Origin of the sequence: Paenibacillus sp. FA6, assembly GCF_051550225.1 — a bacterium.
In the GTDB taxonomy this organism is placed as follows: domain Bacteria; phylum Bacillota; class Bacilli; order Paenibacillales; family Paenibacillaceae; genus Paenibacillus_AQ.
In genome coordinates this window covers 1,441,783-1,499,453 of record NZ_CP188820.1, presented here as the reverse complement: position 1 = coordinate 1,499,453, position 57,671 = coordinate 1,441,783, and the positions used below count along the sequence as shown (strand labels likewise).

Annotated in this window: 54 protein-coding genes (1 of these 54 running past the window's edge); 11 read left to right on the top strand and 43 right to left on the bottom strand. The window is 40.5% G+C overall.

Going from position 1 to position 57,671, the window contains the following annotated elements:
• The 14 genes from ACP8HI_RS06885 to ACP8HI_RS06820 all read right to left on the bottom strand — a co-directional run.
• Positions 1 to 757, bottom strand: the 5' portion of a protein-coding gene (locus ACP8HI_RS06885; RefSeq protein ID WP_438350377.1) for a lactonase family protein. Its footprint begins 326 nt before the window's first position; 757 of the gene's 1,083 nt are visible here — the first part of the coding sequence; the start codon lies at positions 755 to 757; its stop codon lies beyond the left edge, outside the window.
• Between the two features lie 29 nt (positions 758 to 786).
• The gene (gene nagZ / locus ACP8HI_RS06880) at positions 787 to 2,064 is read right to left on the bottom strand and encodes a beta-N-acetylhexosaminidase (protein WP_438350376.1); all 1,278 of its coding nucleotides are present in this window, start codon (positions 2,062 to 2,064) and stop codon (positions 787 to 789) included.
• A 188-nt stretch (positions 2,065 to 2,252) separates the two neighbouring features.
• Entirely contained in the window at positions 2,253 to 2,903 is a 651-nt protein-coding gene (gene bshB2, locus ACP8HI_RS06875; RefSeq protein WP_438350375.1) for a bacillithiol biosynthesis deacetylase BshB2, read from the bottom strand.
• A 70-nt stretch (positions 2,904 to 2,973) separates the two neighbouring features.
• Positions 2,974 to 3,318: a YojF family protein gene (locus ACP8HI_RS06870; protein ID WP_438350374.1), complete on the bottom strand. Its 345-nt coding sequence runs from the start codon at positions 3,316 to 3,318 to the stop codon at positions 2,974 to 2,976.
• A 192-nt stretch (positions 3,319 to 3,510) separates the two neighbouring features.
• Complete coding sequence (locus ACP8HI_RS06865) at positions 3,511 to 4,110, bottom strand: nitroreductase family protein (RefSeq protein ID WP_438350373.1); 600 nt, start codon at positions 4,108 to 4,110, stop codon at positions 3,511 to 3,513.
• A 118-nt stretch (positions 4,111 to 4,228) separates the two neighbouring features.
• Positions 4,229 to 5,425 carry a Ger(x)C family spore germination protein gene (locus ACP8HI_RS06860; RefSeq protein ID WP_438350372.1) on the bottom strand — a complete coding sequence of 399 codons (1,197 nt, stop codon included), beginning with the start codon at positions 5,423 to 5,425 and terminating at the stop codon, positions 4,229 to 4,231.
• Positions 5,418 to 6,524 (bottom strand): spore germination protein, encoded by a 1,107-nt coding sequence (locus tag ACP8HI_RS06855; protein WP_438351730.1) that lies wholly within the window; start codon positions 6,522 to 6,524, stop codon positions 5,418 to 5,420. Before ACP8HI_RS06855 ends, ACP8HI_RS06860 begins: the two co-directional genes overlap by 8 nt.
• A 29-nt stretch (positions 6,525 to 6,553) precedes the next feature.
• Positions 6,554 to 8,233 carry a spore germination protein gene (locus ACP8HI_RS06850; protein ID WP_438351729.1) on the bottom strand — a complete coding sequence of 560 codons (1,680 nt, stop codon included), beginning with the start codon at positions 8,231 to 8,233 and terminating at the stop codon, positions 6,554 to 6,556.
• Between the two features lie 552 nt (positions 8,234 to 8,785).
• Positions 8,786 to 10,228 carry a glycoside hydrolase family 32 protein gene (locus ACP8HI_RS06845; RefSeq protein WP_438350371.1) on the bottom strand — a complete coding sequence of 481 codons (1,443 nt, stop codon included), beginning with the start codon at positions 10,226 to 10,228 and terminating at the stop codon, positions 8,786 to 8,788.
• 62 nt (positions 10,229 to 10,290) lie between these two features.
• Positions 10,291 to 11,118: a carbohydrate ABC transporter permease gene (locus ACP8HI_RS06840; protein WP_438350370.1), complete on the bottom strand. Its 828-nt coding sequence runs from the start codon at positions 11,116 to 11,118 to the stop codon at positions 10,291 to 10,293.
• Positions 11,118 to 12,002: a carbohydrate ABC transporter permease gene (locus tag ACP8HI_RS06835; protein ID WP_438350369.1), complete on the bottom strand. Its 885-nt coding sequence runs from the start codon at positions 12,000 to 12,002 to the stop codon at positions 11,118 to 11,120. Before ACP8HI_RS06835 ends, ACP8HI_RS06840 begins: the two co-directional genes overlap by 1 nt.
• A gap of 119 nt (positions 12,003 to 12,121) precedes the next feature.
• A complete protein-coding gene (locus tag ACP8HI_RS06830; protein WP_438350368.1) occupies positions 12,122 to 13,459 on the bottom strand; it encodes an ABC transporter substrate-binding protein in 1,338 nt (445 codons plus the stop codon).
• 179 nt (positions 13,460 to 13,638) lie between these two features.
• Positions 13,639 to 14,616, bottom strand: a complete 978-nt coding sequence (locus ACP8HI_RS06825; protein ID WP_438350367.1) for a LacI family DNA-binding transcriptional regulator — start codon at positions 14,614 to 14,616, stop codon at positions 13,639 to 13,641.
• A 343-nt stretch (positions 14,617 to 14,959) separates the two neighbouring features.
• Positions 14,960 to 15,379, bottom strand: coding sequence for a helix-turn-helix domain-containing protein (locus ACP8HI_RS06820; protein WP_438350366.1), 420 nt, complete (start codon positions 15,377 to 15,379; stop codon positions 14,960 to 14,962).
• 85 nt (positions 15,380 to 15,464) lie between these two features.
• On the opposite strand from ACP8HI_RS06820, the gene ACP8HI_RS06815 reads away from it, so the two are divergent.
• Both ACP8HI_RS06815 and ACP8HI_RS06810 read left to right on the top strand, forming a co-directional pair.
• A complete protein-coding gene (locus ACP8HI_RS06815) occupies positions 15,465 to 15,662 on the top strand; it encodes a hypothetical protein (protein WP_438350365.1) in 198 nt (65 codons plus the stop codon).
• Between the two features lie 151 nt (positions 15,663 to 15,813).
• Entirely contained in the window at positions 15,814 to 16,419 is a 606-nt protein-coding gene (locus tag ACP8HI_RS06810) for a pentapeptide repeat-containing protein (RefSeq protein WP_438350364.1), read from the top strand.
• Between the two features lies 1 nt (position 16,420).
• Here the strand turns inward: ACP8HI_RS06810 and ACP8HI_RS06805 are convergent, their stop codons facing one another.
• The 4 genes from ACP8HI_RS06805 to ACP8HI_RS06790 form a co-directional block, all read right to left on the bottom strand.
• Entirely contained in the window at positions 16,421 to 16,594 is a 174-nt protein-coding gene (locus ACP8HI_RS06805) for a hypothetical protein (protein ID WP_438350363.1), read from the bottom strand.
• 138 nt (positions 16,595 to 16,732) lie between these two features.
• Complete coding sequence (map, locus tag ACP8HI_RS06800) at positions 16,733 to 17,485, bottom strand: type I methionyl aminopeptidase (protein WP_438350362.1); 753 nt, start codon at positions 17,483 to 17,485, stop codon at positions 16,733 to 16,735.
• Between the two features lie 160 nt (positions 17,486 to 17,645).
• Positions 17,646 to 18,551 (bottom strand): DMT family transporter, encoded by a 906-nt coding sequence (locus ACP8HI_RS06795; RefSeq protein WP_438350361.1) that lies wholly within the window; start codon positions 18,549 to 18,551, stop codon positions 17,646 to 17,648.
• Positions 18,552 to 18,600: 49 nt separating this feature from the next.
• The gene (locus tag ACP8HI_RS06790; protein WP_438350360.1) at positions 18,601 to 20,211 is read right to left on the bottom strand and encodes an S-layer homology domain-containing protein; all 1,611 of its coding nucleotides are present in this window, start codon (positions 20,209 to 20,211) and stop codon (positions 18,601 to 18,603) included.
• Positions 20,212 to 20,987: 776 nt separating this feature from the next.
• Here ACP8HI_RS06790 and ACP8HI_RS06785 point away from each other — a divergent pair.
• The 3 genes from ACP8HI_RS06785 (at position 20,988) to ACP8HI_RS06775 (ending at position 22,311) form a co-directional block, all read left to right on the top strand.
• Positions 20,988 to 21,218 (top strand): stalk domain-containing protein, encoded by a 231-nt coding sequence (locus tag ACP8HI_RS06785; RefSeq protein WP_438350359.1) that lies wholly within the window; start codon positions 20,988 to 20,990, stop codon positions 21,216 to 21,218.
• Positions 21,219 to 21,283: 65 nt separating this feature from the next.
• On the top strand, positions 21,284 to 21,610 hold the full coding sequence (locus tag ACP8HI_RS06780) for a hypothetical protein (protein WP_438350358.1): 327 nt from the start codon (positions 21,284 to 21,286) through the stop codon (positions 21,608 to 21,610).
• 518 nt (positions 21,611 to 22,128) lie between these two features.
• On the top strand, positions 22,129 to 22,311 hold the full coding sequence (locus tag ACP8HI_RS06775; RefSeq protein ID WP_438350357.1) for a hypothetical protein: 183 nt from the start codon (positions 22,129 to 22,131) through the stop codon (positions 22,309 to 22,311).
• Between the two features lie 40 nt (positions 22,312 to 22,351).
• Here the strand turns inward: ACP8HI_RS06775 and ACP8HI_RS06770 are convergent, their stop codons facing one another.
• On the bottom strand, positions 22,352 to 23,158 hold the full coding sequence (locus tag ACP8HI_RS06770; protein WP_438350356.1) for a serine/threonine protein kinase: 807 nt from the start codon (positions 23,156 to 23,158) through the stop codon (positions 22,352 to 22,354).
• A 329-nt stretch (positions 23,159 to 23,487) separates the two neighbouring features.
• Positions 23,488 to 24,045, bottom strand: coding sequence for a GNAT family N-acetyltransferase (locus ACP8HI_RS06765; protein ID WP_438350355.1), 558 nt, complete (start codon positions 24,043 to 24,045; stop codon positions 23,488 to 23,490).
• Between the two features lie 136 nt (positions 24,046 to 24,181).
• Between ACP8HI_RS06765 and ACP8HI_RS06760 the strand changes: the two genes are divergently transcribed.
• A complete protein-coding gene (locus ACP8HI_RS06760) occupies positions 24,182 to 25,546 on the top strand; it encodes a TrkH family potassium uptake protein (protein WP_438350354.1) in 1,365 nt (454 codons plus the stop codon).
• 64 nt (positions 25,547 to 25,610) lie between these two features.
• On the opposite strand, the gene ACP8HI_RS06755 is transcribed toward ACP8HI_RS06760, so the two are convergent.
• The 3 genes from ACP8HI_RS06755 to ACP8HI_RS06745 form a co-directional block, all read right to left on the bottom strand.
• Positions 25,611 to 26,285, bottom strand: a complete 675-nt coding sequence (locus ACP8HI_RS06755) for a response regulator (RefSeq protein WP_438350353.1) — start codon at positions 26,283 to 26,285, stop codon at positions 25,611 to 25,613.
• On the bottom strand, positions 26,285 to 27,121 hold the full coding sequence (locus ACP8HI_RS06750) for a sensor histidine kinase (protein WP_438350352.1): 837 nt from the start codon (positions 27,119 to 27,121) through the stop codon (positions 26,285 to 26,287). The genes ACP8HI_RS06755 and ACP8HI_RS06750 overlap by 1 nt, the downstream gene beginning before the upstream one ends.
• A 317-nt stretch (positions 27,122 to 27,438) precedes the next feature.
• Positions 27,439 to 29,757, bottom strand: a complete 2,319-nt coding sequence (locus ACP8HI_RS06745; RefSeq protein ID WP_438350351.1) for a glycoside hydrolase family 95 protein — start codon at positions 29,755 to 29,757, stop codon at positions 27,439 to 27,441.
• A gap of 94 nt (positions 29,758 to 29,851) precedes the next feature.
• On the opposite strand from ACP8HI_RS06745, the gene ACP8HI_RS06740 reads away from it, so the two are divergent.
• The gene (locus ACP8HI_RS06740; RefSeq protein WP_438350350.1) at positions 29,852 to 30,694 is read left to right on the top strand and encodes a helix-turn-helix domain-containing protein; all 843 of its coding nucleotides are present in this window, start codon (positions 29,852 to 29,854) and stop codon (positions 30,692 to 30,694) included.
• Positions 30,695 to 30,906: 212 nt separating this feature from the next.
• Here ACP8HI_RS06740 and ACP8HI_RS06735 read toward each other — a convergent pair whose 3' ends face one another.
• From ACP8HI_RS06735 to ACP8HI_RS06700, 8 genes are all read right to left on the bottom strand, one after another.
• Complete coding sequence (locus ACP8HI_RS06735; RefSeq protein WP_438350349.1) at positions 30,907 to 32,013, bottom strand: Gfo/Idh/MocA family protein; 1,107 nt, start codon at positions 32,011 to 32,013, stop codon at positions 30,907 to 30,909.
• Between the two features lie 49 nt (positions 32,014 to 32,062).
• Positions 32,063 to 32,794, bottom strand: coding sequence for a ThuA domain-containing protein (locus ACP8HI_RS06730; RefSeq protein WP_438350348.1), 732 nt, complete (start codon positions 32,792 to 32,794; stop codon positions 32,063 to 32,065).
• Between the two features lie 24 nt (positions 32,795 to 32,818).
• Positions 32,819 to 33,982 (bottom strand): Gfo/Idh/MocA family protein, encoded by a 1,164-nt coding sequence (locus ACP8HI_RS06725; RefSeq protein ID WP_438350347.1) that lies wholly within the window; start codon positions 33,980 to 33,982, stop codon positions 32,819 to 32,821.
• Positions 33,979 to 35,055 (bottom strand): LacI family DNA-binding transcriptional regulator, encoded by a 1,077-nt coding sequence (locus tag ACP8HI_RS06720; RefSeq protein ID WP_438350346.1) that lies wholly within the window; start codon positions 35,053 to 35,055, stop codon positions 33,979 to 33,981. Before ACP8HI_RS06720 ends, ACP8HI_RS06725 begins: the two co-directional genes overlap by 4 nt.
• 73 nt (positions 35,056 to 35,128) lie before the next feature.
• A complete protein-coding gene (locus ACP8HI_RS06715) occupies positions 35,129 to 35,776 on the bottom strand; it encodes an SGNH/GDSL hydrolase family protein (protein WP_438350345.1) in 648 nt (215 codons plus the stop codon).
• Positions 35,777 to 35,890: 114 nt separating this feature from the next.
• Entirely contained in the window at positions 35,891 to 36,685 is a 795-nt protein-coding gene (locus ACP8HI_RS06710; RefSeq protein ID WP_438350344.1) for an ABC transporter ATP-binding protein, read from the bottom strand.
• Positions 36,685 to 37,599, bottom strand: coding sequence for an ABC transporter permease (locus tag ACP8HI_RS06705; RefSeq protein WP_438350343.1), 915 nt, complete (start codon positions 37,597 to 37,599; stop codon positions 36,685 to 36,687). Before ACP8HI_RS06705 ends, ACP8HI_RS06710 begins: the two co-directional genes overlap by 1 nt.
• A 94-nt stretch (positions 37,600 to 37,693) precedes the next feature.
• The gene (locus ACP8HI_RS06700) at positions 37,694 to 38,743 is read right to left on the bottom strand and encodes an ABC transporter substrate-binding protein (RefSeq protein ID WP_438350342.1); all 1,050 of its coding nucleotides are present in this window, start codon (positions 38,741 to 38,743) and stop codon (positions 37,694 to 37,696) included.
• 384 nt (positions 38,744 to 39,127) lie between these two features.
• Between ACP8HI_RS06700 and ACP8HI_RS06695 the strand changes: the two genes are divergently transcribed.
• Positions 39,128 to 39,460 carry a DUF3889 domain-containing protein gene (locus tag ACP8HI_RS06695; RefSeq protein WP_438350341.1) on the top strand — a complete coding sequence of 111 codons (333 nt, stop codon included), beginning with the start codon at positions 39,128 to 39,130 and terminating at the stop codon, positions 39,458 to 39,460.
• 316 nt (positions 39,461 to 39,776) lie between these two features.
• Positions 39,777 to 40,565, top strand: coding sequence for a TerC family protein (locus tag ACP8HI_RS06690; protein WP_438350340.1), 789 nt, complete (start codon positions 39,777 to 39,779; stop codon positions 40,563 to 40,565).
• Here ACP8HI_RS06690 and ACP8HI_RS06685 read toward each other — a convergent pair.
• Positions 40,512 to 40,784, bottom strand: a complete 273-nt coding sequence (locus ACP8HI_RS06685) for a zinc-ribbon domain-containing protein (RefSeq protein ID WP_438350339.1) — start codon at positions 40,782 to 40,784, stop codon at positions 40,512 to 40,514. The genes ACP8HI_RS06690 and ACP8HI_RS06685 overlap by 54 nt on opposite strands.
• Before the next feature lie 184 nt (positions 40,785 to 40,968).
• Here ACP8HI_RS06685 and ACP8HI_RS06680 point away from each other — a divergent pair, with 184 nt between their 5' ends.
• Entirely contained in the window at positions 40,969 to 41,310 is a 342-nt protein-coding gene (locus ACP8HI_RS06680) for a helix-turn-helix domain-containing protein (RefSeq protein WP_438350338.1), read from the top strand.
• Positions 41,311 to 41,387: 77 nt separating this feature from the next.
• Here ACP8HI_RS06680 and ACP8HI_RS06675 read toward each other — a convergent pair whose 3' ends face one another.
• The 7 genes from ACP8HI_RS06675 to ACP8HI_RS06645 all read right to left on the bottom strand — a co-directional run bounded on the left by ACP8HI_RS06675 (position 41,388) and on the right by ACP8HI_RS06645 (position 50,083).
• Positions 41,388 to 42,419 carry an ABC transporter substrate-binding protein gene (locus ACP8HI_RS06675; protein ID WP_438350337.1) on the bottom strand — a complete coding sequence of 344 codons (1,032 nt, stop codon included), beginning with the start codon at positions 42,417 to 42,419 and terminating at the stop codon, positions 41,388 to 41,390.
• Between the two features lie 26 nt (positions 42,420 to 42,445).
• Positions 42,446 to 43,507, bottom strand: coding sequence for an ABC transporter ATP-binding protein (locus tag ACP8HI_RS06670; protein ID WP_438350336.1), 1,062 nt, complete (start codon positions 43,505 to 43,507; stop codon positions 42,446 to 42,448).
• A 35-nt stretch (positions 43,508 to 43,542) separates the two neighbouring features.
• The gene (locus ACP8HI_RS06665) at positions 43,543 to 45,198 is read right to left on the bottom strand and encodes an ABC transporter permease (RefSeq protein WP_438350335.1); all 1,656 of its coding nucleotides are present in this window, start codon (positions 45,196 to 45,198) and stop codon (positions 43,543 to 43,545) included.
• Between the two features lie 26 nt (positions 45,199 to 45,224).
• Positions 45,225 to 46,250 carry an ABC transporter substrate-binding protein gene (locus ACP8HI_RS06660; protein ID WP_438350334.1) on the bottom strand — a complete coding sequence of 342 codons (1,026 nt, stop codon included), beginning with the start codon at positions 46,248 to 46,250 and terminating at the stop codon, positions 45,225 to 45,227.
• 175 nt (positions 46,251 to 46,425) lie between these two features.
• Positions 46,426 to 47,688 (bottom strand): PTS ascorbate transporter subunit IIC, encoded by a 1,263-nt coding sequence (locus tag ACP8HI_RS06655; protein WP_438350333.1) that lies wholly within the window; start codon positions 47,686 to 47,688, stop codon positions 46,426 to 46,428.
• Positions 47,689 to 47,708: 20 nt separating this feature from the next.
• Complete coding sequence (locus tag ACP8HI_RS06650) at positions 47,709 to 47,999, bottom strand: PTS sugar transporter subunit IIB (protein ID WP_438350332.1); 291 nt, start codon at positions 47,997 to 47,999, stop codon at positions 47,709 to 47,711.
• Positions 47,996 to 50,083 (bottom strand): BglG family transcription antiterminator, encoded by a 2,088-nt coding sequence (locus ACP8HI_RS06645; protein WP_438350331.1) that lies wholly within the window; start codon positions 50,081 to 50,083, stop codon positions 47,996 to 47,998. The genes ACP8HI_RS06650 and ACP8HI_RS06645 overlap by 4 nt, the downstream gene beginning before the upstream one ends.
• A 398-nt stretch (positions 50,084 to 50,481) precedes the next feature.
• Between ACP8HI_RS06645 and ACP8HI_RS06640 the strand changes: the two genes are divergently transcribed.
• Positions 50,482 to 52,890 carry a YcdB/YcdC domain-containing protein gene (locus ACP8HI_RS06640; protein WP_438350330.1) on the top strand — a complete coding sequence of 803 codons (2,409 nt, stop codon included), beginning with the start codon at positions 50,482 to 50,484 and terminating at the stop codon, positions 52,888 to 52,890.
• Between the two features lie 98 nt (positions 52,891 to 52,988).
• Here the strand turns inward: ACP8HI_RS06640 and ACP8HI_RS06635 are convergent, their stop codons facing one another.
• The 4 genes from ACP8HI_RS06635 to ACP8HI_RS06620 form a co-directional block, all read right to left on the bottom strand.
• On the bottom strand, positions 52,989 to 53,831 hold the full coding sequence (locus tag ACP8HI_RS06635) for a hypothetical protein (RefSeq protein WP_438350329.1): 843 nt from the start codon (positions 53,829 to 53,831) through the stop codon (positions 52,989 to 52,991).
• A 9-nt stretch (positions 53,832 to 53,840) separates the two neighbouring features.
• On the bottom strand, positions 53,841 to 55,076 hold the full coding sequence (locus ACP8HI_RS06630; protein ID WP_438350328.1) for an ABC transporter permease: 1,236 nt from the start codon (positions 55,074 to 55,076) through the stop codon (positions 53,841 to 53,843).
• Positions 55,073 to 55,828, bottom strand: a complete 756-nt coding sequence (locus ACP8HI_RS06625; RefSeq protein ID WP_438351728.1) for an ABC transporter ATP-binding protein — start codon at positions 55,826 to 55,828, stop codon at positions 55,073 to 55,075. The genes ACP8HI_RS06630 and ACP8HI_RS06625 overlap by 4 nt, the downstream gene beginning before the upstream one ends.
• Positions 55,829 to 55,916: 88 nt before the next feature.
• On the bottom strand, positions 55,917 to 57,635 hold the full coding sequence (locus tag ACP8HI_RS06620) for an alkaline phosphatase (RefSeq protein ID WP_438350327.1): 1,719 nt from the start codon (positions 57,633 to 57,635) through the stop codon (positions 55,917 to 55,919).
• Positions 57,636 to 57,671 lie beyond the last annotated feature (36 nt).

Genomic DNA, 57,671 nt, shown 5'->3' with positions numbered 1-57,671 from the left:
AATCTACTGGTAGTGTCGGTACAGTCTCTTGTTCACTTAATCTACCATTCTCAGCATCATAATTGAAAGACGTAATCGTCGAGTCAATCTCGTTAATAACGAAAGCATATGCTCCATTCGGATGAAATGTTAGATGTCTTGGTCCAGCAGCTGGTTGAAGATTCACAATTCCTTGCTTAATCAACTGTTGCTTGTCCTCATTTATACTATAAGCTTGAATAAGATCCAATCCAAGATCCTGTACGAATAAGAATCTTCCATCTGGACTAAAGAAGGAGGAATGCGGATGTGGCCGATCCTGACGTTCAGGGAGTACACCTTTTCCTACATGCTGCGCAACATCCAATAATTCTCCCAAACTACCATCTTCTTTAAGAGAGAGTAGACCGATCATCCCGCCGTGGTAGCTAGTAACTGTAAGATACTTCCCTTCTGAATCCCGTTGGATATGGCATGTGGTCGATTGTACACTATTCATGCGATTAATCAACTTCAATCCTCCTGAAGTCGGATCAACTGCAAATTCAACGACCTCACCAATCTTGGTTCCTTCCGCCGATTTCGTTTCTGAAATGGCATATAGCTTATCTCGATTAATATCTACATTTAAAAAAGTCGGATTCTCAAGTCCAGCAACCTCATCAACGAGTGTTAATTTCCCTGTTCCTTCATCGAAAGAATACACATAAATACCGCTATCTGCCGATTTAGCATATGAGCCTACAAATACGAACAACTTCCCATCATGAACTACCATTAATAATTCCTCCTAATTGTCTTCATCATTTATTTATTTACTTGTCCAACCTCATTAACTATCTTTCGTATGTCCGTATTCAGTGACTGAACATCTGGACCTTTGGCAAGTTCATTGCTCAATCCGTACTTTTCTTTAAGCTTCAATATAGTATACACTCGATTATTTAGCAGCTCTTCTGAGATTTTACCGTTCTTCACAGCATCTGTCAAAGCTTGTATGACGGCTATCCCCTTCTCCACATCATGTCCGACGAGCACAATATTGGTGCCTGCAATGACAGATTGGATGGAGGATTGTTGCAGGTCATAATTCTCCACGATAGCGCCCATAGTCATATCATCCGTAATGACAACACCATTGAACCCCAACTCATTACGGAGAATATCTGAAATAACGATCTTAGATAATGAAGCTGGATAATCTGGGTCTACTTTCGGAAGTAGAATATGGGCGATCATAACTACTTCTGCCTCTTGGTTAATGGCATCTTGGAATGGTAGAAATTCAAGTTTGCGTAACCGATCCAGACTATTATCGACAATAGGTAAGCCGATATGGGAGTCAACTGACGTATCTCCATGACCTGGAAAATGCTTAACTACGGGTACAACTCCTTGAGATTGGATTCCATGCATAGTAGCAATACCAAGCGAGCTAACCACCGTTGCCTGATTCCCAAAAGAACGATCTCCAATGACGGGGTTATTGGGATTACTATGAATATCAAGCACTGGAGCAAAGTCCATATTCAGACCAAACCCCTTTAATTCGCGACCAAGGATCTGTCCGATTTCATTGGAAAGCTTGGCATCATTCTTCTTCCCGATCGCTTCATTCGTAGGTAACTTAAGAAATTCCTTCGGCATCCGCGTCACCCGGCCACCCTCTTCATCCACACTCATCCAGAGCGGAACTTTATTGACCTCATTACTGAGCTTAAGATCATTAAACAGACGTAACGCTTGCTGAGTTGACTCCATATTATCTTTATAAAAGATAAACCCTCCAACATGGTATTCTTCAATAAATCTCCGACTATCCTCATTATTAATCGTCCCATCTATTCCAACAACAACCAATTGACCTATCTTTTCATCCGTACTCATGCGATTCAATAGTTCTTCTACAGAGTCAGTTGGCTCGATTTGGACATCTTCCTGATTATCGGGTAAGGTACCTTCATCATTTGGAGGCAGCTGATTCGTATTCGTTGAAGAATCGCTTTGTCCCGCGTCCTGACTATTATTCGAACTACAACCACCAAGAGCTAGCATTACACACATGATCATTACAACAATATTCAATTTGATATTCAGCCTCATGTACATATCATCACCAATTTCTTATAGTATTGTTCACTACCTCTCTATATTGTACCATGTGACTAGTTTCAAACGAAGAATGACCGTAACGTAAAAAAGACGAACCTCCCATCATAGGGAGTCCGTCTAGTGTTTCAAAAGGGATATTCAACTTCCCACACAACTAATATTTATTCAAAAGAATAGGTCCAGAATCGCTCTGTTCCGAATCTTTCCTTCATTTCTTCACTTTCTACTACTAGAGGATCTACAGGCAACTGCCACTGAGAACGATGTGATTGTATAGAATATAATTTTTGCTTCAGAAAAGGAATTACATCGTTCTTAACATCTGGCTCACCTAATATTTTCTCGCAGCCCTTGGTGAATGCTAAGCAATGGACAACGGGTCTTTGTTCCTTAGGCATCTTAGCAATCGTTCGAATAACAGCCGCACCAGTAGCATCATGATCTGGATGAACGCTATACTTCGGATGAAAGGTTATGACAAGGGATGGTTTCAATTCCGTTATTAAAGCCCCTATTCTCTCACTCATTTGCTCATGATCTTCAAATTCAATCGTTTTATCATGATAACCCATCATCCGAATATCAGTTATTCCTATATGCTGACAAGATTCCTCCAGCTCTAATTTGCGAATCTGAGGAAGCGTGACCCGATTTGCAAATAGTGGATTCCCCATATTCCGAGCCATCTCTCCTAAAGTTAGACAAGCATACGTTACAGGTGTTCCTTCACTAATATACTTCGCTAATGATCCTGAAAGACCAAAACATTCATCATCAGGATGAGGTAGTACTACTAATATATGACGTTCCATCTGGGTTTACCTTCTTTCTCTTGACGAATGGTCAATCTCTATTGTACTTGGCTTAACTAACCGTCTCTAGTTAAAATGGTTCTTTACTTAATTGCAGCGATACGACCAATTTCCCATCATTATCGTGACCGGCAAGTATCAGACGCTCTTCATCATTTTCTTCCCAGTGAGTTAAACCTTGTGAGTATACCCATCCTTGGTCTATCTTGAGTCCGACACGAAAAGGACCGCTTCCTTCAATTGAACCTAAAGAATATCGAATCATTCCGTTACTGATAAATGTCGATGCGGTGAACTTTGACTGATCGTTATGAGAAGCATAAGCTCCCGTTGTCATCTCCAGATGAATATAAAGATCTTGGTCTTTGAATTTCTCAATGACTCGTTGAACGCTAGCCTGATCTATGAGTTGCATCTCTTCTACTCCTCCGTTTATGGATCTATAGTAAAACTATTATAATCCACATCATATCCTATTACCAAACAGTAAAAAAAAGCCAAACCCCATTCTATGTAGTTGAATATCAAACCAAGTGAGACATGGCATGAACATTCCACCATAAAAGAACAGAAAATTGGCTTCTTTATTTATGTGACAACTTCCAATTTAATTAAATACTAACACGCGATCTTCTAGTGGTTGGAATTCTTTCTCACCTGCAGCAGCAAGTGGTTTACCAAATGGCATTTCAGCAAGTAGCTTCCATGATGCTGGAATATTCCATGTTTCTTTCACTTCATCATCAATAAGTGGGTTGTAATGCTGCAAAGATGCACCCATTCCTTCAAGTTCTAGAGCTGTCCATACAACCAATTGGTGCATACCTGAAGATTGTAGAGACCAGATTGGGAAGTTATCTGCATAAGCTGCGAATGAAGTTTGGAGCCCTTCAACAACAGCTTGATCCTCAAAGAATAATACCGTACCATATCCATTACGGAACATCGTCATCTTCTCAGCGGTAGGGGCAAATTGCTCTTCTGGAACAATCTTTTTAAGAGTATTCTCCGTGATATTCCACAATTTATCATGTTGTTCACCTAGAAGTATAACCACTCTAGCACTTTGTGAGTTAAAAGAAGATGGTGTATGTTTTACAGCTTCATTAACGATTTCGTGAATTCTTTCATCGGACACAACGGATTCTTTACTAATTGCATAGATCGAACGTCTATTCTTAATGGCTTCCAAAAATTCTAATGACATTATTTAAGTACCCTCCCAAATGTTATCTACTTACTTTTATATCATATCTTATTCCTTACCAAAATACAACAACATTACTATTCCTCTAATATTAGTTTATATTCACATGAGTGAATCATCACCTCGAAGAGGAGCCGTAATCTGTAATTTTCACATCAACATCGTAGGTGATATTAGACTGACTAAAAGTCTCATCCCACTTCTTTTCAACCTTTTTCCAAACCTTAGGGTGCTGTATGCGAAGCTGATTACGGAATCCAGCAATATCCACATGATAAACCTCTTGCATCTTATGAATAACTTTATATAACGTATCTTTTAATTCTTGTTCGAAATAACCCTCTGCTTCTTTCAAAAATTTGTTATCCGTAGGAACTTCTGATGTATTCCAGTTCTCAATTAACCGACCCTCAGTTTTTATACTCACATGAAAAGAAATATCGTCCCCTTGCACCTTTGATTTAATCTTGACATTTCCAGACCTGATTTCATAAGCAAGAACTTCACCCGACTTATCATACGTTTTGATTAAGCCACCCTTTGCTTCTCCAGTAATCCAAGTTAGCCCTTCAACATCTTGTTCATCTAATGTTCCGATCCATCTATTCGTCTTTCCATGAATAATCCCAGCCCCCGCAAATTTAACTTCCCCTTTGACAGCAATCACATTTTGCAAAACAAAACTTGATCCTGAGTTCATAATCCCATCTAATTTTGTAAGGATCATAGGTGGCAATATTTTATTGGTTCTAAATTGATTTTGTACCATATTTCTGAGATGAAATGAAGGAATATCTCCTGCTTGATTGGAGATAAGTGTATCGCTAGCTTTCCCCTTACTTATTAATACAAGACAACTGGGTCTGATATCATTATCTCGCATAATGAACTTTAAAAGCACGTCTAAATTCATTCTACGAACAAGTTCTGAAGAAACCACAATCACTTTCAAATGTTGTCCCATGATGGCTCTATCTCTTTTAAGTGAGTACTGACGCATTATTTGAAAAATCGAGTCTCCGGTCTCCTGTATGTTCAAATACAACGTTGATGGAGATTTATCACCCATGGGTTGCGACTGTTGGCTTTTCTGAAGAGGTGTGATCTGAATAGTTGAGGTAATGAGATTCTTTTTAGGGTAATAATCTCCTTGTTTAGCTAACTCTTTATCTTCTTCCGATCCCTCGGAAACATCAAGTGCTAGTCCTACATAGAGACTATGGTCTTCGATTTGCTTTTGATCCCAGCATCCTGTTAGACAGAGTACTAATAGAATAAGAAGTGCAAATAGGATATAGCGTTTCATGCTATTCATCTTGCATCACAGCTCCCTTTTTGAAGACTTTTGTGATCAGGAGAAGGAGTATGGGCAATAACCCGAACAAATAGATAGAAACATTTCCAATGAAATCACCAAAATCAAATACCTCATTCATATTTTTGGGAAGCAGTGCAACGATGAATATGATCGGTAACAAACCATACATGATAAATTTAATATTTTTTTTGAACAATTGAGACAGACCCAGTGATGCTGCATAATGAGAAATCGTAACTAACGAGAATATTTGCATGATCCAGATCACAAGTAAAAAGAACTCAAATCTTTCAAAAAGGAGACCTGTAATTTCAAAACTGCGCATAAGATCAAGTGTCGGCCAAGTACTTCTTACAACCCCATCAATAGACAGGGCACCGATAACCATAACGATTGTAACCAAATAAAGAAATAAAGGTATTGCCGTACCTATAATCACCACCTTCACACCCTTTTTAGGATATTTCATAACCGCCGTGAGAATAAACATGATCTCATAACCTGAAAAAACGAGCACTGTTGATTTCAATCCCCTAATGACAGGTAGGGTTCCCTCTCCTAGGACTGGACGTAAATTATTAATATCAAATAATTTGCTGCTTAATAACATGGAAATCAATAAAACCACAACCGTAATCGGTAATATAATCGCAAATAATCGAGCAATTGGATTGATTCCAGTCGTAATTAAATACAATCCAATCCACATGAAGGACATAATAATCACCCACTGAGGTGTACCTTCAAGTAAATATAAGATGGTCACTTCAGCCATTACTCTGATCTCAAACGCAGATATAGTAACAAAATAAAGGATCATTAGTATACCTAAACAACTACCAAGCCAACTCCCTACAATTTCTTTCCCAAATTGGAAAATGGTTTGACCCGGAAATTGCTGACATAGTTTCACTATACATATCCCCGCGAGCATGACAATTAATCCACCTACAATAATAGCAATCCAACCATCAGGAGTCTTCATAGTTTCAGCTAAATTTCTTGGGAGAGTAAGAAGACCAGCTCCAAACATATAGTTACTAACTATTATTGATGCTTGTGAATTTGTAATTTTATCATCTTTACGGACAAACAACACAGCATCCTTCTCCTTTACGCTCCCAATTATTTTTTACGATCAGAATCCTTGGTCTTCATCATGAGAGGTCGACGTTTCATCATGCTAATAGGTAAACGGAATAGAAAGTCTTTCATATCACTTAATCTATAGGGTGCTGCGGGACTAATGTAAGGTACTCCAAAGCTTTTTAGCTTCGCTAAATGGCTACATAATAACAAGAGAAACAAAATCGTTCCATATATTCCTAATATAGCAGCACAAAACATAGCCACAAAACGTAATAAACGTAGCGTTATTCCTGCACTATACATCGGAATTGTAAATGAAGAAATGGCAGTTATAGCTACCACAATAACTAGAAATGGACTGACTATACCCGCATTTACGGCAGCATCACCAATAATTAAACCGCCAACGATTCCCATTGCTGGACCAATTGGTTTCGGTAAACGGACTCCTGCTTCCCTGAGTATTTCAATGGATATTTCCATAATTAATGCCTCTATAAGAGATGGAAAGGGTACACCTTGTCTTGCCTCAATGATCGTTATAACCAACTTTGTGGGGATAAGCCCAGGATGATAAGAAATAAAGGATATATACAATGCAGGAGCAAGTAAGGCAAGAAACGCAGCTACAATTCGTAATGTCCGCAAGAGTGTACCTGGTATCCACCTTTCATAATAATCCTCGGGCGACTGTAATAACATACTAAAGGTTACGGGTACAATCAGTGCAAATGGACTCCCATCCAGTAAAATAGCAACTCGACCTTCTAACAATGAGCTAATGACTCGATCAGGTCGTTCCGTATTTTGAACTTGTGGAAACGGACTTAAACTATCATCTTCAATTAATTGTTCCACATAGCCAGACTCCGGTAAGTAATCCATATTTATCGCTTCTATTCGATGTTTAACTTCTTCCACTAATTCCGAATTCGCGATATCATTCATATAAGCAATAACAAGATCCTTTTTGGCACGTGTCCCTACTTGAAATTTAGTCATTTGTAAGCTTTCATTCTTACCATGACGCCTTAATAAAGCGGTGTTATCACTCAATATTTCTGTAAAACCTACCCGTGGACCTCTCAATAGCCCCTCAGATACAGGGTCCTCTATACTTCGTGTTTTTCCTGTTGCAGAACCTAGAAGTAATACTTCTACTATTCCATCAATCAATAGTGCTGTAGATCCCATCAATATCTCTGAGACTAATTCCTGTAGATTGAGAGCCTCCCTTATTTCACTAATAGGAAGCATATTATTCGTAAGATACGTTTTTGTAATCTTAGTATCATCCGATAACTTCTCTTTTTCTTCCATATCATCGATCATTAATGACCTCATCACTTGAATCTCAATAAGATCTTTATCATAAAGTCCTTCAATATAAATAATAGCCGCCCTCTTAACTGTACCACCAAGCGTAAACTCTCTAAAATGAACGTCACAATTTTGAGCTATCCTCTGCTTTATGGACGCTAAGTCTGCTTCATATTCACCTGTAAACGAGGGATCAGCTTCTGTCTCCCCCATGTTATTTCCAGATGTGTATTCTTCAGTTTTATTCTCTGTCGAAGTAGCCTTCGAAGCTTGAGAACCCAAAGTAGATTGAAGCCATTTGGAGATTACATAAATAATGATAGGAACGACCAAAACCACTATAGCTTGAGCAAAAACCTTCCAATCCGGAATATAAGAAACCATCATTTTCCACATGTTCATCATCCCAACAGCTACAAGGCCAGAATTGACAAAAACGAGTTCTGTCATTAGTACAATGTAGTGTTACCATAAGTCTCCAAATAAATTCGAAATAATATAACTCTATTTTGAACAAGTGTTGATTCTTTGGTTTAGCATTTATTTGTTCTTCATAACATTAAGTATTATTAGTATATTGTGCGTTATAGTACGTGTTCAATTAGGAAAAGCAAACATTCGGGGTGCTGATCTTCGAGGGGCCACTCTTGATGGCATTGATTTTAAATCATTAGATGTAACAGAACATAAATAAAAGCGGTTTTTCATTCAGAATGGAATGGAAAACCGCCTTTATTTAAAATATAAGAATGCATTCGTTTCACTTGATACTCCGTTTCTGCGTGTTAAAATTCATTTCACAAAATTAGGCTCAACATCAGTGTTTGACTGTCTAACTGAAATCCAATTGCGATTCCACTATACTAAAATACTAGCTTAAACGAGGTGGATGTATACAGTAGATTGATCTTCCGGAACTATTCCTCAAATCTTACATCCATGAAAATTCTAACGTATATCCCATTTCTCGAAAGAAACAACTCGGCTAGTTCCCTCAGAAAAAACGTTAATTCCCTGAGAATCTGCACTTGGATAGATGCGTCCAGTCATCACAACTTCACCATCATTCGCAAACACTTCAACAGAACATTTATCTACAAAGATACGTAGAGATAACCGTCCATCTTGAAGCGGAACAAATGCTTTACGCTCACCTCCCGGTCCGATCCCGGAAAGATCTCGGTTGAATATCAGCAACCCCGTCTTTATGTCATAAGAGAGAACCGTCTCTTCTAATCCATTCTTACCCGCTCCTGTTCGTAGTTTCACCCCGAACTCTGACGCCTGATCTGCCTCGAATACGACTTGTAATTCATAGCTGTCACCACGAGTATCCATTTCCTGTGTTCCATCAAGAATGAAGTCATGGATACTGTATACTTCAGAGCGGTAACGTTCGATCTCCTTCAGAGGACGATATACAATTCGCCCATCTATCAGCAACACTTCTCGCGGTAAACTCATCGCTCCTGCCCAACCGTGGTCTTCTTGGGTTGGCATCTCTGATTCCCACATATCCATCCAAGCGATAACAATACGGCGTCCATTATCATCTTGCGTTGTCTGCGGAGCGTAATAATCAAACCCGTGATCAATCGGTGCGTACTGTTCAGCGTGGAAGAGTCCTGTTGCTAAATCTAATTTACCTATAATAGACATTGTGGAGTGAAGGTTACGATAAGCTTCTCCCTGTGCAGGCATTCGCTGTGGAGATAACATCAATACATCTTTATCATCAAGTTGGAATAGATCCGGACATTCCCAGTTATCACCTAATTGTCCACCACTAGCCGCAATCACATTTACATAGGTCCATTGTTTTAAATTATCCGAACGGTATAGTATTATAAGCCCATTACCCTTTGCATCGTTAGAACCCAACACTATATAATATTGACCATTACGAACAAACATCTTAGGATCACGGAAATCCTTCTTGCTAATCTCTTCCGGAATGTCATCATAACCGATAACAGGATTATTCCCCCACTTGGTGAAATTCACACCATCATCAGATATGGCAATTCCTTGGGATTGTTTATAATCTTGATCGGTATCAGGTCCAGTAACTACATGTCCGGTGTACATCAGTACCAACTTACCATCTTTCTCAATAGCGCTTCCCGAGAAGCACCCATCCCGATCGAAGGCTTCATCCGGAGCTAAAGCAATCGGCAGAAACTCCCACTTCACCAGATCCCGGCTTACGGCATGCCCCCAATGCATCGGTCCCCAAACAGGTTTATAAGGATAATGTTGATAGAATAAATGAAACTCGCCATTATATTGTATAAATCCATTGGGATCGTTCATCCAACCTACTTCTGCCATCAGATGATAATTTAATCGGTAATCCATCCGTACGTTTTGTTTCGTTTGTTGAATGAACAAGTCAGCGTTCTCTCTAGTATAGTTTCTCGTCTGTTTGATAAGTCATCCTACCCCTTACAATTTTATTTAATAGAACCCTGCATGACACCTTGAATGATATATTTCTGAGCGAATAAATAAACAACAACTATCGGAAGTATGGTCAGTACAAGACTAGCCATAAGGGGACCGTAATCAACAGTATAGGTACCATAGAAGCTAAAGGTTGATAATGGAAGTGTTCTCGCTTCAGGATTAATCAATACTAGCGATGGAAGTAAGAAGTCATTCCAAATCCATAATACGTTTAGAATAGCAATTGTAGCAGTGGTAGGCATTAATACAGGAAACACAATACGAAAGAATGTTTGTACTGGTGTACATCCATCGATCATCGCTGCTTCTTCTAACTCTGCTGGTATAGCCTTTACAAAACCGTGATAAATAAACACTGCCAGAGAACTACCAAAACCAATGTACATATAGATCAATGACCACTTACTATTCAACATATCAAGAGAACCATAAATTTTGACAAGAGGGATCATGATCGCCTGAAAAGGAATAATCATCGATGCTACCATCAGCAAAAAAGTATATTGGTTAAATTTCGTATTATTTCTCACAAAGTAATGAGCCGTCATGGCAGCAAAAAGTGCAATTAATAACACACTACAAACGGTAATAATCAAAGAATTTGAAAATGCTGATAAGTAACCCATTTTATCAAATGCCAATTTATAATTCGAAAAGTCAAGACTAGAAGGGAGAGCTAATGGATTGGAAGTAATATCTTTATTCTCTTTGAATGAATTCAATATTAAAAATATAAAAGGAATAATAAAGAGAATGAGACCGACTGCCATCAAGATGAACTTTATCCACTGAGACATAAATTTATTTCGTGCCATTATGCCTCCACCTCCAATTTCTTACTAAAGTACACCTGAAGCAATGTGATCACTGCAACAAGGATAAATAGAACAAGTGCCTCAGCTTGACCGACCCCATAATCTCGTGATAGAAATGCCTTCTCATATACATGCATGGAGACAAACTCTGTGCTTTTGAAGGGTCCACCTTTGGTTAAAGAAATGTTCACATCATAGACCATGAATGTACGTTGCAAGGATAAGAATATACACACGATAAAGGAAGGAACCATGAGTGGAAGAATCATCTTGCGAAGCTTCGTCCAATTATTGGCTCCGTCGATGCTAGAAGCTTCTAAAATATCATTAGGAACACCTGATAGACCTGCAATGTAAATAACCATCATATAACCGGCATATTGCCAAACAGAGACAATCACAAGAGTCCAAAAGGCCTTGTTCGGATCAGACAACCACGAAGTACTAAATATGGCTATTCCAGCTTTTTGACCTAAATAAACAACAACATTGTTAAATATAAACTGCCACGTGAACCCTAGAACAATTCCACCTACGAGGTTAGGAAGAAAAAAGCCAGCGCGAAAAATAGTTTGTCCTTTTATTCCCTTTGTTAATATATAGGCGAGTCCAAATGCGATAATATTCGTTATGATGACGGTGAAGAACACATATTTGAGCGTAAGTGCGAATGACTTCCAGAAGACAATATCCGCAAATACCGATACATAATTCTGAAATCCGACTAATGAATGGCTCGTTGCGATACCATCCCAGTTCGTAAAGGTCAAATAAATACCATATATAAAAGGGACAATCATTACTGTTATAAAGGCAAACAAGGTAGGCCCCGTAAAAATTAATCGTAAGCGCAGTCGTTTCCCCACTCCTTTTTCCACTTTCATAATGTTCCCTCTCTCTTGTCTTAGATATAATGCAAAAACACTCTCCGTTGATTAGATTAAACCAAGGGATAAGACACAGAGTCCTTATCCCTTTCTTTTTCAGATTATCATCTACAGTTCTATTTAACGCCTTTCCAATATCCTTGAATTTCCTTAGCAAGTGAAGCACGATCGCTTGCTTTGGCAAGATACTTCTGCATCGATGCCCCTACATTAGACCAGTGATCGGCAGGAAGTAAGCTCATGGACTGCTCAGATTTACCATCTGCAATATAATCCTGAATGGACTGTGCAAGTGGATCAACGGCAGGCAATGTAATATTCTTAAAAGCTGGAATAATATTTGCTTTATTAACTAAGAAATCTTGACCCTTTTGTTCATAAACGATCCAATCAAGAAATTTCTTTGCTGCTTCTTGTTGCTCAGGTGAGCTCTTCTCTTTATCTAGAACGATACGTTTGGAAACGGCAGAAGAAATCTCTTGGTTACCATAATCGTCGACATTATTACTAATCGGTACTGGAAGGAAGCCATATTGCTGATCCGTAGATGTATCGAAGCTACTAATTTGCGGCCATGCCCAGTTACCCATGAACCAGATCCCAACCTCACCTTTACCAAGAAGCTCTGCATCACGTTCGTAAATACCAGATAACGGAGAAGCCTCATCCATGTTGTATTTCATCATGACATCAAAGGTATCCATTAAACCATTAAATACTTTATTGTCCGCAAGATCGACTTCTCCTGCTCTCAAAGCGTCAACGAATTTGTCCACTTCACCGATATCTTTGTCCTGACCTGCGTAAGCCAATGGGAAGAAGTGAGCACCTAGTGACCAATCTACTGATGAAACTTTGAGTGCTTTCTTGCCAGAAGCTTCTATTTGTTTAAATAGATTCTCAAGCGACTCTGTCGTGTTAATCGTAGTCGGATCGAATGTTCCTCCTACCGCCTTATCAACGACGGCTTTGTTATAGATAAATCCATAACCTTCAATCGCCAGTGGGAAAGCGAAATTCTTATCCTCGAATGTTGTTAAAGACGTTGCATTCTCAACAGCATCCTCATTCCACTTCTCACCACTCAAATCAAGAATACGATCCTTAAATTTCTCAACATCACCCGTATCAAGCATAATCATCGCTGGTGGATTACCGGATGCATACAATGTTGATGCACGTTCAAAAGGTGAACCACCGGCAGGTACTAATTGTACATCTAAAGTTATGTTGGGATTATCTTCATGAAACGCTTTAGCTGCATCTTCAAGTTGTGTTTGAATTTCTCCCTTGGAGTTCAGTAACGTAATTTTCACTTCTTTATCTTTGCTACCCTTTGCTGAACCCTCTGAAGTTTGTGATGAATCATTGTTAGTTGCGTTACCACATGCTGAGAGGATCATCACCACAACTAATGATAAAATCAATAATTGAACTCCTTTGTAACTCTTCATACTTTTTCCCCCATTGTAGTTTTATGTTGTATCGGCTGCATATCAACCGCTTACATTTCGAATTATATGTTAAACGTTTAGCATATGTCAATCGTTTAGCATATCCTTTTTTTAAAAAAGTCATTGCATCGATATTATTTATCGGATGGAATGACTTTCAGGGATATATTGAGTCTCTTTTAAGTTGTGCCACGCTCCATTAATTCAACAGACAGAAGATTCTCAGTAAGAAAAGGCTCTCCCTCAAGCTGTTTACCTATCAATTCTACAGCTAATCTCCCTATATCCGCGATCGGTTGCCTTATGGATGTGATTTCGGGTGTAACCCACATAGCTGCACTTACATCATCATATCCAACGATTCGAACATCCCTTGGTACTTGTTTACCTGCTTTGATGAAGCCCTTCAGTGCAAATGCTGCAATAATATCGCTAGTAGCAAATATCCCATCCACATCTGGATGTTCTATAATCAACTTTTGAATGATCTGCTCATACTGCATTTGATCAAATACATTCATGTCTGTCTGAATAATAACATGTTCTATGCCATACCTATTCACTACGTTCTGAAATGCATCGCTACGCTTGTTGGCAAGAAGATCCAACTTCAGATTCCCACAAATGTGTGCAATTTTCTTACAACCTTTACTAACGAGTAATTCTGTGGCAAGCTCCCCTCCGCGATAATTATCTGAGGAGATCCACGGAATATCGATATCAATTTGGCGATCAATGGTTACTATAGGTGACTTCAAATTTCTATATTCATCCACTTCTAGTGTGTGGCTACCCATAATAATACCGTCCACCCGATTGCGTTTGAGCATTTCTATATAATCTCTTTCCTTCACAGGATCCAAGCGAGAGTTACATAGGAGTACTTTACAACCATTTTGATAAGCATAAAATTCGACATGATCTGCAAGTTCTGCAAAAAAGGGATGAGATACACTCGGAACGATAAGTCCTATAATGTTCGATTGCTTACGCACAAGCGATCTTGCAATTTCATTGGGCTGATAATTGAGTTGTTCCATTGTACTGTATACTTTTTTACGCATTGCTTCGCTTATGTAACCTCTATTATTAAGCACTCTTGAGACTGTAGTAACGGACACGCCCGCTTTTAATGCCACATCATGTATAGTCGCCATAATCTCCCTCTCATCACACTCTCACTTTATAAGGTTGTTCAAAAAGTCATCTTTTGATCACGAAGGTTACCAAGATGCCTATTCGACATCGAATATTGAATTCACCCGGTCCTAGCATATGCTTTCGAGGTATGTTTCCTTCGGAAACATTTCAGGTGCTCACGTAGGTACTGCCAGCGTAGGCTTCCGAAGTCGTTTTCTACGAAAACGTGTAGCTCCGCTCCTCACTCCCTATCTTCATTCAATCTTCTCGGTGCTGAAAATCCGACTTTTTGAACTCTCACTTTATGAAACTATACCTAATATTTCGTTGGTAGACAAACTAGATAAATTCTTTCTTTGCTTATCTTTTATAAAAGACCCGTTGGATATCATGCGTCATATTCTTCTCACGATAAGATCCTGGGGATATTCCCTTATGCTTCCTAAACATTTCCCCAAAGTAATTAGCACATGAGAATCCCGTTTGCTCAGCAATACTCTCTAAGTTATCCGTTGTAGATAGTAAAAGCTTCACAGCATGAAACCGATCATCCAAAGCCATCTCATACATATTCCATGCTTTAGCCATCAGATCAGACTGAGCAGACAATTGGAATACGGGCTCTGACAGCGTAAGCAACTGTCTCCAGAAAGGTAATGCATCTTTGGAAAATTCAATATATAACACTTCCCACTCCGAAGATGTAACGGGGAGATAATACCGATGATCACCCGGAATATCCACGATGAAGGCAGTTTTCGGACTTAAGGAATAGTTCATACTAGAGAATATGACGATTCGTAACATATCATATCAATATTATACCTAATCCATATGTTTCTACACAAATCTTAGGAGGTAGATTATGAGTATCCACTTTGATACTGAAAGACAATTTTTTCATCTACAAAGTAAAAATACGAGCTATGTCATGCAGGTCATTAACGGTGACTACTTAACCCATCTGTATTGGGGAGCGAAAATCAAATCCTATAACCACAGTAATCCGTTGCTCTTTATTGATCGAGGTTTCTCATCCAATCCTACTCCGCTAGACCTGTAATTCTCACTGGATACGATACCACATGAATACTCAGCCTATGGCAATGGTGACTTCAGATGACTCGACCACTATGCTACAGTTCTGAGCATAGCGGCCTCTTCTCGCTTCTTAATTATTAGTAGTATAATAAGCAATATAGGAGATGATCATCATGTTTCTGCACGTAGATAAGAACTACACCAACATTGACTTCAGCAACTCTGACCTACGCTATGGAGAACTTCGTAACTGTACTTTCGATGAGTGTATTTTCCGCGGTACACCACTAGAGGAGGTGTTAACCTCAGGTTGTTTATTCATTAATTGTGACTTTACGAATGCCACTCTGAACTCCTCTCAACATCGTGGTTCGGCATTTACCAATTGTAAATTTCACGAGAGCAACTTATTTGTGTCTAAATTCGTAAATTGTAAGATGACTGGATCGGATTTCTTCAAGGCAAGAATGGATGGAATAACTATTGAAGAAGGTGATTGGTCTTACACTAACCTTCGACATGTTAATTTAGGCAAACAGGATTTACGTAAAGTTCGATTCTTCGAGGCTGATATGTACGAAGCTAACTTAGAAAAGGTTGATTTCAGAGAAGCTGATTTAACACGAGTTCAATTGGGGAAAGCAAACATTCGAGGTGCTGATCTTCGAGGGGCCATCCTAGATGGCATTGATTTTAAATCATTAGATATAACGGGAGTTAGAATGGATCTCATCCAAGCCGTTGCTTTCACGCGATCTTTTGGTGCGAAAATTGATTAGTTTATGATGCCGCTACGATGACGGATTGTCCTTCCGATCGCTGTTGCCCTCCGATTTCTTGATTTGATTCCGCCCTATAGCGGGTGAAATCTGATGGCAAAGGCGAACGCTTACGCTTCTTCAGGGCAATTCCGTCACCTTCGCTACTTCGAATATTAATCCTTATTTTCTGCAAGTATGAGAGCAGTCTCCTCAGAATGATATACTTTCCAATAGAGAAATAAAAGCGACCTTCCATTCAGATTAGAATGGAAAATCGCCTATATTTATAAAAATCATTTCACAAAATCAAAAACATAAGTTGTAAATCTACTTAAACACCTTGATCAGTCAGTATAATAGGACCGTCTGCCGTAATCGCTATCGTATGTTCATATTGTGCAGATAATCCACCATCAAGAGTTCTTGCTGTCCAACCATCATCATCTAATTTACTACGATAAGTCCCTGTGTTTATCATGGGCTCGATTGTAATAACCATGCCTTCTTTAAGTCTTGGACCTAGATTAGGCGGACCGTAATGGGGAACTTGGGGATCTTCATGCATATCCATACCAATTCCATGTCCAATGAATTCTCTAACGACAGAGAAGCCCTCTGCTTCAGCATAGACTTGAATGCTATGTGAGATATCTCCGATTCGATTACCAATGACAGCCTTCTCGATCCCTCTGTACAGAGATTCCTTCGTTACGTCCATAAGCTTCTGGGATTGCTCAGATACTTGACCTACGGCGTAAGTCCAAGCAGAATCTGCTAACCATCCATTGAGATTCACAACCATATCAATGGTCACGATGTCCCCTTCTTTTAACTTCGTATGGGAAGGAAATCCATGACAAATAACGTCATTTACGGATGCACAGGTTGCAAAACGATATCCATTGTAACCCTTTTGTTCAGGAGTAGCCCCATTTTTAATAATAAATTGCTCAGCGAATCGATCGATCTCCAATGTTCCTATTCCAGGAACGATCATCTTGCTAATTTCTCGATGACACGCCGCTAATATTTCACCAGCAAGCTTCATCTTCTGAATCTGTTCTTTCGTCTTAATTGTAATCATGTTCTGATCCCTCATTCTATTATTATCTTCTTATTATAACCAAACTTTCCACCTTCGTGAAAAAAAATTAAGTCGCTAGAATGAAATTATACATCTTATCCTCATAGTATTCAAAAATTCAGGAAAAATTGCATCTTTCAGATCCCTTGGAAAAATAACATTACGAATCCAGCAATGATTCATGATTGTTATTAGAATGGGTTACTTTCATGAATAAAATCATGCCCGCAATCGCGAGCAACCCGCCGCTCATTTGCACAGCACTGATCTTCTCCTGCAATAAGAAGACAGCTAGTAAGCTCGCTCCTACTGGTTCTCCAAGAATACTCATGGATACCGTTGTTGCCGATATGTATTGAAGAAGCCAGTTAAACAACATATGCCCGAATACAGTTGGAACGATGGCTAATAGAAAGAATATTCCCCACTCTTTGTTATCGTAATTCGTAAATGATACTCCAAGCGACAAATTATAGAGGGCAAACACGACAATAGCCGAAGAAAAGACGGATAGATTATACACATAAGGCGATACTTGCGAAAGTAGCTTTTGACCAAGTAACATATGAACTGCAACGGCCACTGTACCGATGAAAGACAATAAATCTCCATATAGATTAGTACTAGAAACACCGATATCTCCCCAACCTATAAGACCGGCGCCGACGATGGCAATCAACATACCTAGCTTGGCGAATACAGATATTCTCTCCTTGAATACAAAATACGCTCCAAACCAAATAAATACAGGCTCTAACGCCAATATAATCGTCGAACTGGCCACCGTCGTATACTTCAATGAACCCATCCATAATAAGAAATGTAGCGCAAGAAAGAACCCGGACAGTCCGAGAAGGAGCCAATTCTTGATAGAAATCCTCCGAAATTCAGAGATACGCCGAATTCCAAAGGGTAACATGAGGAGTACTGTGAATAAGAGTCTATACATTCCTTGGACCGATGCAGGTGAAGTAGACCATTTAATAAATATGGAAGAGAACGAGAGTGCAATCACTCCGATGATAAGTGGAATAATAATAGGAATAGGCGATGATGACTTTTGCATTTATGTTTCCTTTCCATTCGTATGTCTAGTAATATATATGATTTGAAATTCAGTAGGATGAAAATTTGCTAACATTCCTCAGGGCAGACCAAATATCACGCGTCTCTGAGCCGATATACCAAAAGGCATACCCTGCAACACCCTTATTAGCAGCCATTTGAGCTTTAAGCGAGAGCGAACGACTGTCTTCAACCCATATGCTATGCTTCGTTTCCTGTTTCGTATATGTTGCTATATACTGACCTATCAAATCGTTCCATACAAGCTTAGCTTTTGAAGTACGGATAAGTTGTCCCTGCCGCTCCAATGTTAATTCTTCAGACAAGACCCCTTGTTTAGATGTAGACCAATCACGTGTATACAAGGGTAACGCCGCAATAATTTTATTCGATGGAACAGCATTCAGCAATGTATTCAATGCTTTCTCCAGCCATGGCAATGAAGATACCGACCCAGCTACCGGAGATTGGCCCCAATGCTCATCATAACCCATAAGAACGACATAATCAGCAGCAGCACCGAGTTTCGCATAATCAAAAGCTTCTGTCCAATCACTCCCCAAATCAGGGGATACATCTATGGATAGAACTGCTCCAGTCCTATGTAGTTCATGAGTTAACTCAACTATAAAAGAAGTTAAATATCCACGATCTACAGGTTTCACATTTTCAAAGTCAACATTAATCCCATCTAGGGCATACTTCTTAACATACGTGGTCAATTGCTGTATAACGCTTCTTCTCTTTGTAGAATCAGACAATATAGCATGTGTTAATTCGGCATCCGAACGATTTCCAAACATGGCCCATATTTTCTTATCATGTTGTTTCGCATAGGTTATGAGTTGGGAGTCCGTCTTATCCGATACCAGCCCATTATCTGTTAAGAAAAACCATCTTGGCGTCAACGTATTGATATTGGAATCATTAATCTGATCTATAAACTCCGCTGTTGTACTATCATACTGCCAGCCCATTTGAATAGTAGTATCTTGTAGTCCTCCCATAACCTTCACTCCGAATGAACTGCTCAGAACCCGATCTAATACGACTGCCGTTTCTTGCCTAGTCATGTTATCATTTGGACGAAACTTGTTATCTTGCCCGATCATAAGTGTGTTCTTCTGAATCATTGTTACATAAGGAATGGCCCATTTAGCGATATCACCAGCATCAGAAAATGTAGGATAACTTTGATTTTCTGCTGACTTTAGCTTAATAGCTCTAGCTATAATCGTCGCAACCTCTTGACGGCTAATCGACTTTTGAGGTTCAAATCTTCCAAGACGAGTCCCATCCACTATACCCAAGTTGAATCCAGCTTGTACCCAACCAACATACCAGTCCCCCTTACGAACATCCGTAAATGGAGCAATATCATTATCTACCGGTTCTAATCGTAAAAGACGAGCGATCATCGTTATAAATTCAGCCCGAGTGACAGGTTGTTGTGGCTCAAATGTACGCTCAGCCTTACCATTAATAATATTTAGCTTAGCTAACCGAATAATCTCCTTCTGAGCATAACTATTTGTAATATCATCAAAAGGTAATGGGTTACTTACAGGTTTCGCCATGGCTGCGGGTATCGTGGTAAACCCTGCAAATATCATTACAATCAGCATTAGCGTCAACATCTTATATAATCGGTTCATTCTCATGAGAAAAGCCTCGCTTTTTTAATAGAATAGACAACTTGTCTATTCTATCAAATTTAAGCAAAGGCCTTTACGATCAAATAATGGAAGACTTATGGTCGGAACTACAACAACTTAACCATCTTTTTTAAGATTCAGCTATATGCGCACGTAATCATTACCCTAGTAAGACATTGTTTTATGGATCATTTTCATTTGTAAGTTTCGTTCATATTAAAGTTTATATGCAGAGAATGTGATTTCCCAGTAATGTTCCATGATGAAATCATACCACTAAAATCATGCTACTATTCTTTTTCTTCAACATTATGTACTTACTTATATTATAACTACAATCTGAATCCAGTGTCACATTAATAACTACTCCAGTATTCCGTATCTCTCGAAGGAGTTGAAAAATGACTACCTTCTTGCTCCCAGGCTTGCAAAATTATAATGCCGTCTTATCTTCCCAACTAATGTAGCCTTTATTTGCAACTCTCTAATTAGTAGGCTGCCATGCCAGCACATTGTCCATGAGAAATGTCCGTGATGATCCAGTCCCGAGATCGGTAGCTTTAATCAGACCATTGCGGATAGCGTTGTTCATCACTCAATGCCGAAATTTGCAACATGTTGTATTATGATGAGGGTTAAGATACATATTATACCATTGGTGGGAAAATGAATTTGAAAATAAAAATGAAGAAAACAACACTTATTGGATCGGCACTTGTTTTGTTATTAACATTTTCAGCAGGAGCTTCAGCAGCGTCGACATTGGAGAAAATCCAAGCAACTTGAATCATGGAATATCCTTTTTGTTAGATGGTGAGGCTTGGACTCCGAAGGATCCAACCGGGAAAAAGTTAACTCCTATCAGCTACAAAGGAGCTACGTACGTCCCGCTTAAATCCGTAGCTGAAGCAACCGGAGTCGATGTTGATTGGGATGCGAAGAAACAACAAATTTCATTAACTACTAAAACGTCTAGCGCTTCAAATATAGGGGGAGGGCACCTTTCGGAGTAGGTAATGTCTCTCATCTTAAATGGGATGTTACTACTAACGGAATCACACGTAATAAGGACGATTTATTGTTTGGAGAAACACAATACAGTACAGCCTTTATGGTTAGTGGTGTGAATAGTGCTGGTCAAGGTGTAGCCTTTAAAGTTAAAGCAGGCACAACTAAAGTAGGTGTGCTTATCGGATTTAAAAGCTCTGCCATTGATAAAGTAGTTACTGGATCTTATACTATTACCGACAAAGAGGGGCAAGCCTTATCAACTGGACAGATAAATGACAATGCAGTAGTTGATAATGTCCTGGTGTTGCCGAAAAATACGACAGAGCTACAAGTGACTTTCAAGGGACCGGCTGGAGAAAAATCGAATGGCTTTATCATTTGGGATGAAAGCTAGTTAGAAAATTAATTAACTAAAGCGCCTTCGGGTGCTTTTCTTTTAAACATTTATTTGAAGTATAACTAATAGAGGTGTAATAAATGATCGTTAAAAGGGGATTTTATTGAGGTTAGAAATAGGCTATTCCTGCTTTTACAATCTTACGGTACTTAGCTTTTGATTCTAGGATACCGGACATAACTTCGATCTCATACTGTAACATTAAATTATTTTCGTTTGGTGTTCCCATTTAAGTATCCCTCGGCTTCCGTGTAGGATTGGAGACGAGATAGAGGATGTCTGCAAAATGCCACGCGTGGCGCGCCGCTATCTCAGCCGGGGGATACCCTGGATGATTGGGAGGACGTTAGCGCGTCCTCCTTTATTTTTGGGCATAAGAAAAACCGCCCAACATCAGGCGGTTGATTGTAAACCATCGTTTTCCTTACCTAGCAAGTTCAGAAGAGTAGAAGAGTGAATTTGAAACCTCACGACCTGTTATCCGTAGTAAACAAAATCAAAGGAGGAATGAAGAAATGCTCAAGCGCTTACTACAAAAAATATTAGGATCCTTCCAACAATCTAATCATAGAAGTCATCGCTACAGCTCCAGCAGTCGGAAGCAACATTATGGTCGCCGGAATTCGTCCGACCAAGGTTACGGACACAAAAAGCAAGGCCATGGTTACTACAAAAATAAATATAGAAGCTCTAGCTAATCAACAAAGCCGCGTAAAGCGGCTCTTTTTTATATACTCATCAATCCAACCACTGTTCCAAGTCCCGCACAAATTGTTGTGTATCCATATAAGGAGGATCGATCTGGAGCAACTTGCGAAGAATATGCTTGGTCATCGGTGATACAGTCAGCTCGTCCTCCCATCCTGAATTTAATTCAACTTCTAAAGTGCACGAATCATAACCGGAATACAGCATAAAAAGAATAAAGTGGCCAATAGCATATAGATCGTTTGGAGCCTCCACGGTTCTACTTAGCGTTGTCTCCTCATCCGCTCCGAAATCCGTGCAAATCGGCTCCCCCAAGCGACATGCCAAGCCGAAATCAATAAGGTGGATCTGATCTCCATCCAATATGACGTTCGGTATCCGGATATCGAAATGAACGAATCCTTGTTCATGGACATAACTTAAAATCTCCATCAATCTGTGAACGAAACATAGCGTCTCTTTTTCAGAAAACACTGCTCCTCGCTCGAAAATCAAATCTTCCACTGTCTGTCCATTCACGTACTCGGTTACCATATACAACTGGTTCTTATATTCGAATGACGCTAAGCATCTCTGAATCGAAGGATGCCGCAGCCGACCCAGAACGTAAATCTCCCGGCACAACAAATCTCGACTGACTGTCCCCTTACTTGGCTTGGCTTGCTTCAGAACTACCTCTTGGCCGGTATCCATATCCAGGCATATGTAGGTCAAACCGTAGCTGCCAATACCAAGGAAATGTTGAATTCGGTATTTGTTAGTGATAACGGTGCCCTCTCTTTTGGGGTAGTCGATCCAAGCCTCGTACACCCCTTTCAAATACTCGATCAAATCCATGGTACCTCCTGAAATCTTAAATTTTATAACCACCTAGAGTTATTACCTTCATATCCATATGTTTTTTTAATTATATCATTTAATTGAACTATTCTTCCCCTTAAGTTTAATAAGAGAATCAAAGGAAATATACTAGCCAAGATGGAGAGAATACTTCAGAAAACAAACATAAAAAAGAAGACCACAGAAATGATCAAAACTCACTTCACAGATATTCTTAATTTTGATTTCTAGCAGAGAATGTGATTTTTATGTGATTTAATCAGAAAAGGCTACCTCTCGGAAGCCTTTTAAACACTGGTTTTTCGGGGGGTGGGTTGATGTATGACTTACAACATCTTAACCATATGATAGTATAAGTGACCGTTAATCGGGATCTCCTTGTCTACTTTAAAACCTGATCTTTGGTACAACGAATAGGCTCCGATATTATCTTTAATGACGGCAAGTGCAATTTTGGAGAAATGTCGCTTTCTCGCTTCACTCTCTACAGCAAGCATTAATTCTGTACCAATGCCTTGCCTCCCGTATGCGGAAGATACGGATAGGGTATCTATATAATATTCATCCTCATCAGCTTCTTTATCTAGCATGATGCTTGAGTCGTTCTTTAAGGTACGTAAGTAATCAACAATTGGTTGATCCAATGCTGTAGCATCCGATCCTGCGTAGGATACGACGGCTCCTCCTACCCTACCTTTCACTTCTTTAACTAAAATCTGCTTATAACTTAAACGTCCATCTTCTTGAACAAAAAAATTCTCTAGAACATCTAGGGCATCCATTTCATGGTCTTGACCTGTCAATTGGTGGGCTATATCATGCAGGGCATCATAAAGTAGTCGTGATACAAATGGTGCATCTTCTTTTTTTGCGGGTCTTAACATCTTTTATCCCTCCATACTTTCCGTGTTGAACTTAAATTATAACTCATCAGAAAAATTTATGGGAGTCAAGGACTGTTTTATCAAACGTGGGTACACTATAATAAAAAGAATGACATTCTAGAAAGTGAGTTTTGCAATGAATATATTGACAAAAAGGAAGCTATTCCGCTACCTTTTAACACCTCCAAAAATTTTAGTATTCGGCTTCGCGATAATAATATTCATAGGAGCCATTCTGCTGTCATTACCTATCGCCTCTTCCACAGGAGTAGCATTATCCTTTGTAGATGCTTTGTTTATGGCCACATCTGCCACATGTGTAACAGGGCTTGCTGTTATTGATCCCGGAACACAGCTATCTTTATTTGGAGAAATTGTGATGCTCAGTCTTTTTCAAATTGGTGGCTTAGGCTTTACGACCATGGCTACGTTGATTGCTTTAGTATTTAACAAGCGCATTTCGATCAAAGAACGCTTAATTTTGCAACAAGCCATGAATCACGGAAGTATGGAAGGTATCGTGCGATTAATGCGCAAAGTGATCTTCTACTCCCTCACAATTGAACTGATCGGAGCTGCACTTTTAGCCATACGTTTTTCTTTGGACATGCCTATCATTCAAGCCATGTATTATGGGGTGTTTCATAGCATTTCTTCGTTCACAAACGTAGGATTTGATATCCTTGGAACCATTCATGGACCTTTCAGTAGCTTTAATCCTTATGTTAATGATCCGTTTGTTAATCTAATTCTTATGCTACTCATATTTCTAGGTGGTATTGGTTTTATTGTTATATCCGATCTCCTCGGATTTCGCAAATCAAGAAAACTATTACTACATAGTAAAGTCGTTCTCACAGTGTCCGTAGCCCTTATTGTGGTGGGAACTATCGTTATTTATATTTTTGAATACACAAACGTACATACCCTACAAGCTTTAAGTCACCCTGACAAAATCATTGCATCTGCCTTACAATCGGTCACGACACGTTCTGGTGGAATCAGTACACTTGATATCCCTATGTTACGTCAATCTACACAGTTTTTTATGATTATATGGATGTTCATTGGTGCAGCACCGGGTTCAACGGGTGGTGGGATTAAAGTTACTACCTTTGCAATTCTTATTGGTGCAGTGTATACCATGGCCCGAGGTAGAGAGGACGTTGTATTTTTCCGTAACCGTATTGCGAAGGAAGTCGTATATAAGGCCATTACACTTACACTATTGTCATTCCTGCTTGTCATCGCCTTTACCATGGTATTGTCTATCACAGAAGACCGTCAATTTCTAACACTTCTATTCGAGACAACCTCAGCCTTTGGAACATGCGGTCTTTCTATGGGGATCACGCCCGATCTTTCTCCCTTTGGAAAGGGTTCGATTACCTTCCTTATGTTCTTAGGTCGACTTGGACCTCTGACATTAGCTTATGCTCTAACTCCAAAGGCAAAAAAAGAATCCTTCCGATATCCTGAAGGTAAAATTACGATAGGATAAATCAAAGAACGCAAAAGAACTTCAAGCCCCCTCATGGGATCTTGAAGTTCTTTTTTCGGAAAATTCAAGTACGTTTGCGCTTGGGGAACAATCCTTGCTTACGACTAACCAACCCTTTTTCAAGCGCGTAACGAGTTAATTGCACACGATTCTCAAGATGTAGTTTGTGTAGAATATTCTTCAGATGATTCTTAACCGTAAGATCTGATATACCTAGCTGCGTCCCAATCTCCTTATTCGTCATACCAGAGGCAACCCAATTTAATATTTCTCTTTCTCTAGCAGTCAGCGGAATATGCTCCTCACTTTCCAAGGATGTCGGGAACTCCTTCAATATTTGAAAAGCCAGTTCTCGGCTAAGTGGGGCATCATCTCTCATAATGGCATGTAAATATTCCAACCACGTTGATGGAGATAGATTCTTCAGTAAATATCCTTGTGCGCCCTGCTTCAAAGCTTCAAATAAATGTGCTATGTCATCAGAGACGGTGATCATGACTATTTTGACATAAGGATATTGTAATTTGATAATCCGAGTTGCCTCAAGCCCACCCATTTCCTTCAGATGAATATCCATTAAGATGAGATCAGGCATAAGTCGCTCCGTTAAGGCTATCGCTTCTTCAGCACTTGGCACCACTCCTACGACTTCAAAATCGCTATCTACAGCTAAAATTTCGATGATCGCTTCCCTCGCATGTTGTGAGTCATCGACAACGATGACACGGTATATACTCACTAGGTGGTCATCTCCTTTCTAATCTCAATGATCGTTCCGTTAGAAACCTCGGGTAAGGAAACCGTCCAATCCAATTCCTGTGCTCTTTCCTTCATAATCCGCATGCCATAACGATCTTTATGTACACCGGGGTCTTCCTTGATCCCTACACCATTATCTTGTATTCGAACATGCCATGACTGATCTGATCCTTCACCACGAATAGAAACGGTTGTAGCTTTTGCATGCTTCGTAATATTAAGGAGTGCTTCTCGAATGCAAGCTAACATCTCAATCTTATGCTTTGTATCTAAACAAGAATCGGGAATGGTCCATTCAATAACAGGTTGTAATGTTAACGTCTCTTCCGCGATCTGCATGATCCGTGCTTTCACGGTGTCTTCATACATATTGTCCTCTATTGTCGCTGGATAACGTAAATTTGCAATAGCTTGACGAGCATATCGATTGACTTCGTGTACCGTTTTTCGAATTTCTTGTATTTCTTCAATGTCCTCTGCTTTCGTTCTTTTAGAATGAGCAGTATCTAATTGCACCGATAACAAGAATAATGACTGTGCAATCCCATCATGTAACTCTCTAGCCAAATGATCTCTCGCTTCAAATGCCGTCTTCTCCGCACGCTCACGGTTCAATTCCTCTTGGTTATGTTCTAGCATCCGAAATAGAGGCATTAATAATGTTAAACTAATAAGATACACAAAAACAGGGCTTAGAATATTTCCAAGTTCCATAGAGATGTATGGTAACAAGAAGCTATGTCTCAAGTATTCCCATAAGCCCACGGTTAACGTAGGCAGAAAAAGGATTAACCACTTTATCTGTTTGTACGACATCTTGCCCTCCCAAGTAGAAACGGCTTCGCCATCCTTTTTCAAGGACGGCACCCGTTTCAGCAGAAATATAAGGAATAGAGTATCAAGTGAAACTTATGCTTTCTTATATTTTAACCATTCGCATAAAGTAAACACAAATATAATACCACTGACTTCTGTCATGAGCTGTTGACTCATTATATCGAATAAGCTTCGTAAATACATCTAATGTTCTTCCATCCAGTTTCTAGCTTCCTTTAACAATCCACTCAAACAACCTCACTACGGGTTAAAAGCCGTAGTGAGGTTGTTAATAACTTTATTTATGATAACTTTATTTATGATATCTTAGTCAATGTATACTCACAACCCGATAAGGCTGTCCATTGAATTAGACCGTCCTCCAACTTGGTCAATTCTACCTTATGATCCCCTTCAGACACGATCACTTCACAAGTTGTTCTAACGGTACACACATGATCGAACTGGGAACGAATATGAGCTGTCTGTAGTTCCCCATCGGACCACAATACATTTACTTCACAACCACCTCTGGCCCGTAATCCCGTAATCTCACCTGCGCTCCATGCATTAGGCAATGCCGGAAGAAAATGTAGATAGCCCATATGACTTTGAAGTAGCATTTCAGATATCCCCGCCGTCGTTCCAAAGTTACCATCAATCTGGAACGGAGGGTGATTATCAAGTAGGTTCGGAAGAGTAGATTTAGCAAGCAGTGCTTGTATATTGCTATAAGCATTCTCACCATCTTCTAACCTTGCCCAGAAGTTGATAATCCATGCTCTACTCCAACCCGTATGTCCCCCACCATTGGCGATTCGTCGATCTAACGTAACTCTGGCAGCCGTTGCCCATTCCGGCGTCTCCTTCACACTAATGCGCTTACCTGGATGAAGAGCGAACAAGTGAGAGATATGGCGGTGCCCAGGTTCTGCTTCTTCATAATCCTCTATCCACTCTTGGATCTGACCGTATTTCCCTATGGTCGGTTGAGGTAGACGGTTTCGAATGCTTATCCAACTTTCTCTTAATTCCTTATCCGTTCCGAGCGTTTCAGCCGCATCAATAAGTGCCGTAAACAACTCATGCAATATTTGATTATCCATCGATGCTCCAATGCTTAACGTTCCTGACTCACCGTTAGGGAGAATGTATGTATTCTCTGGAGATACCGATGGATTAGTAACTAATAATCCGTCTTTCGTCTCAGACAGGAAATCAACAAAGAATGTTGCTGACTCCTTTATCGTTGGATACACTCGTTCTAGGAAGGCTATATCCATTCCGAATTCGTAATGCTCCCACAGATGGAGACATAGCCAGGCAGCTCCCATGGGCCAATAGGATGCTGGAATGTACACATCTTGAGGTGCTGTATCTGCCCATATATCCGTATTATGATGTGCGACGAAACCTCCACAGTCATACATGACTTTGGCTGTCACTCTTCCAGGTTCGCGCATACGTTCAATTAATTCAAAAAGTGGTTCATGGCATTCCGCTAAATTTCCAGACTCTGCCAACCAGTAGTTCATCTGTGCATTAATATTAATTGTATATTTGCTATCCCAAGGTGGTAACATATGTTCATTCCATATTCCTTGAAGATTTGCAGGTAACGAACCTGGGCGGCTACTGGATATTAACAAATAGCGACCGTATTGATAATAGAGTGAGATCAAAGCTAAATCTTCTTGTTGCTCGTGAATTCGAGCTAATCGCTCATTGATCGGAAGCATGTCATAGGATTCCTTCGTTGATAAATGAAAACTAACTCTCTCCGAAAGGGATCGGAAATCCTGAATATGTCTTTCTTTCAATATTTCATAGTCTAGCAAGGATGCCTTTACAGCAGTTTGAACAGTATAAGCCACATGATCTTCATGACGAAAAGTTGTTGCAGCCGTTAGGAAGAGTGTTACTGCATCGGCGCACTCTACAACAAGATGTTCACCGATAATAGATATTCTTCCGCCCTCAATCTGTGCTCGAAGAGCCGTGCTGAAATCCATGCCTCCACTGCCTCCAGCATTCCCCTTCATCACAATCGTGACATCATCTGCTTTCACAAATTCATCCATATAACGATTACGCCCACGCTTTAATCGTGCGGTAAAACTTATACTTCCCGGACGATCTGCAGTTAATCTAATAGCCATGACTTGATCTGGAAAGCTTGCGAATATCTCGCGTTTATAACCCGTTCTTCCTACCTTATAAATAACAGCCGCTACTCCATCCAACACATTCAGATCTCTTACATACTCTTGCACACTCTCTTTCTCATGACGAAAAGATAGTTGCAAATCACCCAATGGCAAATAATGACGTTGGGTTTCAGGAACACCGGATAGAGCCATCCTTGATAGATCTTCTGCTTCTTTCAACTGTCCGTCCTCTAGTAATTGACGAATTCTACTTAGGTTAGCTAGCGCATCTGGATTATTTCGATCACGAGGCCCCCCGTACCATAGGCTATCTTCATTAAGTCCGATTCGCTCTTCTAAGGGATGTCCAAATACCATTCCACCTAATATTCCGTTACCAATCGGTAAAGCTTCATCCCATACATTTGCAGGCTGATTGAACCATAATCGATGATTCTGTTGAATATCCGTTCCTATCTGTGTATTCATGAATTAACCTCCCTAGATATTTGCCATCATACCTATTCTCGAATAAAATATGGTTATACGCTTCTATACCAATTAACTGAATGCAGGTGTCCACATGATGATCAGCAATGAAGAAAAAGCTCTATCAGATCTCCTTCAATCACTTCAAATTCAATTACTAGCCGCTTATAAAAGTCAGGTAACGACCGAATGGGGAGAGATAAACTCGATTCCTCCGTTCAACAAACTTTATTTCATTCAAGACGGTGAAGGATGGATTAGAATTGGAGATCAAGACTTTTATCCAAAGCCTGGTCAGCTATGCCTTCTTCCTGCACATGTTCAGCATTCATTCGCCGCTATTAACGGCAATCCCTTTTTAAAATTTTGGTGCCATTTCTCGATTACAGTCGGACCGTTTGATTTGTTTCAATGGATTGGGGTTCCACTATGTATTGATACTAAAGATACGGCTAGACTGATCTATTTATTTCAAGAAATGGTTACATTATTTAATCTGGATTCCCTAATGGCACGTATTCGAGAGAAGGCTCTCTTATTAGAGATCGTATCCCATTTCCTAGATCATGTCCCAGTTCATATACTTCAGCACCGAACCGAAGAGATGAAGCGTTTAAATGTTATTCAGAACTTTGTTGAACAAAATCTCCATCATGGATTAACGGTAGATCAATTGGCAGGCGAAGTTCATCTGCATCCCAACTATTTCATTTCTTATTTCAAGAAGCATTTTGGATTATCTCCACTGAAATATGTGAATCGCAAACGTACAGATCGGGCCAAGTTACTGCTTAGTACAACCGCGCTTAGCATCAAAGAAGTTGCGGACCAGTCTGGGTTTAAAGAAACCAATCATTTCACGAAATTTTTCAAGAAAGAGACTGGTTTATCCCCAACAGATTATCGTACCTCCTTCACTCAAACACCTAATAACTAGGGAGATGTCTCTTCTATGTATTCATTATAAAACTGCCTTCCATACAATACGAGGTATGAAACTAAGATATATATGTATAATACTCACTATAGGTATAAGCAAGTAGAAATATAAGGAATAGAGTATCAAGTGAAACTTATGCTTTCTTATATTTTTAAAAAGACAATAACCTGACGATGTTCTTTCGTCAGGTTATTGTCTTTTATATTCGATTAGTTATCTAATGTAAAAGGTGCGAGATCTTTCTGCATAGGGCGTGGTCTAGTACATGTACTATGCATGTCATAATGCTTCTGTTCATCTGAAGAATCATGGAATGCCCACATCGCTTCTAACACATGATATGCTAATTCACCACTCGCCCGATGTGGCCGTCCGCTAAGGATTGCATATGCCATATCCGCTGCGGCTATACCTCTCGTATTCTCTTCATAACCGAATAGAAGCGGTTGTTCAATCCATTCCGACTCGCCCATTAGGCGATATTTCACCACTCCACTGAAGTTATTGGGATCAGGCACTTGAAGTGTACCCTTTGTACCATAAATCTCAATTGGAGGCAGGGTGCTTCCACCAAATATGTCAAAACTCATAATAAGGGTCCCAATGGCTCCTTCTTCAAATTCCATGACACCTGCTACATGGGTAGGAATTTCAACTGGAATGACTGTACCATTCTTCTTCTCACTAGTAATAACTCTCTCATTCAAAGCCTTTCCTGTCATGCCTGTGATTCGTTTAATTGGACCTAACAATTGAACAAGTGCCGTCAGATAATAAGGGCCCATATCGAACATTGGCCCTCCTCCTGCTTGATAATAAAACTCAGGATCAGGATGCCAGCCTTCATGACCACGACTCATCATAAATGCTGTCGCTGCAATGGGTTTGCCAATCAATCCATCGTTCACAAGTTGGAGGGCTGTCTGAATGCCTGCTCCATAGAACGTTTCTGGTGCACATCCAACAAGCAGCCCCTTCTCCTTGGCGACTTGCAACACCTTCTGTCCTTCTTCTCGTGTGACAGCAAGTGGTTTCTCTACGTAAACATGCTTGCCTGCCTCCAATGCTTGCAGACATACCGAAGCATGAACAGCAGGGATTGTGAGATTAATAACCAATTGAATATCTGGATCTGCCAACAGCTCTTCGGGAGTATATGCTTTAGGAATATCATACTCCGAAGCTTTTTCCTGAGCTCTTTGAATATCTATATCAGCACATGCAACTAGATCAATAACCTCGAATTTCTTACAATTCTCCATATAAATACTACTTATCTTCCCGCACCCGATGATTCCCACTCTTACTTTTCCCACAATTATGATTCCTCCCGTTTACATTAATAATGGTTGTTCAAAACTCACATTAATAGTTATTATCTACCATTCCAGTATAAGAATTTTGTTGCGCCGAAGCGCCATTCTTTTGTTCAGATACTAATTTACCATCAGCAGCCCAGATGAACCCACGGCGCATAATTTCTGTCACCGCTGGCATCTCAACAATATCGGCATGATGTCCTAATGAATTATAGAATACTCTGCCACTACCCCATCGTTTCGTCCAAACGACTGGCATTTCAACCGCTCCATTCGCAGAATGAGGTCCTGGAACAATGGGAAACATCGTGGAAGCCAATACTTCTACCGCTGGATCTACATGAAGATAATATTGCTCACTCTTCACTTGGAAATCCTCAATGCCCTCAAGCAGCATACTAGAGCTATACTTCAAATGAACAGTGTATTCAACGCCATCATTTCCCGGATGCGCTACCCACTGACCACCCGTCATGAACTGCCAATCCACGTTAGTGCGGAAAGAATCACACATTCCCCCATGACAACCCGCAATACCCACACCATTCTGTACCGCTGTAAGAACATTCTTTGCATACTCACTCTTAATCTCACCCATCGTCCATACAGGAACAATGAGATCCAATCCAAGAAGCTTCTCTTGATCAGCAAATGATTCCAATGTATCCGAAATCTCTACATCGAAATGTTCTTTCTCTAGAATACCTTTGAATACGTGAGCAACTTGTTCAGGTTCATGACCATCCCAGCCACCCCAGACGATTAGCGCTTTTCTCATATTGAAACACCCCTATTGTTTAGTTTACATTTCTGAAATAGATACCCAACGCCGCTCTTCGACTGAACGTTCAACCGCTTCCAACACAGCTTGACATTTCACTCCATCATTAAAATTCGGTAAAGGTTGTCTATCTTCATCTATAGCATTCATAAGCTCCAACATTTCATGTGTAAACGTGTGTTCAAATCCGATTGTATGCCCCGCTGGCCACCAAGCTTCCGAATAAGCATGTGCGGGATCCGTTGCCAGTACACGTCGGAACCCTTGTACGTCCTCGTCATCATCCGTGAAATATACTTCCAGTTCATTCATCCGCTCGAAATCGAACTTCACGCTTCCTTTACTACCATTAATCTCGAATGAATTGGTACTTCGATGGCCCGCAGCAAATCTCGTCGACTCGAAAGACCCGATGGCACCGTTCTCAAAACGAGTCATGAACAACGTTGCATCATCCACCGTGACCTCCCCCATTGGGCCATCACTACTTCCTTTGGCGCTTAACCCTGTCATTTCACTAGCCAGTGGTCGTTCTCGAATGAACGTCTCGCTCATGCCGATAACCTCCTGCATGTCGCCTACTAGGTAATGTGCGAAATCAATAAGATGTGCTCCTAGATCACCATGCGAACCCGAACCGGCAATCTCTTTCTGCAGTCGCCATACTAATGGAAATGTTGGATCTAGAATCCAGTCCTGAAGAAACCACGCCCGGAAATGATAGATCTCTCCTAATCTCCCGCTTTCAATTAACTTCTTTGCTAGTTGAATAGCTGGTGTGAAGCGATAGTTAAAGCCGACCATATGTTTAATTCCAGCTTTCTCTGCAGCAGCCAACATTTCTCGAGAATCTGCTAGAGTTAAAGCTAATGGCTTTTCACAGAAAATATGTTTACCCGCTTGTACAGCAGCCAGCGCAATTTCCTTATGAACATTACTAGGTGCATTAATGTCGATTAGATCAATATCATCTCGCTCAATCAATTTCCGCCAGTCCGTCTCAACCTCAGCCCATCCAAATTGCTCTGCAGCCTGTTTGACTGCGACCTCATCACGCCCACAGATGACCGACATTTTCGGCTTCAGTTTAGCATTTGGGAAGAACATCGGAAGTGCACGATAAGCATTACTATGTGCTTTACCCATAAATTTGTATCCTACCATACCAATACGAAGTTGCTTCATTCCAATTCCTCCTTTGATTTGGTACTACTAGATTCTCTAACGATTAACTCCGTAGGCAGTTGAATACGGAAGTAATCCTGCATTCCCTCAGACGATTGTTGTAGACGGTTCAATAGATTCTCAGTAGCGAGTTGGCCCATTTTGTAAAAAGGTACCTTCACACTACTCAATGAAGGCGCTGTCACTTCTGCCGAGTCTGAATTATCATACCCTACCATCCCCGGAAGTTGATTCCACGGTATACCTAGTTCTCTTAATCCCTGTTGTAAACCAATAGCCATTCGATCATTAGATGCAAATATAGCATCAACGTTATTCAATATCTCATGAACGGATGATGCAGCTACATAACCGCTCTTGCGACTAAAGTTACCTGTGAACAATAATGACTCTTTAACCTCTAATCCATGATCCTGCAATGCCCTCTGATATCCTTCATAACGATCACGACTGTTGGAATATGCTATGGGTCCATTTATAAAGGCAATCTTCTTATAACCCTGATGAATCAGATGTGTGACTGCATCATAACTTCCCTTCATATGAGTGGCATCCACTTCACTGAAAGTCTCTCCATCATAATGCTGGTTAATTAAGCAGAAATGTCTATTGTCCTCTTTCAACCGCTGTAATGCTTCTATTTCTACTTCATCATCTTTAGCACCCAGTATAATCAGCGCATCAACCTTACGAGTATGAAATAGTTGTGAATAGTTCATCACATCATCTATTGGTCTGAACAATAATAATAGATCATATCCATATTCGTGAGACTTACTCCCAATTCCACTAAGTATTTCCGATAAGAAATAGGTTGAGAACAAATTGACCTTAGGCACATAAGGAAGGATGACACCTATATTCCCACTTCTACTCGTAGCAAAGTTTCGAGCGAGCGAACTAGGAGTATAATTCAATTCCTTTGCTGCAGCGAGAACCCTTTGTCTTGTCTCATCCTTTATAGGACCCACGTTGTTAAGCACTCTTGATACGGTTGCTTCGGACACCATGGCTAGCTTAGCTACCTCCTTACGGGATGCGATAACAAGCCCTCCTTCCGCAATAATGTACACGCGTACATTTTCTCATGTGATGGTCCAGATGTCAATAGTACTTCAAGGATCATCATCCACTTGATACGATCTGCTACTTCCTATTCTTCACGCTCTTTATCCATTCATTGGCGATAAGTTGGTGACCTGCTGGCGTTGGATGAATACCATCCCATATCCAATACGATTCGTCTGCTTGGCGACACGCATCATTGAAGGGCTCTTGTAGCGGAACATAAATGGTGCCATAGGCTTCAGAGACTCTCTTCGCAGCTTCTTGTCTTTGGCAAACTTCATCATTCCATTCTTTCCAATTATCCTTTACTTTCCCCGTCGCTGGTAGAATGAATGGCTCACAAATAACAAATTCAATATCCGGCAATTGGGATTTGGTTTCTTCGATTAATGACTCATACACCTTCTCATACTTAGCTGCGGATACTCCACATTTTCGCGAGAACTCCATACCTACATCATTTACACCAACTAGTATACTTAACACATCTGGTTTAAGGTTTAATGTATCTTCTTGCCAACGTCCGAATAAATCAACAATCCTATTTCCACTTATACCTCGATTAAAGAACTGATATTGTTGTTCTGGTTGTTCATAACCTAAGAGACTTGCAATAAGAAAAGCATACCCGTGACCCATATCATGATTAATATCTCGTTCACGACCGCGGCCTCCATCCGTGATCGAATCCCCTTGAAATAATATCCTTGCATCTTTATTAAACATAACTTCACTCCTAGCTCATAAGTTGATATCGTTTATAATATATCACATAATCTATCTTCCCAAAAAGTAACTCTCTCCCGATCTCATAACCGTGAGAGAGTTATAGCTCATCAATTAACCGAGTACAAGACGGTCGTCAGACAATTTATGTCCACTAATTTGTTCGAATTCACCAAGCAACCGCTCGACAGTTAAATCTTTCTTTCTTTCCTCATCAATATCCAATATGATTCGTCCACTATCCATCATAATAAGTCGATTTCCCAGACGAATAGCCTGCTCCATATTATGAGTAACCATCAGTGTTGTTAGCTTCATCTCTCGAACAATACTGTCCGTCAATCGGGTAATCAATTCTGCCCGAGAGGGGTCTAGTGCTGCGGTGTGTTCATCAAGCAGTAGTATTTGAGGGCTCGTGAATGTGGCCATAAGCAGACTTAACGCCTGTCGTTCTCCACCTGAGAGCATTCCCACCTTCGCATGAAGACGCTCTTCTAGACCAATACCAAGACGTGACAACTCTTCGCGGAACAAAGTTCGTTTACTTGCCTTCACTCCAAGAGCAAGTCCGCGTTTCTTGCCCCGTGCATAGGCCATGGCGAGGTTCTCCTCAATGGTCATATAAGGAGCCGTCCCTGCCATCGGATCTTGAAATACTCGGCCGATCCAACGACTCCGCCGGTACTCTGGTAAATGCGTAATGTCTTGATTCTCAATCTTCACATTTCCTGTATCTGGCTTCATTACACCGGAAATAATATTCATTAAGGTAGATTTACCTGCACCATTACTTCCAATAACCGTGACGAAGTCACCTGGTTTCAAATGCAACTGTATATCAAAAAGAGCAATTTTCTCATCAGGTGTGGCTGGGTTAAATAATTTAGCTACATGGTTTAGCTGAAGCATTATAGCTCACCTCCCCTTGATTTCTCTTGACCCATAGTCAATATTTCAGCTGATCGCTTCTTGGCCATCTTCTTCTGCTTCATCACACGACGAGTTGACGGGAGCACGAGTGCCACGATAACGATAATAGCGGTAATAAGCTTCATATCCGAAGCTTCTAACCATTCAACTCGAAGTGCGAGTGCAACTACCACACGGTAAATGATGGAACCAAGAACGACGGAAATGATATGGTGAATGACATTTTTAGCTCCAAACACCGCTTCTCCAATAATAACAGAGGCTAGTCCAATGACGATCATTCCTACGCCTCCGGATAAGTCTGCAAAAGAAGAATGTTGGGCGATCAGGGCCCCGGAAAGTGCTACTAATCCATTCGCTAGACTAATACCGATAATTTTGGTCAGATCAGTATTCGCACCGAAGCTTCGAATCATCCGATCATTATCACCAGTAGCTCTTAATGCTAGTCCCAGATCTGAATACAGAAAGCGACCCAATAAAGCTAACACGATGATGACAACAATCGGTATAAGCACGAGCGGCTTTACTGAAGTAAATATCGTATTCAATCCATAGACCGAGACATTAGGTTTGCCCAGAATTCTCACATTAATGGAATACAGGGCAATCATCATCAGAATACCAGACATTAACCCATTGATTTTACCTTTGGTATGTAATAGACCTGTACAAGTTCCTGCTGCAACTCCTCCAGCAAAACCCGAAAGACTAGCCAAAACAGGTGAATATCCATGAGTAATCATTACTGCCGCAATGGCAGCCCCTGTTGTAAAGCTTCCATCTACCGTTAAATCTGGAAAATCCAAAATTCGAAATGTAATATATACCCCGAGTGCCATAAATGCATATAACATCCCGGATTCGACAGCACCCCATAATGAGTCGATCATTATGATTACCTCCTCTTAGACATAAAGGGAGTGGTCGATTCACATCGGCCACTCCATAACAATAATTTCTGAGTAGTACCTATTCAAGCTATCATTACTGGATAATATTTTCCTCTGCATTTTCTACTTCTGCCTTCATTGCATCCGTTACTTCGATCCCTTGTGCACTCGCAGCTTTTAGATTCAATATCAGATCCAACTTTTCTTGCATACCCACTGGCATATCTCCAGGTTTCTTACCATTCTTTAGAATCTCCACAGCCATCTGACCCACTTGATAACCATGGTCGAAATATTTGAAACCAACCGTTGCAAATGCACCCTTCTCCACCGTATCACGATCACTGGAGAAGAATGGAATATGCTTCTCATTAGCTACTTTGATAATCGCTTCTGCACCACTTACTACCCTATTATCTAATGTAATATAAAAGGCATCTGCACGACCGATCAACGATTCTGCAGCCTGTTTCACTTCCGATGTATTCGTAACCGCAGCCTTAACTAGCTTTATATCGTGCTTAGCTAACGCTTCCTCTGCGAATTTAGACATTATGACAGCGTTTGCTTCACCTTCATTAATAACGATTCCCACGCTCTTTACATTAGGGAAATTTCCGGCAATGAAATCCATCAACTTAACAGTTGCTTCAGGATTAGTATCGGCAATTCCCGTTACAAGCCCACCAGGATTCTCTAAATTAGTGACAATCTTAGCATCCAGAGGATCTGTAACAGCAGCAAACAATATATTCTTATTCTTCACTTGCTGTATAACAGCTTGTGCGGATGGTGTTGCAATGGCAAGAACGAGATCAGCATCACCTGAATTAATCTTCTGCGCGATGGTCATATTATTCGTCTGATCATCCTGCGCATTATTATAATCTACCTTTAGGTTATCGCCCTCAGTAATTCCGCCATCTTTCAAGGCTTGCAAGAATCCTTCGCGGGTTGCATCCAAAGATGAATGCTCTACGATCTGGGAAATCGCAATTTTGTACGTTTTCTTATCCGTATTTTCTTTGCTTCCAGAGTCCGTACCAGCGGTGCCATTCGTTCCCTTATCTCCGTTATTTCCGCAAGCCACTGCTAGAATCATAATTGCAGACAACATAAGTGAGACCCATAGTTTCTTTTTCATTAAAAATCCCCTTTTCTAATGTTCATTTTTCATTACAAACCGCTCAGTAATCAATTAAAACAGACAAGTATCACCGCTGTTATGATATGACGCACTAAAGCTCTGACTCAAGCAGAAACGGTTATACCGTCCTTTTTCAAGGAAGTTATCCGTCTCTGCCGAAATATAAGGAATAAAGTATCAAGTGAAACTTATACCTTCTTATATTTCAAAAAAATAACCTTAGTTATTCCTTATAATATATGTCTCTACTATATCCGTCAATTGCTATATAACTCTCGCCCCTATGTACAGTTCATCTATTCGTAAGCGTTCTCTTTTGATGAATAATAATAGTCATAATTCAAATAATACATCTAATGCACGAAATAAGGAGGGTGTCCTATGAACACAATTCAGAAAATCGTTACAACCATTATACTAAGCGTGACAATCACAATGTCAATGACTGTCTTTACCTCGGATATAATACCCGTAGAACCATCCTATGCTAAGTGGGGCACTATTGCAGTGAAAGAGACGAATAAGAAGTACAATGCAGCTGTTGTAGACTATCTCCACATAGGTAGCAAGAAGATCTCCGATAACACAACCGAAGAAAAATTTAAACTTATTATTAATCGCAACAATAAAGACATTGGAGTCATCGTGACCATACTCTACAATACCAACAACAATCAATTGTTGACAATACATTTCCAAGAAACAAATCCATAAGATTCATCTTCCTAAATTTATATTTATTGACATCAAGTCAAAAATTATATATGATTTCGCTATATTGTTCTTTCTTTTATCTTCATAATTAAATATCTTCCACCTGTAAAGGGGAGTAGCTGTACAATAAAGTCGTCAATACGAGAGATCTTTCTCCGGCTTTATTGACAATTCACAATTGTTAGCGAGACCTTTACTAAGAAATAATTCCTTTATTTGTAAAGGTTCTATTTCTTAGTAAAGGTCTTTTTTGATGTTATCTGCATGGAGGGATGGTTATACTTCATGAATAGATATAAATAAGGGGGAAGCAACATTGGATATCGGTTTATTATTAGAGTATGGATGGGTACTGCTTATACTGGTTGGATTAGAGGGGTTACTCGCAGCAGATAACGCGCTTGTGTTAGCGATTATGGTGAAGCATCTACCGGATCAAGAACGAAAAAGAGCACTTTTCTACGGATTGGCAGGCGCATTTGTATTCCGCTTCGGTTCATTATTTGTTATCTCATACTTAGTAGATATTTGGCAGGTACAGGCCATTGGTGCCCTTTATCTATTGTTCATCGCCGCAAATCATATTGTAAGAAAAGTTATCTTCAGAAAAAGGGGACATGGAGAAGTCATTCCTGGCAGTTCAGCACAACCTAAAAAGAATTCTGGGTTCTGGCTCACGGTTATTAAAGTTGAGGTAGCTGACATTGCTTTCGCCGTAGACTCTATTCTAGCAGCTGTAGCATTGGCAGTAACATTGCCGAAAACTTCACTTCCGCAAATTGGAGGATTGGATGGTGGACAATTTTTAATTGTTCTTGCTGGAGGTTTAATCGGAATGATCATTATGCGTTTCGCAGCATCCTTCTTCGTGAAGTTACTACAATCTCGTCCCGGTCTAGAAGTTGCCGCCTTCATCATTGTTGGTTGGGTAGGCGTTAAGCTCGCTGTGATCACCCTTGCTCACCCATCACTGGCAATTCTCTCTGAGTCATTTGCACATAGCACCGCTTGGGAAATTACCTTCTATGTCGTGCTTATCTCCATCGCAGTCTTAGGTTGGTTCCTCAGTAGCAAGAATGAAGAACATCATGAGAATCGTAATTAGGAGGATCATTCCTACGATAGATATTACGATACGTAGCATTTTTAAGGTTTTATCTCTTTTTCTCTTCGTTGGAAGAATTGGTAGCGTTGCTACAATTTCTTCTGTTATTACTTTATTATTTCTTATATGTGCTCTGTAAGATGCATACAATAGAATTCCACAATGATCACAGAATTTCGCTGTATCGCTGTTCTCAAAGTTACATTGTAGACATTTCAATGTTCATTCTCCTTTCATGGATTATGTTAGGGAAAAATCGTAGAACAATCATATTGAGCCATTGAATAATGACCATTAAAGTAATTGTACACCAAATGAAACTAACAGTAAACATATTGAAACCAACAGTACGTTAAATTTTTGTTAACCTTTCACTACTGTTTAGGGTGGAGGGTGATGAACGATGGATTATATGCAATTAGGATCACGGTTGCGTCAAGAACGACTTAAACATAATCTAACGCAAGAAAGATTGGCGGAGAAGATCGACGTTTCTCATGCCTACATAGGACAGATTGAACGAGGAGAACGAAGCCTCACTCTGGAGACTCTAATCAAACTAGCCAATCAATTAGAAGTCACGGCTGATGAACTACTTCTCGAGTCCCTCAAGATGAATGACAACCATTTTATTCATAAGATCACAAAATTGCTTCAAGAACGCCCATTAAATGAGCAACAAATGGCATTGAATATGCTTGAGGTTATGTTTACTCATCTTGATCAAATGGACTCTACGAAGTAATGGAACAACAAAGAGGGGCTGTCCCAAAAGTCATGAAAATGACCTTTGAGGCAGCCCCTTATTATTATAGCTATCCATTAGTTCGAAATTTGTACATGCATTATTTCTGTTGTCCATCTATTGATCAAGCGTTCCCTATTCTTACCAGCCCATTCCGAATTATAAGAGATCACATTAAGATTATGAAGCGAAAAGGCCTCTTCAGGAGACTCCGCATCTCTATGCGTGAGCAATTGGTAATTCCCTACTTGCTTGCCTAACTCTTGTGCATCTTTAGTCAGAGCCCAGTCTACGAACTGCTGCGCCTCTTTCGTATTGGGTCCTCCTTTAATGATGCCAACCGCTCCGATCTCATAACCTGTTCCTTCGATCGGGAAACTGATCACCAGATTCTGAAACCCTTCTTTGTAGAACTTGAGGGCATCATGAGAGAACATGACCGCTGTTCCAACTTCACCCATACCTACCGTACGTCCTGGTACACTACCAGATGTGGTATAGATAATATTCTGTTTATGAAGTGCTTTCAAATATGTAAAAGCCTCATCCTCACCGAATAACTGTACCCATGTTGCAAGTGTCGTATAGGCTGTGCCAGATGAACGTGGATCGGGCAAGGAGATCATCCCTCGATAAGCAGACTTCAGCAAATCGTTCCACGATTCGGGAGCTGTCATCCCTACCTCTTGCAACCAGGTCTTGTTAGATACAAAGGCGATAGATCCAATATAGATTCCCGTCCAGAATCCATCAGGGTCACGATACGTCGGATCTATCATTGAAACGTTAGGTGATATATAGGGTTCTAACAACCCTTCGGACTTAGCTTGAATAAACGTATCCGCAGGTCCACCGAACCATACACTTGCTTTGGGATTATCGTGCTCAGCACGTATTCGTGACAGAATCTCGCCGCTAGACATCCGAACGTAAGACACTTTAATGCCCGTCTGTTTCTGAAAGGTCTCAATCGCTTTGATGGCATGATCTTCATACAGTCCAGCATAAACCGTGAGTGTACCCTTAGTATCTTTGCCACAGGATGAACATAATAACAAAAGAATGATCAAGAGGGATAGCCGTAGCATAATACTTACCGAACGTTTCATCCGTCCCCCTCTTTTCACTTGAAGTATTAAATAATATGCAATGAGTCTTCAGAGAATTGTAAAGATACTTCTTGGTTCACTTGAAATATATGCTCATAAATCGGATTGTGCACTGTAATTTGAAGTAGTTGACCATTATATTCTACCTCGTATTCTTGTGTCTGTCCCATAAATATACTTTTGGTAATGACCCCCATATGTGCTGTACCCTTCGTAAGCGTCACAGCTTCTGGACGAATAAGAACTGTGACCATGTCACCTACCTTATATCCATCACGTCGAACCTTCAGAATTCCGGATTGAGTCTCAATCAATAATACCCCATCCTCTATCCTTTTAACTGAACCCTCTACAAAATTGGCTGTACCAATGAAATCAGCTACAAACCTCGTCTTAGGTCTCTGGTAGATTTCCATTGGACTTCCTACCTGCTCTATCCTCCCCTTATTCATGACAATGATCTTATCACTCATACTCATGGCTTCACTCTGATCATGAGTGACATATACGGTTGTGATCCCAACCCGTTGCTGGATATTACGAATTTCATCCCGCATGACAACCCGAAGTTTGGCATCGAGATTTGAAAGCGGTTCATCAAATAGGAGCACGCCTGGTTCCATCACTAGCGCTCTTGCCAAGGCAACACGTTGCTGTTGTCCACCTGATAATTGTGATGGCATGCGCTCCAAATAATCATTTAAGTTCATGATGTTCGTGACGGAATCTACTTTTCTCCGAATATCTTCTTTCGATAATTTCTTAATCCGAAGACCATAGGCTATATTCTCGAACACATTGATATGTGGAAATAAAGCATAGGACTGAAAGACCATCGTACAGTCTCTCTTATTCGGAGAAATTTGATTGACATTCTCATCTCCGAAATAAATATCACCTGATGTAATCTCTTCAAAGCCCGCTATCATCCGAAGTGTCGTCGTTTTCCCACAACCGGAAGGACCGAGAAGGGTCACGAATTGACCCGCTTCGATTTCTAAACTCACTTCCTCAACAGCATAGGTTTGTTTTCCTTTATCATCCGTGAACGCTTTGGATATTTGTTGTAAGCTAACCGACTTAGCCATGACTTTGCCCCCTATCTTATAAAGTATCTGTTGTATTAAGCTGTACGTCTAGGTCCACTCATCCACTTCACCAGTAGGTTTAACACAATCATCGCAATAATCATGATAATGATCAGAATGGTACAGTATGCACTTGCCACACCAATTCGACCCGCTTCCACTTGAGCAAGAATAGATGCTGTAATAAGGTTGAACTTCGCAGAAATCAGGAAAATAACAGCGCTCATTGCGGTCATACTTTTCACAAAGCTATTCACTAGCCCACTGAAAAGAGCAGATTTAATGAGTGGTATGACGACACTCGTGAACACTTTGGTTTGCTTCGCACCTAGATTAGTAGCTGCTTCCTCTATACTAGGATCTATCTGCTGTAATGCAGCTATTCCTGAGCGAATGCCTACAGGCATCGCCCGAACAACAAATGCAGCGATGATGATAATAGCCGTCCCTGTTAATGCTAACGGAGCCTTGTTGAAAGAAAGAATGTATCCTATACCGATAACTGTCCCAGGTACCGCAATCGACAGCATACTGATGATTTCAAGTGCCTTTTTGCCAAGAAACTTCTTCCGTACAATTAAGAATGCAATAATGATCCCCAGTAATCCGGATATCGGTGTTGCGATCAAGGCTAGCATTAGCGTATCTTTCATCGCCTTTTGTCCAATAGAGAACACATATTTATAATGGTCTAATGTGAAGCTATTGTTAATTCCCCACAATTTAATAAATGAACCTATGGGTACTAAAGCGTAAAAAGCCATAACGATGACGGACATGATCATACAGAATGCGAATAACATCGTTTTCGTTGGACCTGAGTTAATCAATCTTCTCTGTCCTGTCGGTTTACCTGTAACAGTGACATAGCTTTTCTTACCTACCCAGAATTTCTGCAGCACATATACGATCAATGTAACCGTTAGTAATACCATCGCAAGCGCAGCACCCGACTGCATATTATAACTACCTACAGCCTGCAAATAAATTTCTCGTGCCACAGTAGAGTAATTCCCACCAATGGTCATCGGATTACCAAAATCAGCTAGAGATTGAACAAAAACAAGCAAGAATGCATTCGCTATCCCTGGTACAGACAACGGAAGGGTTACTGTTAAGAATGTCTTTAGTTTATTGGCACCCATGTTCTGACTGGCTTCCTCAAGGGAAGGGCTGATGGAACGAAGCAGCCCCGAAAGAGTTAGGAAAGCAATCGGAAAGAACGATAGCGTTTGGACGAGCACCAAACCGTGAAGCCCGTAAATATTAGCGTTATCCAGGCCCAGTAAATTTTTAGTAATTAGACCTTGTTTACCAAGTAGTAACATCGCTGATAGAGCAATAACGAATGGCGGTGAAATAATCGGTAGGATGGCAATACCGTTAAATAATCGTTTGAATGGTACCTTTACATACGCGAACGTGTAGGCGAACATATATGCTATGACGGTTGAGATTGTAGCCGACAAGAAGGCAAGGACCAATGAATTGGTCAAGGCGGTGAATAATCCACCACCCGACAGCACTCTCTTGTATCCATTGAAGTTAAATATACCATCCGTAGTTACAAAGCTTGATTTGAAAATTTGAAGTAACGGATAAACAATAAACACAAGTAAGCAGAGCATTACTAATACGATTAGTATTGGCAGGAGCGGCTCACGCTTGAATCTTTGGAACTTAGCGCCCATTTAAGCTCTCCCCTCTCAAGATGATGTTATTTCTTAACTTCTGCACTCCATTTATCGAGAAGCCGTTGGCGCTGTGCACCTGCTTCAGAAACATCATAGTCAATTGTATTGATCTCATCTAATTTAACCGCCTGTTCCGGACCAACGGCATCAGAGTTCGTAATATTCTGGAAGCTACCTACAGTCTTACCTAATTCCTGTCCAGCAGGAGATAATGCCCAATCAACAAATTTCTGTGCAAGTTCTTGTTTCTTTGAACCTTTAATGATAGCAATAGATCCGGTTTCATAACCTGTTCCATCTTCAGGAATCGTCATAACAAGATTATCGAAACCTTCTTCTTGATATTTGATAATATCATGTGCGAACAGAATACCTACCCCAGCTTCGCCCATACCAACCATTCGTCCTGGTGCTGCACCACTTGTCGTATATTGTTGCACTTGAGGATGAAGTTTCTTTAGAAATTCAAATCCTTTCTCTTCACTACCCATAACTTTCAATACAGTGTAAAGCGCTGTATATGCCGTACCGGAAGATGCAGGATCAGCCATAACCACTTCGCCTTTAAAAGCTGGGTTCAACAGGTCATCCCATTTCTTCGGAGCTTCCAGACCTTTCTTGGCTAGGAACTCTTTATTGGATGCGAATCCGACAGCTCCAACATATACGCCAGTCCAAAAGCCATCAGGATCTTTATACTTCGCATCAATTTTATCCGCAATCGGGGATTTATAAGGTTCAAGCAAATCTTCGGATACTGCTTGAACAAACGTATCTGCAGGACCTCCATACCATACATCCGCTTTAGGGTTATCCTTCTCAGCACGAACTTTAGCTAATATTTCTCCAGCTGACATACGAATCATTTCAGCTTCTATACCCGTGTCCTCCGTGAACTTCTTAACTGCTGCAACCGCATGATCTTCCTGGAAACCGATATATACGGTAACTTTCCCAGCCGGTTTGTCGTTGCTTCCAGAGCCGCAACCTGCGATCATTGATGCCGCTAGTGCAAGTGCTGTAAAAGTGCTAATCCATTTTTTCTTCATATTCATTTCCCCTTTTCTCTTGATGTTTTTATTATAATGGCTACGCTTACATAGTTGTTAGTCCAAGGTTCTGCCGTTTAGATCGGCAGGAAATTGGGCGTTCTATTCTAACGCAAAGAGTCTACCTCAAGCTTCTACTTGAGATAGACTCTTTTTCTTTTATAAGATGACCCAGTTAGATCCAACTGAATAACGCATGTACGATGATTCCAATGATGGAGAAATCACTGTCAGCAAAGGTTGTACGCAAATAACCCAGGTTAGATAATAACGGAATGAGAAACATCGGTAGAAAAGTGATCACAAATCCATGGACGAGAGAAGACGTAACTAATCCCCGTAGCCCCCCTATTTTATAAGCGATAACCCCAGCGGCACCGCCCGAGAAGAAATGAGGAATAACCCCAGGAATAATGACGGTGTATTGTATCTTCATCATGATAATCATAGCCATAATCCCACCTGTAAAACTAAGTAAGAATCCGATCATCGCAGCAAATGGTGAATATTTGAATAGCACTGGACAATCGAATGCAGGAATGGCACCTGGTACAACACGATCAGCAATCCCTTTAAAAGCGGGCACAATCTCAGATAACATCATCCTAACACCCGCAAGTATGACATAACACCCTCCTGCGAACCATGTTGCCTGCAGGAGTGAGACGCTAATGAAATGACGTCCAGAGAACATCTCTTCTATACCACGTGTGGGTGCAAACATGCTTGAGACTAGAAATAAGACAAATGTAAACACCGTAATAACCACCATATTGTCTTGAAAAAAAGAACGCATCTTCTTCATCGTATACGGTTCTTTGGGCTCTTCTTTCGTCTTAAACCAAGATGCAATAAAGCCGCTTAAAAGGTATCCTACACTATTAAAATGCCCTATAGCAATTCTTTCGTCTCCTGTTACTCTACGAATATACGGTTGTGAGATTAAAGGCGCAAATGACATGCATATGGCTAACACTATCCCGCCAATCACCATGACCTGCCACGTTGACATGGATAAGGACATGAGCGTCCCCGCTAATAATGAAGCCATGAACAACATGTGATGTCCTGTAAGAAAGATGAATTTAACTGGCGTAAATCGTGCGATCCCCAGATGTACAATCATCCCAATGAGCATAATAATTGCGATCTCTTTGCCATAATTAATTTGTGCTAAGGCGGTAATCGTCTCATTATGAGGAATAATACCAATGACATGAAATCCATTTTGAATGATGGCGGATAAATTAGATAAAGATGTACCTGCAGCATTTGCTCCGATCTGAAGGAGTGTGTACCCAAGCATGGTCCTAATGGTCCCATTGAGTAGTCGTTGTAACGGCTCCCTCTGAAGTAACAAACCTATAAACGCAATAAAACCAAGAAGTAGCGCAGGTTCCCCGAGTAATCCTTTACTAATTAATTGTGTTGCATTCATATTCATTCACCTTTACCCGGCTAACCAACCCACCGTTGAAATATGATACTTTCAGTTAGCCTCGTTCTAAGATATTTCCGATCAATGACATCCTCCAACCCGATCATTTCAATGCCTGTGATGGAGTCTAGCGAGTCCATTATATAGCTTGATCCAATAATTAAATCTGCATCATGCGCATCCATCGAGGTGACGTCCGTATGTTCAACCCAAGCCTTTACTCCGAATTCCTTCAGTAACGCTTCCACATTTAAACGGATCATCATGCTTGTTCCCAGTCCACTATTGCATACCACGATGATTTTCCTCATAACTCCTCCTTCTCACGGAATGATCGCCAGATATGATACGAATTAGCAGATTCCCGTAAGTCTTTCATAAATGTCTCATCGTTGAGTACATCGAGTAGCGTACTAAGCGCGCCTATATGTTGCACTTTGTCAACGGCCGCAAGCGTAATCATCAGCCAGACAGGATGAGCTAACGGACCGAAAGAAATAGGCTCTCGGAAAGTAGCGAGGCTGAAACCAGTCTTTCCAATTTCACCGGGCATATTCGCATGAGGAAAAGCGACCCCATGATGGATGATAAAAGAATGATTATTTGAATGAATCATCTCTACTAACTTCTCTTCATAACGGAGCCCTGTTAAACATTTATTGTTTAACAGTAGGCATCCTTCATGAATAGCTGATTGCCAATCCATAGGCTCTAATTGTAACCTTATTGATGTCGTTGGCATCAATTCACTTAATCGGTTCGCATCCATTGCTCCATGCAAATGTCCACCTTGGATTAACAATAATAACTCCTCTAAAAGTTTATTCCGGTTATGTATATCCGCATGACGTTCCACGACTCGAAAGATGTTATTGACCGTCTGAATAGTCGTCGATGTCGCAATTTCCTCCATCATCGTCACACCAAGAAAAGAGGAAATCTCTCGCTGATCCTGGATAGTTAATAAAGGTGATACCTTTAACCAAGGAACAGCGATGGGATGGCTAATATCAATGGTTGTTAACACAGCGTCAGCATCTTGAAAAGTAATATCCCTGGACTCTTTGTACGAATAGTTGTTGACCACCTCCACTTGCGGACAAATATCCGTAAGGCGACGTTTAATAATCGCGGAAGTACCGATGCCTGAACCACATACGATAGCAACTCGCTTACGAATCTGAGCGACATGAGGAACTATTCCACTACCTATATGAAGCATAATATATCCAACCTCATCCAGGTCGAAGATAACCGAGATGGGTTCCATGACATCATTAACGATTTGTTCAAGCATTGTGAGAAACGACCCATATTGAATTTTCAATTGTTCCAATAGCGGATTTTTAGATTGTAAATCAAATTTGGCACGATAGATAGCAGGTTTTAAATGAATCACCAATCCTTGGACAATCTGATCCGTCATTTGCAGACGATGCCCCAATGCCTGTTCTGTCCGTGTAATGATTTGTTTAGCCAACCCGACGTATAACTCTTCATCTACTGGCGCATTCTGTTTCTGCGCACCAAGAATATGTTGTGTCATATATCCGATCTCAGATGCTGGAAGTTTCACCTGAAAGTGATGCTCAACAGCGGGAATCACCTCTGCTTGGATCACTTTATATACATGTTGTATTTCCAACTCACGAAGTAGTTCTTCATCCATTTCGATGGCATGCGCATGCTTCAATCGTTCCATCGCCATCAACAAATGTAAGGTTAGCGTTGAGTAACCCGCATCCGTTAATTGTAACCCTAGTAGTTGCTCTACATGCTGTATTGAATCAAACAACATCATAGCATCACTAGATTTAAACCACATATTCCATGGACCAATCGTCAGCTTCTCCTCTGATGGTTGACTAAGCATATAGCCCAATAGTTTATCATCCGTCACCTCGGCACGAAGTAACTCCAAATAGGCGCTTCGCTTTAATTGTTCGCTTCCAGTGATACTCAAATTTCCCCGATCTTTCAGTAATGTAAGCCTTCTCTCTTCAAGCCAAGCCTTAATATCACTCAAATCGAGAAGAAGCGTATTCTTACTGATCTCAAATTCTACTAACAGATTCCTCATGGTTATGCTTTTCTCTTGTAGTAATTTCTTCATTAATATCGTCGTACGCTGTTTAGCATCCATGTAGATTGGTCGTTCACTCATCACCAAAGCCAGACTTTCAGATTGCTGTGAATTCAGTTGCAAATACATACCTAATGAACGATTACGCTCAAGTACAACACCATGTTTCCGCAGAAAGTCCTCTAATTGTAATAGATCATTTCGAGCTGTACGTAATGAAATAGCGTATTCATCCGCCAATTGCTGCAAAGGAATATAATGTCTTGCTTCTATCAGTTGTTTGAGTATCCGTTGTTGTCGACTAGATATCATAGAGGTCACCTATCCAATTGGATTGTATTCGCTTTCATCATGATTATATACAAGAAGTTAGAAAAGGAACATCTTTACCTCTTATTCATGTTTTCATGTATACACTCCCTGCCCGCCCACGATAGTTACTCTCTCACCAAGGGCACCAAAAGACGCCTTTCTTATTTAATGAGATCGTAATTCTCAATCCTCGGCCATATTAACCCTATTCCTACAGCCATGCTGAAAGAAAAGTGATAAGCATAACATACTAAAGAAACAATATCATACTATTTGTGAATACATTTGCGTTTATAAAATATATATATACTTGGCATAACCATGTTCGTGTTATTTGCGTCTATACAAATGTACGCTGGATTAATATCTAAAATTTAACTTTGAGAGGATGAGATGTTTTGTTAAAAAGATCTACTCGTTCGATTCACCGTACTTCTAAAGTCGCCCTGCTTGGTGCGATAACCTGTACTTTACTCATACCACAAGGCTTTGTTTTTGCCGATTCTGTGACTTCATCTAAATCATCTGTATCTGTATCTGAAACTTCGTCTACCTCTGATGCGGTCATGACAGATCGTATGAGACTAGCCATTGCTGCTGGAGAAATGGTCATTTCTGAAGCTGCAACACCCGATCTTGCTAAGGTAAAGTTTTCAAAAGAAAAGGCAATTGCAAAGGTTAGAGAGTTATTTCCAACACTAAAGAATGCTGAATCAACGAATGTCACCTTAGGTAATAACAATACCTACCCTGCCCCTGAGAACCAGATGGTCTGGGACATTCAATGGAATTATCAGGTAGGCACTTCCGGTTATGGGTTCAATAGTCAAGTGGATGCTATTACAGGGGATTTAATCAGTACATACATTTCATTTCCTCTTGAGAGTGAAGAAGCGTACTACCCCCCAAAGTTGTCTAAAGAACAAGCTTTAATTGAAGCCAAAAAGTTTATTACTAAAGCTGCTCCATCGATTTCAGTCGAGGATCTCCAAGTGAATGATGTAGATTATGGATATGCGAATCAAGCCTTATTCGGACCCGTTCAGTATTCATTCTATTTCACAATAAAGAAGAACGGAATTCCTTCTCAAGCGGATGCTCTGAATATAACTATTAATTCCAACGGTCATGTCGTGCAATTCTCTAAACCTTCTGAATCTATGAGTTATCCATCATCTGTCGCAAAGATTAGTGAAGCTGAAGCTAATAAGCAATTCAAAGATGAATTGGAAGTTGGATTATACTATATTCCAATTCGTAAAAACAATCTGAAAACAGACTGGATACTAGGCTATCGACCAGACCCTAGCTCGATCTACTCCATGGATGCTTCAACAGGTAAGAGATTATCCGTTGAGGGTACTACGGTGCCTTCGACACCTGTTATGTATTCAGACATAGCTCAGACCAAAGACAAATTTATTGCACGAAGCAATAAGACCCAGCTCAGTGGTGAAGAAGCAGCCCAACTGGTTCAGAAACTTGTTGCGCTACCTGCAGACTACACACTACAGCATCAATCACTAGTACCTTATTATTACAACCCTGAACAGAAGACATGGAACCTAAGTTGGACAAAAAAAGGTGTATATTTGGGTAACCAGACTCATTATAACGCCGAGGTTGATGCAGATACTGGTGAAATAATTGGATTCCGGACCAGTGATTTCGGTGAAACTGAATCAAAGCAGAATGTCACTATCCCCAAAGGACTCACAAAGCTATCCAATGAATCCGCTAAGCAAAGATCTATCGACTTAATCAACCAGTTATATGCTAATGCTAGCCTAGATTTAAAGATCATTAACCATGAAGATAGCTGGAACTTCTTAGCTGAAAGCAATCAATACCGTTACGAGTTTCAACGCTTCTATAAAGGAACTCCAGTGGGTGATAGCACGGTAACCATCATCTTTGATATCTTCGGAAGGCTGCAATCCTATTCAGCATATCGAAACGCTGGACTGGAAAAGGTCATAGATAATCCGGTCATTAAGGTAACTAAAGAAGGAGCTTTAGAGTCTTATCGAAACCTTTATACAATGAAGTTACAATACACACGATTTAATGCCTACAACTACAACTATAGTAGTGCAAATACGAAAACAGAGCTAAAACTAGTCTATACTCCTGAACCTGCCGATCCCATTAGATCCTATCAAGTCCTAGATGCTGTCACTGGTAAATGGGTAACTCAATATGAGAACATTGGGAAAGCGAACGGTACAATCACGCCAACAGATTTGCTAGGGCATGAAGCAGAAAAGGCACTTACCACTCTCGTTGACTACGGTATCCTGATGCCTGATCAAGATGGGAAGATAAAACCAGATGAAGTGATTACCATAGGCGATTGGCTATCCATGATCGTTAAATCTATAACACCTTATTATGAGAGCTACAATTATAGTGCAGAACAAAAGCCAGTTGCCGGTGTAGATCCAGACCATTCTATTTATGGCATTGTAAAATATGCCGTGGAGCGTCAATGGATTAAGAACGACAGTACTTTACAACCGGATACCGAACTAACTAAAGAACAGCTAGCCGTTCTATTGACATCCATTGTAAACTATAAAAAATTAGCCTTGCATCTACAGAATGATACGTCGGTTAGCCAATTCAGTGATGCCAACGTCATCACTAACAAAGGTGCCGTTGCTGTTGCCATTAAGCTAGGTCTATTGCAAGGTGAGAATGGTAAATTTAATCCACAACAAACGGTAACCAGAGCACAAGCTGCTATAGTTATTATGAAACTCGTCGAGATCCAAGGTAAGACTGACCAAACAATTGGTCAGCGTTAATACCTGATTGTATTCTACACATAGTAAAGCCACGGAGTACGGAATCATCGTACTTCGTGGCTTTTGTCGATATTCACAGAGGTTTTCTCAATAGCTGACTATTCTTTCATCTCTTCGAATGAAGCATCATAGATTCTAAACATCGTCTTATAGCCAGATTCATCGATCTTTATGCCTGTGTCCAGTCGTCCCGTGATTTGTAACGGTCCAGATTTGTATCTTAGCTTTACATCATCAGGTACAAATACAATCATGATCTTGTTCCAATACGTCTCATCACCATTATCAAATGGACATTCAGCACCAGGCTCTGGAATAAGCAGAAACCAATGCTTGTCAAAAGAAAGCACTTCACCCATGAACCCTTTGATCGTAACTGTCGATCCTTTCAAGTCCCAGAATCGGTTAGAAGGCGTCGTCTGGTCCTCCCCATCGAAAAATTCCGACCACCCTATACTAGTAATACCGGATGATGTACTCTTAGCTGAGACGGCTTGCTTCACTTCACTCTTCGCTGTGAGTGAACTATCATTTGATGTTGATTCAGTGTCTATTTTCTGAATGACGTCCTTACTAGTTTTAGCCACTGGCGATTCTTTCTTCACAACATCTTTCTCTTTGTCTATTTCCTTTTCTGTTTCTGTTTCTATTTCTTTCACTTCAACTTGATCTTCCGTTATGATCTCAATCTCACTATCCTTTATGGGTGCTGGCTCCGAGTCAGAGACGGTATTATCCTCCGTATTTCCCAAACTATTATTTTCTATCGAAATGGATTCCGCTTGTTCAGCCTCTTCTCCGGCTTCAACCTCTTCAACTTCAGATTCTTCCTGAGATAAGGTAGAGAACGACTGCGCTGTTTCTTCCACTTTAATGGATTGACCACAAGCCTGAAGAAGTAACGTAAGTAATAACAATATTAAGATTCCTAATCTCTTCATCTCTACCCCCTACGCTTTAAACAATGTGAGTGGATTCATACGATATGTCTTATAAGCAGGTCCAATAGAAGCCATTAAACCGATAATCAGGGTTCCTAACACAATGTATATATGGCTTGTTGTCCACATTAGCGGATTTATTTGAATTCCTCCATAAGCAAATAGTGCATCCTTCAGCACAAATCCACCCACATGTCCAAGAATCAATCCTATAACTAACCCTGTTGCGGTCAAGAGTAATCCTTCACCAATGAGAGTCATCCAGACATAACTCTTTGATTTCCCTAATAGCCTTAACAAGCCAACATCCTTCGTCCGTTCATTCACAGCCGCAACTAGCGATAGTAAGACGGATATAGCAGCTAGTACAATGCAAAGACCTGTCACTACATTTAGAATCTGTGCCCCACTATCCACTAAATTCACAACATCTGCTACAGCCTTACTCGTGTAGACGGCTTGAACTTTGGCGAATTTATCTAGCTCTTGTTTAAGAGATTGTGCGCCGAGAAGCGATTTAGGTTTTACGAGAATAGCCGTTATTTCTTTGGCATCTTCCGCCGTTTCATGAACGGCCCAAGCATAATCTACGGTAGTAAATACCGCACGATCATCTGGCGTATTTAATGAAGGGAGAATACCAACTACGGTGTATCTAAGATTAGCGTGACTATCATGCTCCTCTTCATGCTCTATTCCATCGTGCTCTCCATCATGTTCTTCATCCACATGATGGACTTCCTGATCAATCAGACCATGCGCTCCAGCAAATGTTTCTCCTAATTCAAGTCCAAGAGTTCTCGCCACATAAGATCCAATAACAACTTCCCCAGTCTGCTTGTATAGTCCGCCTTCATGAAGTTGTTGATCACCGTAGCGTGTTAGGAAGTACTCAGCATCGATTCCGACGATAGGATACCCATTGTAATTATCGCCCGTAGTCATGGGATAAGCCTTTTCTACTTGTGAATCATTCTTTACGATCTGAAGAACAGATTCGGGAATATTACCTGTAGGTATTCCCACGTGATAGAACGTATTTAACACCAATTGCGTTTGACTACCGTCTGCACCGATAACCACGTCAAATGGTCCATACCCCTTCTTCGCACCCTGCTCTACACTTTCTTTAGAAAGACTAAGAAGCACGATAAACGCAATCGTTATAGCGATAGAACAAACTGTGAGCAAGGATAGAAATTTGCGGTGAACGATATTCCGAATCAGTAGACGGAATAAACTCATTGTGTGACTTCCTCCTTTATTTGATAGATGGTCGAACCGCTGTCGCACTCGGTTTGATCATCTATCATATATAAAGGATCTTCATTCTTTCGCATAGGAGAGTGAACAACATTTAGCTCATGAATATGCTGACATCGAGGGAACCGATTAGCCATGTTTAAATCATGTGTTACAACGATTAATGTATGCTTGTCACTAGCACACAGATCCATCAATAAAGCTGTGATCTCATCCGCTGTTTCCCAGTCCAAGCTACCGGTAGGCTCGTCAGCTAGCACAAGTAATGGCTCATTGATTAATGCCCTAACCATCGCAACTCGTTGCTGTTGACCCCTGGACAGTTGGGATGGAAGATGATTCATTCGATCTTGTAACCCTACCTTTTCAAACCAATCATCAAGCAATGCATGCGATTCCTTCTTCGATTTCTTAACGGACATAATGATCTCCACATTCTGCCTCGCAGACAAGGATGGTATTAGGTGGAAATCTTGCAAAATGTACCCCATTCTTCTCCCCCTGAACTCATCTCTTGCAGATTCCTTTAATAGATGTAAAGGTTGATGATCTACGATTAATTCTCCTTCATCCACACTCAGAATCCCACTGATTAAGTGCAACAATGTGCTTTTTCCCGAGCCACTCGGGCCGATCAATGCTACTTTCTCTCCCTTCGTAACACTCCAATGAGGGATGTTCAGAATGGGTATATTCTGACCGGCTACTTTGAATTGTTTCTTAATGCCATTCATTGTAAGCAATTTATCGCCGCCCCTCGCAAAAAAATAAGAGAAACAGGAGAATGAAATCCCCCTGTTCCTTCTCTTCAACTCACGTTATTTATTTCAATAAAAGCCGTTCGGATAAGGTGTCCCACTTCATATCCTTTCCAGTAAGTTGATTAAAAGCTGTGAGCGGAAGATAAAGAGTATTATTATCGACATCAACCGTATAAATTTTAGTTTTTCCATTGAATTGGATTGCATTTGTTTTCAAATTAATATCCATTGTATTCTTTTTGGAGACGATCTTAACCACTCCATTACCAGATGTGTATGTGCCTCCAAGTGCCTCAACTAACGCCTTCGCCGGATAGAGCACTTCTTTCTCACGACTCACTTTAAACTTAGGGTACAAGTATTTCGATTGCAGTTCAGCTGTTGCCTTTTTCAAATCAACACCAATGATATTGGCACTTGCTAATGCAATCTGTGTATTGTCAATTTGACCTTTCACTTGGTCAGCAATCGGACCGTAAGCCCAGACTCCCACATCAACTGCCGAATGTCCGTGCCCTGACCAGCCAACCAGTAGCCGTTTGGAGACGACAGCATTGTAAGCTCCCTCACGTTTGTACGAAGAACCGTCCCCATCCATAATAATTTGTGCTTCTTCATCTGAAAGATCGGTTATCCAGGTATTCCCGGATACAATGGTTTTGATTTCTGCGATAGATTGGGCAGCTTCTAATTTACTAGCAATGCTCTCTGAGGAATGCTTCTGTTTATCCCACAAGTCGATATTCACTTCATAGATGTTGTCACGAGACAATGACAAGCCACCTGTTTCATGATCGGCTGTTACAACTACGGATGTATTCCCGTCTTTCTTAGCGAAATCAATAGCAACTTTGAACGCTGCATCGAAATCAAGTGTCTCCTGAATCATCGTCGGCAGATCATTTGCATGACCCGCATGATCGATTCGTCCACCCTCAATCATGACGGCGAACCCCTCCTTATTGGTTGACAAAATTTCAATTGCTTTAGATGTCATCGCTGCTAAGCTAGGAGTATCTTGCGTGCGGTCTGGGACATAATCAACATGCGAACTTCCGAATAATCCAAGTACTTTCGAGTTCTTCGCAGTTAATGCGTTCAAATCTGCCGCCTTTTGGACTACCTTGTAGCCTTTAGCTTGAAAATCAGGAATGATATTCTTATCTGTACGTTTGCCCTTTTCATCTTTGGTTACAAAGAAAGATTGGCCTCCACCTAGCAATACGTCTATTCCACTTGTTAAGTATTGTGAAGCAATAGCGGATTCATTATCCCGACTGCGAACATGTGTAGCGTATACTGCTGGAGTAGCATGGGTAATACGGGCGGTTGTTACTAGTCCAGTAGACTTTCCACTTAATTCGGCAGCTTCAAGTACAGATGCGAATGGTTTGGCTACATCTTCGTTAGATACACTGATTGCCGCATTGTAAGTTTTGTTACCCGTTGCGAATGCAGTTCCAGCAGAAGCCGAGTCCGTAACAATCCCCGAAACAATAACTCCGCCATCTTCTCCTCTGTCAGCAAATGTAGTTGCTTGACCCACATAGTAAGGATCTATATTCAAACTTTTTTTACCAGCCTCATGTTGTTGATAATATCGTGTTGCAGCCACTTGTGCAGGTCCCATACCATCTCCAATCAGTACGATTAGATTCTTGGAGGTGGAACTTTTGGCTGCACTAACTGAAGATTTCTGATTCTCCATGACGATAGTACCTGTAGCAACGATCGAAAGTGCTAATCCACCCACTGCAAGACGTTTGAATATCTTATTCATTCATTAATCCCCTCTCAAGCTATGTTTCTGATAGAT

Coding starts and splice junctions, on each gene's coding strand:
- ACP8HI_RS06680 (WP_438350338.1), top strand. CDS start 40,969: ATGGATTATATGCAATTAGGATCACGGTTGCGTCAAGAACGACTTAAA.
- ACP8HI_RS06675 (WP_438350337.1), bottom strand. CDS start 42,419: ATGAAACGTTCGGTAAGTATTATGCTACGGCTATCCCTCTTGATCATT.
- ACP8HI_RS06645 (WP_438350331.1), bottom strand. CDS start 50,083: ATGATATCTAGTCGACAACAACGGATACTCAAACAACTGATAGAAGCA.
- ACP8HI_RS06625 (WP_438351728.1), bottom strand. CDS start 55,828: ATGAATGGCATTAAGAAACAATTCAAAGTAGCCGGTCAGAATATACCC.
- ACP8HI_RS06660 (WP_438350334.1), bottom strand. CDS start 46,250: ATGAAGAAAAAATGGATTAGCACTTTTACAGCACTTGCACTAGCGGCA.
- ACP8HI_RS06700 (WP_438350342.1), bottom strand. CDS start 38,743: ATGAAAAAGAAACTATGGGTCTCACTTATGTTGTCTGCAATTATGATT.
- ACP8HI_RS06825 (WP_438350367.1), bottom strand. CDS start 14,616: ATGGCGACTATACATGATGTGGCATTAAAAGCGGGCGTGTCCGTTACT.
- ACP8HI_RS06795 (WP_438350361.1), bottom strand. CDS start 18,551: ATGCAAAAGTCATCATCGCCTATTCCTATTATTATTCCACTTATCATC.
- ACP8HI_RS06650 (WP_438350332.1), bottom strand. CDS start 47,999: ATGAGGAAAATCATCGTGGTATGCAATAGTGGACTGGGAACAAGCATG.
- ACP8HI_RS06635 (WP_438350329.1), bottom strand. CDS start 53,831: ATGAAGAGATTAGGAATCTTAATATTGTTATTACTTACGTTACTTCTT.
- ACP8HI_RS06715 (WP_438350345.1), bottom strand. CDS start 35,776: ATGTTTAATAAAGATGCAAGGATATTATTTCAAGGGGATTCGATCACG.
- ACP8HI_RS06850 (WP_438351729.1), bottom strand. CDS start 8,233: ATGTGGAAAATGATGGTTTCTTATATTCCGGATTGGAAGGTTTTTGCT.
- ACP8HI_RS06835 (WP_438350369.1), bottom strand. CDS start 12,002: ATGAAAGTGGAAAAAGGAGTGGGGAAACGACTGCGCTTACGATTAATT.
- ACP8HI_RS06765 (WP_438350355.1), bottom strand. CDS start 24,045: ATGTTAAGACCCGCAAAAAAAGAAGATGCACCATTTGTATCACGACTA.
- ACP8HI_RS06810 (WP_438350364.1), top strand. CDS start 15,814: ATGTTTCTGCACGTAGATAAGAACTACACCAACATTGACTTCAGCAAC.
- ACP8HI_RS06790 (WP_438350360.1), bottom strand. CDS start 20,211: ATGAGAATGAACCGATTATATAAGATGTTGACGCTAATGCTGATTGTA.
- ACP8HI_RS06655 (WP_438350333.1), bottom strand. CDS start 47,688: ATGAATGCAACACAATTAATTAGTAAAGGATTACTCGGGGAACCTGCG.
- bshB2 (WP_438350375.1), bottom strand. CDS start 2,903: ATGGAACGTCATATATTAGTAGTACTACCTCATCCTGATGATGAATGT.
- ACP8HI_RS06630 (WP_438350328.1), bottom strand. CDS start 55,076: ATGAGTTTATTCCGTCTACTGATTCGGAATATCGTTCACCGCAAATTT.
- ACP8HI_RS06740 (WP_438350350.1), top strand. CDS start 29,852: ATGATGATCAGCAATGAAGAAAAAGCTCTATCAGATCTCCTTCAATCA.
- ACP8HI_RS06820 (WP_438350366.1), bottom strand. CDS start 15,379: ATGAACTATTCCTTAAGTCCGAAAACTGCCTTCATCGTGGATATTCCG.
- ACP8HI_RS06730 (WP_438350348.1), bottom strand. CDS start 32,794: ATGAGAAAAGCGCTAATCGTCTGGGGTGGCTGGGATGGTCATGAACCT.
- ACP8HI_RS06860 (WP_438350372.1), bottom strand. CDS start 5,425: ATGAATAGCATGAAACGCTATATCCTATTTGCACTTCTTATTCTATTA.
- ACP8HI_RS06840 (WP_438350370.1), bottom strand. CDS start 11,118: ATGGCACGAAATAAATTTATGTCTCAGTGGATAAAGTTCATCTTGATG.
- ACP8HI_RS06775 (WP_438350357.1), top strand. CDS start 22,129: ATGCTCAAGCGCTTACTACAAAAAATATTAGGATCCTTCCAACAATCT.
- ACP8HI_RS06815 (WP_438350365.1), top strand. CDS start 15,465: ATGAGTATCCACTTTGATACTGAAAGACAATTTTTTCATCTACAAAGT.
- map (WP_438350362.1), bottom strand. CDS start 17,485: ATGATTACAATTAAGACGAAAGAACAGATTCAGAAGATGAAGCTTGCT.
- ACP8HI_RS06725 (WP_438350347.1), bottom strand. CDS start 33,982: ATGAAGCAACTTCGTATTGGTATGGTAGGATACAAATTTATGGGTAAA.
- ACP8HI_RS06620 (WP_438350327.1), bottom strand. CDS start 57,635: ATGAATAAGATATTCAAACGTCTTGCAGTGGGTGGATTAGCACTTTCG.
- ACP8HI_RS06695 (WP_438350341.1), top strand. CDS start 39,128: ATGAACACAATTCAGAAAATCGTTACAACCATTATACTAAGCGTGACA.
- ACP8HI_RS06870 (WP_438350374.1), bottom strand. CDS start 3,318: ATGCAACTCATAGATCAGGCTAGCGTTCAACGAGTCATTGAGAAATTC.
- ACP8HI_RS06750 (WP_438350352.1), bottom strand. CDS start 27,121: ATGTCGTACAAACAGATAAAGTGGTTAATCCTTTTTCTGCCTACGTTA.
- ACP8HI_RS06745 (WP_438350351.1), bottom strand. CDS start 29,757: ATGAATACACAGATAGGAACGGATATTCAACAGAATCATCGATTATGG.
- ACP8HI_RS06710 (WP_438350344.1), bottom strand. CDS start 36,685: ATGCTTCAGCTAAACCATGTAGCTAAATTATTTAACCCAGCCACACCT.
- ACP8HI_RS06670 (WP_438350336.1), bottom strand. CDS start 43,507: ATGGCTAAGTCGGTTAGCTTACAACAAATATCCAAAGCGTTCACGGAT.
- ACP8HI_RS06865 (WP_438350373.1), bottom strand. CDS start 4,110: ATGTCATTAGAATTTTTGGAAGCCATTAAGAATAGACGTTCGATCTAT.
- ACP8HI_RS06760 (WP_438350354.1), top strand. CDS start 24,182: ATGAATATATTGACAAAAAGGAAGCTATTCCGCTACCTTTTAACACCT.
- ACP8HI_RS06665 (WP_438350335.1), bottom strand. CDS start 45,198: ATGGGCGCTAAGTTCCAAAGATTCAAGCGTGAGCCGCTCCTGCCAATA.
- ACP8HI_RS06705 (WP_438350343.1), bottom strand. CDS start 37,599: ATGATCGACTCATTATGGGGTGCTGTCGAATCCGGGATGTTATATGCA.
- ACP8HI_RS06830 (WP_438350368.1), bottom strand. CDS start 13,459: ATGAAGAGTTACAAAGGAGTTCAATTATTGATTTTATCATTAGTTGTG.
- ACP8HI_RS06770 (WP_438350356.1), bottom strand. CDS start 23,158: ATGGATTTGATCGAGTATTTGAAAGGGGTGTACGAGGCTTGGATCGAC.